The 55148-nt window shown below is 51.6% G+C and carries 68 protein-coding genes and 1 tRNA gene; 35 read left to right on the forward strand and 34 right to left on the reverse strand.

Annotated features, from left to right (window positions below):
• Positions 1-70: 70 nt before the first annotated feature.
• Positions 71-1744 (reverse strand): SpaH/EbpB family LPXTG-anchored major pilin, encoded by a 1674-nt coding sequence (locus L0M99_RS07930; protein ID WP_283217137.1) that lies wholly within the window; start codon positions 1742-1744, stop codon positions 71-73.
• Positions 1745-2090: 346 nt separating this feature from the next.
• On the opposite strand from L0M99_RS07930, the gene lepB reads away from it, so the two are divergent.
• The 3 genes from lepB (at position 2091) to L0M99_RS07945 (ending at position 3639) form a co-directional block, all read left to right on the forward strand.
• The gene (gene lepB / locus L0M99_RS07935; RefSeq protein ID WP_024059762.1) at positions 2091-3020 is read left to right on the forward strand and encodes a signal peptidase I; all 930 of its coding nucleotides are present in this window, start codon (positions 2091-2093) and stop codon (positions 3018-3020) included.
• A 125-nt stretch (positions 3021-3145) separates the two neighbouring features.
• Complete coding sequence (locus L0M99_RS07940; protein WP_024059763.1) at positions 3146-3334, forward strand: antitoxin VbhA family protein; 189 nt, start codon at positions 3146-3148, stop codon at positions 3332-3334.
• Between the two features lie 50 nt (positions 3335-3384).
• On the forward strand, positions 3385-3639 hold the full coding sequence (locus L0M99_RS07945) for a hypothetical protein (protein ID WP_024059764.1): 255 nt from the start codon (positions 3385-3387) through the stop codon (positions 3637-3639).
• 18 nt (positions 3640-3657) lie between these two features.
• Here the strand turns inward: L0M99_RS07945 and L0M99_RS07950 are convergent, their stop codons facing one another.
• From L0M99_RS07950 to L0M99_RS07955, 3 genes are read right to left on the reverse strand one after another with little or no spacing between them, the layout of a single operon-like run.
• Positions 3658-3939 (reverse strand): hypothetical protein, encoded by a 282-nt coding sequence (locus L0M99_RS07950; protein ID WP_024059765.1) that lies wholly within the window; start codon positions 3937-3939, stop codon positions 3658-3660.
• A gap of 9 nt (positions 3940-3948) precedes the next feature.
• Positions 3949-4071 carry a hypothetical protein gene (locus tag L0M99_RS09875; protein ID WP_024059766.1) on the reverse strand — a complete coding sequence of 41 codons (123 nt, stop codon included), beginning with the start codon at positions 4069-4071 and terminating at the stop codon, positions 3949-3951.
• A gap of 35 nt (positions 4072-4106) precedes the next feature.
• Entirely contained in the window at positions 4107-4373 is a 267-nt protein-coding gene (locus tag L0M99_RS07955) for a type II toxin-antitoxin system RelB/DinJ family antitoxin (protein WP_024059767.1), read from the reverse strand.
• Positions 4374-4676: 303 nt separating this feature from the next.
• Here L0M99_RS07955 and L0M99_RS07960 point away from each other — a divergent pair, with 303 nt between their 5' ends.
• Together L0M99_RS07960 and L0M99_RS07965 are read left to right on the forward strand one after the other, a co-directional pair.
• Positions 4677-5348 (forward strand): DUF3800 domain-containing protein, encoded by a 672-nt coding sequence (locus L0M99_RS07960; protein WP_024059768.1) that lies wholly within the window; start codon positions 4677-4679, stop codon positions 5346-5348.
• Positions 5349-5548: 200 nt separating this feature from the next.
• The gene (locus L0M99_RS07965; RefSeq protein ID WP_024059769.1) at positions 5549-5731 is read left to right on the forward strand and encodes a hypothetical protein; all 183 of its coding nucleotides are present in this window, start codon (positions 5549-5551) and stop codon (positions 5729-5731) included.
• Between the two features lie 26 nt (positions 5732-5757).
• Here the strand turns inward: L0M99_RS07965 and L0M99_RS07970 are convergent, their stop codons facing one another.
• Positions 5758-9213, reverse strand: a complete 3456-nt coding sequence (locus L0M99_RS07970) for a ZmpA/ZmpB/ZmpC family metallo-endopeptidase (protein WP_024059770.1) — start codon at positions 9211-9213, stop codon at positions 5758-5760.
• Between the two features lie 548 nt (positions 9214-9761).
• On the opposite strand from L0M99_RS07970, the gene L0M99_RS07975 reads away from it, so the two are divergent.
• The 21 genes from L0M99_RS07975 to L0M99_RS08075 all read left to right on the forward strand — a co-directional run bounded on the left by L0M99_RS07975 (position 9762) and on the right by L0M99_RS08075 (position 25675).
• The gene (locus L0M99_RS07975) at positions 9762-10613 is read left to right on the forward strand and encodes a tyrosine-type recombinase/integrase (RefSeq protein WP_238128293.1); all 852 of its coding nucleotides are present in this window, start codon (positions 9762-9764) and stop codon (positions 10611-10613) included.
• Positions 10610-10930, forward strand: a complete 321-nt coding sequence (locus L0M99_RS07980; protein ID WP_238128294.1) for a hypothetical protein — start codon at positions 10610-10612, stop codon at positions 10928-10930. Before L0M99_RS07975 ends, L0M99_RS07980 begins: the two co-directional genes overlap by 4 nt.
• Positions 10920-11276, forward strand: coding sequence for a hypothetical protein (locus L0M99_RS07985; protein WP_238128295.1), 357 nt, complete (start codon positions 10920-10922; stop codon positions 11274-11276). Before L0M99_RS07980 ends, L0M99_RS07985 begins: the two co-directional genes overlap by 11 nt.
• Positions 11276-12067: a ParA family protein gene (locus tag L0M99_RS07990; RefSeq protein ID WP_238128296.1), complete on the forward strand. Its 792-nt coding sequence runs from the start codon at positions 11276-11278 to the stop codon at positions 12065-12067. Before L0M99_RS07985 ends, L0M99_RS07990 begins: the two co-directional genes overlap by 1 nt.
• Entirely contained in the window at positions 12060-12395 is a 336-nt protein-coding gene (locus L0M99_RS07995) for a hypothetical protein (RefSeq protein WP_238128297.1), read from the forward strand. Before L0M99_RS07990 ends, L0M99_RS07995 begins: the two co-directional genes overlap by 8 nt.
• Before the next feature lie 17 nt (positions 12396-12412).
• The gene (locus L0M99_RS08000) at positions 12413-12925 is read left to right on the forward strand and encodes a hypothetical protein (protein WP_238128298.1); all 513 of its coding nucleotides are present in this window, start codon (positions 12413-12415) and stop codon (positions 12923-12925) included.
• Between the two features lie 86 nt (positions 12926-13011).
• Complete coding sequence (locus L0M99_RS08005; RefSeq protein ID WP_238128299.1) at positions 13012-13536, forward strand: hypothetical protein; 525 nt, start codon at positions 13012-13014, stop codon at positions 13534-13536.
• 25 nt (positions 13537-13561) lie between these two features.
• The gene (locus tag L0M99_RS08010; protein ID WP_238128300.1) at positions 13562-14077 is read left to right on the forward strand and encodes a hypothetical protein; all 516 of its coding nucleotides are present in this window, start codon (positions 13562-13564) and stop codon (positions 14075-14077) included.
• 363 nt (positions 14078-14440) lie between these two features.
• Positions 14441-17284 (forward strand): VaFE repeat-containing surface-anchored protein, encoded by a 2844-nt coding sequence (locus L0M99_RS09950; RefSeq protein WP_238128301.1) that lies wholly within the window; start codon positions 14441-14443, stop codon positions 17282-17284.
• Between the two features lie 187 nt (positions 17285-17471).
• A complete protein-coding gene (locus L0M99_RS08020) occupies positions 17472-18227 on the forward strand; it encodes a class E sortase (RefSeq protein ID WP_238128302.1) in 756 nt (251 codons plus the stop codon).
• Positions 18215-18361 carry a DUF1708 domain-containing protein gene (locus L0M99_RS08025; RefSeq protein WP_238128303.1) on the forward strand — a complete coding sequence of 49 codons (147 nt, stop codon included), beginning with the start codon at positions 18215-18217 and terminating at the stop codon, positions 18359-18361. The genes L0M99_RS08020 and L0M99_RS08025 overlap by 13 nt, the downstream gene beginning before the upstream one ends.
• Positions 18362-18538 carry a hypothetical protein gene (locus L0M99_RS08030; protein WP_238128304.1) on the forward strand — a complete coding sequence of 59 codons (177 nt, stop codon included), beginning with the start codon at positions 18362-18364 and terminating at the stop codon, positions 18536-18538.
• Positions 18539-18576: 38 nt separating this feature from the next.
• Positions 18577-20127 carry a peptidoglycan DD-metalloendopeptidase family protein gene (locus tag L0M99_RS08035; protein WP_238128345.1) on the forward strand — a complete coding sequence of 517 codons (1551 nt, stop codon included), beginning with the start codon at positions 18577-18579 and terminating at the stop codon, positions 20125-20127.
• Positions 20127-21041: an RCC1 domain-containing protein gene (locus tag L0M99_RS08040; RefSeq protein ID WP_238128305.1), complete on the forward strand. Its 915-nt coding sequence runs from the start codon at positions 20127-20129 to the stop codon at positions 21039-21041. Before L0M99_RS08035 ends, L0M99_RS08040 begins: the two co-directional genes overlap by 1 nt.
• 2 nt (positions 21042-21043) lie before the next feature.
• A complete protein-coding gene (locus tag L0M99_RS08045) occupies positions 21044-21322 on the forward strand; it encodes a hypothetical protein (RefSeq protein ID WP_238128306.1) in 279 nt (92 codons plus the stop codon).
• A gap of 104 nt (positions 21323-21426) precedes the next feature.
• Entirely contained in the window at positions 21427-21975 is a 549-nt protein-coding gene (locus L0M99_RS08050) for a hypothetical protein (RefSeq protein WP_238128307.1), read from the forward strand.
• Positions 21976-21983: 8 nt separating this feature from the next.
• Positions 21984-22319: a hypothetical protein gene (locus L0M99_RS08055; RefSeq protein WP_238128308.1), complete on the forward strand. Its 336-nt coding sequence runs from the start codon at positions 21984-21986 to the stop codon at positions 22317-22319.
• A 105-nt stretch (positions 22320-22424) separates the two neighbouring features.
• Positions 22425-22685, forward strand: a complete 261-nt coding sequence (locus L0M99_RS08060; RefSeq protein ID WP_238128309.1) for a hypothetical protein — start codon at positions 22425-22427, stop codon at positions 22683-22685.
• Positions 22678-23511: a Fic/DOC family protein gene (locus L0M99_RS08065; protein ID WP_238128310.1), complete on the forward strand. Its 834-nt coding sequence runs from the start codon at positions 22678-22680 to the stop codon at positions 23509-23511. Before L0M99_RS08060 ends, L0M99_RS08065 begins: the two co-directional genes overlap by 8 nt.
• Before the next feature lie 609 nt (positions 23512-24120).
• Positions 24121-25182 carry a hypothetical protein gene (locus tag L0M99_RS08070; RefSeq protein ID WP_238128311.1) on the forward strand — a complete coding sequence of 354 codons (1062 nt, stop codon included), beginning with the start codon at positions 24121-24123 and terminating at the stop codon, positions 25180-25182.
• A gap of 109 nt (positions 25183-25291) precedes the next feature.
• Complete coding sequence (locus tag L0M99_RS08075) at positions 25292-25675, forward strand: single-stranded DNA-binding protein (RefSeq protein WP_238128312.1); 384 nt, start codon at positions 25292-25294, stop codon at positions 25673-25675.
• 238 nt (positions 25676-25913) lie between these two features.
• On the opposite strand, the gene L0M99_RS08080 is transcribed toward L0M99_RS08075, so the two are convergent.
• Positions 25914-26474, reverse strand: coding sequence for a hypothetical protein (locus L0M99_RS08080; RefSeq protein WP_238128313.1), 561 nt, complete (start codon positions 26472-26474; stop codon positions 25914-25916).
• Positions 26475-26487: 13 nt separating this feature from the next.
• Positions 26488-26742, reverse strand: coding sequence for a hypothetical protein (locus tag L0M99_RS08085; protein ID WP_024059794.1), 255 nt, complete (start codon positions 26740-26742; stop codon positions 26488-26490).
• Between the two features lie 896 nt (positions 26743-27638).
• Here L0M99_RS08085 and mobC point away from each other — a divergent pair.
• Genes mobC through L0M99_RS08110 form a run of 5 tightly spaced genes read left to right on the forward strand, consistent with a single transcriptional unit; the run spans position 27639 to position 31557 of the window.
• The gene (gene mobC / locus L0M99_RS08090; protein ID WP_238128314.1) at positions 27639-28019 is read left to right on the forward strand and encodes a plasmid mobilization relaxosome protein MobC; all 381 of its coding nucleotides are present in this window, start codon (positions 27639-27641) and stop codon (positions 28017-28019) included.
• Positions 28016-29728 (forward strand): relaxase/mobilization nuclease domain-containing protein, encoded by a 1713-nt coding sequence (locus L0M99_RS08095; protein WP_238128315.1) that lies wholly within the window; start codon positions 28016-28018, stop codon positions 29726-29728. The genes mobC and L0M99_RS08095 overlap by 4 nt, the downstream gene beginning before the upstream one ends.
• A gap of 14 nt (positions 29729-29742) precedes the next feature.
• Positions 29743-30114: a DUF4913 domain-containing protein gene (locus L0M99_RS08100; protein WP_238128316.1), complete on the forward strand. Its 372-nt coding sequence runs from the start codon at positions 29743-29745 to the stop codon at positions 30112-30114.
• 14 nt (positions 30115-30128) lie between these two features.
• Positions 30129-30269, forward strand: coding sequence for a hypothetical protein (locus tag L0M99_RS08105; RefSeq protein WP_238128317.1), 141 nt, complete (start codon positions 30129-30131; stop codon positions 30267-30269).
• Positions 30262-31557 carry a hypothetical protein gene (locus tag L0M99_RS08110; protein WP_238128318.1) on the forward strand — a complete coding sequence of 432 codons (1296 nt, stop codon included), beginning with the start codon at positions 30262-30264 and terminating at the stop codon, positions 31555-31557. Before L0M99_RS08105 ends, L0M99_RS08110 begins: the two co-directional genes overlap by 8 nt.
• 53 nt (positions 31558-31610) lie before the next feature.
• Here L0M99_RS08110 and L0M99_RS08115 read toward each other — a convergent pair whose 3' ends face one another.
• The 10 genes from L0M99_RS08115 to L0M99_RS08160 all read right to left on the reverse strand — a co-directional run bounded on the left by L0M99_RS08115 (position 31611) and on the right by L0M99_RS08160 (position 41714).
• On the reverse strand, positions 31611-32309 hold the full coding sequence (locus L0M99_RS08115; RefSeq protein ID WP_238128319.1) for a glutaredoxin domain-containing protein: 699 nt from the start codon (positions 32307-32309) through the stop codon (positions 31611-31613).
• 13 nt (positions 32310-32322) lie between these two features.
• Entirely contained in the window at positions 32323-32844 is a 522-nt protein-coding gene (locus L0M99_RS08120) for a hypothetical protein (protein WP_238128320.1), read from the reverse strand.
• A gap of 84 nt (positions 32845-32928) precedes the next feature.
• Positions 32929-33606 carry a hypothetical protein gene (locus tag L0M99_RS08125; protein ID WP_238128321.1) on the reverse strand — a complete coding sequence of 226 codons (678 nt, stop codon included), beginning with the start codon at positions 33604-33606 and terminating at the stop codon, positions 32929-32931.
• Positions 33607-33611: 5 nt separating this feature from the next.
• Positions 33612-35510 (reverse strand): type IV secretory system conjugative DNA transfer family protein, encoded by a 1899-nt coding sequence (locus L0M99_RS08130; protein WP_238128322.1) that lies wholly within the window; start codon positions 35508-35510, stop codon positions 33612-33614.
• Positions 35458-36933 (reverse strand): ATP/GTP-binding protein, encoded by a 1476-nt coding sequence (locus tag L0M99_RS08135; protein WP_238128323.1) that lies wholly within the window; start codon positions 36931-36933, stop codon positions 35458-35460. Before L0M99_RS08135 ends, L0M99_RS08130 begins: the two co-directional genes overlap by 53 nt.
• A 1-nt stretch (position 36934) precedes the next feature.
• The gene (locus L0M99_RS08140) at positions 36935-38434 is read right to left on the reverse strand and encodes an SCO6880 family protein (RefSeq protein ID WP_238128324.1); all 1500 of its coding nucleotides are present in this window, start codon (positions 38432-38434) and stop codon (positions 36935-36937) included.
• On the reverse strand, positions 38431-40080 hold the full coding sequence (locus L0M99_RS08145) for a hypothetical protein (RefSeq protein ID WP_238128325.1): 1650 nt from the start codon (positions 40078-40080) through the stop codon (positions 38431-38433). Before L0M99_RS08145 ends, L0M99_RS08140 begins: the two co-directional genes overlap by 4 nt.
• Complete coding sequence (locus tag L0M99_RS08150) at positions 40080-40808, reverse strand: hypothetical protein (protein ID WP_238128326.1); 729 nt, start codon at positions 40806-40808, stop codon at positions 40080-40082. Before L0M99_RS08150 ends, L0M99_RS08145 begins: the two co-directional genes overlap by 1 nt.
• A 10-nt stretch (positions 40809-40818) precedes the next feature.
• A complete protein-coding gene (locus tag L0M99_RS08155) occupies positions 40819-41109 on the reverse strand; it encodes a hypothetical protein (RefSeq protein ID WP_238128327.1) in 291 nt (96 codons plus the stop codon).
• Entirely contained in the window at positions 41106-41714 is a 609-nt protein-coding gene (locus L0M99_RS08160) for a hypothetical protein (RefSeq protein WP_238128328.1), read from the reverse strand. Before L0M99_RS08160 ends, L0M99_RS08155 begins: the two co-directional genes overlap by 4 nt.
• A 49-nt stretch (positions 41715-41763) precedes the next feature.
• Between L0M99_RS08160 and L0M99_RS08165 the strand changes: the two genes are divergently transcribed.
• Positions 41764-42084, forward strand: a complete 321-nt coding sequence (locus tag L0M99_RS08165; protein WP_238128329.1) for a hypothetical protein — start codon at positions 41764-41766, stop codon at positions 42082-42084.
• 105 nt (positions 42085-42189) lie between these two features.
• Here L0M99_RS08165 and L0M99_RS08170 read toward each other — a convergent pair whose 3' ends face one another.
• From L0M99_RS08170 to L0M99_RS10015, 14 genes are all read right to left on the reverse strand, one after another.
• Entirely contained in the window at positions 42190-43530 is a 1341-nt protein-coding gene (locus tag L0M99_RS08170; RefSeq protein WP_238128330.1) for a hypothetical protein, read from the reverse strand.
• Positions 43527-43688, reverse strand: coding sequence for a hypothetical protein (locus L0M99_RS08175; protein WP_238128331.1), 162 nt, complete (start codon positions 43686-43688; stop codon positions 43527-43529). The genes L0M99_RS08170 and L0M99_RS08175 overlap by 4 nt, the downstream gene beginning before the upstream one ends.
• Positions 43685-43837 (reverse strand): hypothetical protein, encoded by a 153-nt coding sequence (locus L0M99_RS08180; protein WP_238128332.1) that lies wholly within the window; start codon positions 43835-43837, stop codon positions 43685-43687. Before L0M99_RS08180 ends, L0M99_RS08175 begins: the two co-directional genes overlap by 4 nt.
• Positions 43830-44204 carry a hypothetical protein gene (locus tag L0M99_RS08185; RefSeq protein WP_238128333.1) on the reverse strand — a complete coding sequence of 125 codons (375 nt, stop codon included), beginning with the start codon at positions 44202-44204 and terminating at the stop codon, positions 43830-43832. The genes L0M99_RS08180 and L0M99_RS08185 overlap by 8 nt, the downstream gene beginning before the upstream one ends.
• Positions 44205-44221: 17 nt before the next feature.
• The gene (locus L0M99_RS08190) at positions 44222-44515 is read right to left on the reverse strand and encodes a hypothetical protein (protein WP_238128334.1); all 294 of its coding nucleotides are present in this window, start codon (positions 44513-44515) and stop codon (positions 44222-44224) included.
• Complete coding sequence (locus L0M99_RS08195) at positions 44508-44978, reverse strand: signal peptidase I (RefSeq protein WP_238128335.1); 471 nt, start codon at positions 44976-44978, stop codon at positions 44508-44510. Before L0M99_RS08195 ends, L0M99_RS08190 begins: the two co-directional genes overlap by 8 nt.
• Positions 44969-45592, reverse strand: a complete 624-nt coding sequence (locus tag L0M99_RS08200; RefSeq protein WP_238128336.1) for a hypothetical protein — start codon at positions 45590-45592, stop codon at positions 44969-44971. Before L0M99_RS08200 ends, L0M99_RS08195 begins: the two co-directional genes overlap by 10 nt.
• Complete coding sequence (locus L0M99_RS08205; RefSeq protein ID WP_238128337.1) at positions 45585-46085, reverse strand: hypothetical protein; 501 nt, start codon at positions 46083-46085, stop codon at positions 45585-45587. Before L0M99_RS08205 ends, L0M99_RS08200 begins: the two co-directional genes overlap by 8 nt.
• Before the next feature lie 3 nt (positions 46086-46088).
• Positions 46089-46721, reverse strand: a complete 633-nt coding sequence (locus tag L0M99_RS08210; RefSeq protein ID WP_238128338.1) for a hypothetical protein — start codon at positions 46719-46721, stop codon at positions 46089-46091.
• Positions 46722-46939: 218 nt separating this feature from the next.
• Positions 46940-47953: a hypothetical protein gene (locus tag L0M99_RS08215; protein WP_238128339.1), complete on the reverse strand. Its 1014-nt coding sequence runs from the start codon at positions 47951-47953 to the stop codon at positions 46940-46942.
• Positions 47925-48236, reverse strand: coding sequence for a helix-turn-helix domain-containing protein (locus tag L0M99_RS08220; protein ID WP_238128340.1), 312 nt, complete (start codon positions 48234-48236; stop codon positions 47925-47927). The genes L0M99_RS08215 and L0M99_RS08220 overlap by 29 nt, the downstream gene beginning before the upstream one ends.
• Entirely contained in the window at positions 48229-49365 is a 1137-nt protein-coding gene (locus tag L0M99_RS08225; RefSeq protein WP_238128341.1) for a helix-turn-helix domain-containing protein, read from the reverse strand. Before L0M99_RS08225 ends, L0M99_RS08220 begins: the two co-directional genes overlap by 8 nt.
• Positions 49362-49592, reverse strand: a complete 231-nt coding sequence (locus tag L0M99_RS08230) for a hypothetical protein (protein WP_238128342.1) — start codon at positions 49590-49592, stop codon at positions 49362-49364. The genes L0M99_RS08225 and L0M99_RS08230 overlap by 4 nt, the downstream gene beginning before the upstream one ends.
• Positions 49593-49870: 278 nt before the next feature.
• A complete protein-coding gene (locus L0M99_RS10015) occupies positions 49871-50095 on the reverse strand; it encodes a helix-turn-helix domain-containing protein (protein ID WP_425304315.1) in 225 nt (74 codons plus the stop codon).
• Between the two features lie 88 nt (positions 50096-50183).
• Between L0M99_RS10015 and L0M99_RS10020 the strand changes: the two genes are divergently transcribed.
• Positions 50184-50573: a helix-turn-helix domain-containing protein gene (locus tag L0M99_RS10020; RefSeq protein WP_425304316.1), complete on the forward strand. Its 390-nt coding sequence runs from the start codon at positions 50184-50186 to the stop codon at positions 50571-50573.
• Here L0M99_RS10020 and L0M99_RS08235 read toward each other — a convergent pair.
• The 3 genes from L0M99_RS08235 to argS form a co-directional block, all read right to left on the reverse strand.
• A tRNA-Arg gene (locus L0M99_RS08235) sits at positions 50529-50604 on the reverse strand. The genes L0M99_RS10020 and L0M99_RS08235 overlap by 45 nt on opposite strands.
• Positions 50605-51255: 651 nt before the next feature.
• Entirely contained in the window at positions 51256-51750 is a 495-nt protein-coding gene (locus L0M99_RS08240) for an arginine repressor (protein WP_024059825.1), read from the reverse strand.
• A gap of 15 nt (positions 51751-51765) precedes the next feature.
• A complete protein-coding gene (argS, locus tag L0M99_RS08245) occupies positions 51766-53436 on the reverse strand; it encodes an arginine--tRNA ligase (protein WP_024059826.1) in 1671 nt (556 codons plus the stop codon).
• Between the two features lie 84 nt (positions 53437-53520).
• Between argS and L0M99_RS08250 the strand changes: the two genes are divergently transcribed.
• Positions 53521-54381, forward strand: a complete 861-nt coding sequence (locus tag L0M99_RS08250) for a fructosamine kinase family protein (protein ID WP_038110436.1) — start codon at positions 53521-53523, stop codon at positions 54379-54381.
• 110 nt (positions 54382-54491) lie between these two features.
• Entirely contained in the window at positions 54492-55040 is a 549-nt protein-coding gene (locus tag L0M99_RS08255) for a hypothetical protein (RefSeq protein WP_024059828.1), read from the forward strand.
• The last annotated feature ends 108 nt before the right edge of the window (positions 55041-55148 follow it).

The raw sequence follows: 55148 nt of genomic DNA on the forward strand, positions 1-55148 counted from the left end.
CGTGTGACCAGAGAAAAGATTCTCTGGTCACACGACCATGCTTGCCTTCATGATCGGATGATTATGCTATTTAACTGTTTTGCTTGCGCCGCCAGACGAATGCGCCTGCCGCGCCGGCCATAACTAGCAAACCAACTACCGTAAAGATGGCAGTACCGATACCGCCGGTTTCAGGCAGAGTGGAACCGGAGGTGTTAGTAATGTTCATCTCGACTTTACCGTTGGAAATATCACCATCGGCAGCCTGTCCTTTACCGGGGGTGATGGTCAGAGACTCGATCTTGCCTTTACCATCATCGCCCACAGTCAGGTTGGCAGCGATAACGAACTTGAAGTAGGCATCGTCCCCTGTCGGCAGGTTGTAGCCCGCAGGAGCCTTGATCTCTTTCAAGTAGTAGGTGTCGGCATCCAGACCAGCGATATTGAAGACGCCACCTTCGGGGGTGGTGATTACCGTGCCCGCGTCGCCGTCAACCCATTTAACAATCTTGTTATCCTTGATCTCGGCGCTCTTGGTCTTGTCGGAGTTGTAGAGACGGAACTGCGCATCCTTTAGCTTGGTTTCGGGATTAGCAGAGTCAACCTTGGTGGTATCCAGCTGGTAGGTGAAAGCCCAGACTTCGTCTTCCGGGGTTTCTCCCAAGCCATCACCATCGGTAACGTCCTTTTGATAAACAACCAGGGACTTGTTGGGGTTACCCTTACCACCAATCACGGCCTGTTCGTTAACCTTCGCGGTGTATTCCACGGTGACTTCCGAGCTTGCGGTTAGGTCAACGCCCGCGGCTTTCGCTGTGGCTTTCAGATCGGTGAACATAATTTCGATCTGCTTACCGCCGTTGTATTCAGCGCCGTGGGTATCATCGGTGATATCAGTGACGTTTACCGTATCCGGAGTTATTTTTTTATCTCCGATTTTTACGGTGAGATCTGTAGCGTCAAAGCCCTCCCGCAAAGTAAAGCCCTTAGAAATGAAGTCTTTGAAACCATATTTGTAGGTAGTGAAGTCCGCAATGTTGCTGGGCATAGTACCGGTCAGTTTGAAGGGAGCTTCCTGTCCCACATCGAGATCAGCGGTATCGCCCCATTTATCAGTGGAGTCTTCCTTAATCTTCTTAGTAGAAGTAGGAACCGAGCCCTTAGCCTCAACGTTGACAGTACAACCCGCGACCTTCAGAATCGGGGAAGTGAGCGCTGCAGCCTTATTATCGGTATCTTTCACCAGGTAGTAGCCGTGATCAGCTTCGCCCAAGGTTGCTTTGTAGGAGAAAGGAGCAGCCTCACCAGATTTGGTAAAGGTTTTTGCAGTCCCCGTAACATGCTTCGTGGCGATCTTGGAGAACGCGATAACCTTGGAGCTCTCCAGCTTCGATAGCTTCTCTGCTAACTGCGGAGCAGTAGTTACCGCCTTCAGCTCGTCAATGGTGCTGGTTTTTAGCTCAGCCAGCAGGGCAGCAGAATCAATCCCGGTGCCCCATTTAATATCGGTTAGTTTTCCGCCGGAAACATTACCATCAAATAGTTGATAAGCGCCGTAAGTATGGTCGCCTTCTTGTGCGGTAATAGTAATTTCCGGGGCGCAGGTCTTATCAAGGTTTTTGCCGGCAGGACGCAGAGGAGATGCCGACGCTAACTGAGCAAAGGACAGCGACAACGCTGCAATCATGCCCAGTAGCAGGAAGAGGCCAGCAAAAAGTCTACTGAACCCCCCCCCACGTGAATAATTTCTAATAGGAGTGCCCATTATTCCTCACTTCCCGTGCTTTCTGCACTTAAAATTTTCAAACAGGGACACAGCTGCATTAACCCTCTTAAATTAAAGCAACATGAACATGGTATCAGTTTAATATTTTTTTCGCATAGGAACCGAAGTCCCATTTGCCTGCCTCCCGCAATCTGCCAGGCTGCGCTGAACACGAATCAACTCTTGCAAGTAACTGTCAGGCTGTAAACTAAGAAATTCCTGCCCCCGCGACTAGCAATCCTTAAGTTTTAGGGGATATTGCAGGGGCAGCAGTAAAGATGCCATACCATTACAGAAACAAGCGCTAAAGTACACTAAGAGGCAGCAAAGCAAGCGGAGGTATTTAATGGGCGATTTTCAACCCGCTTCTGGCCTGCCAAAACGCTCTGAACGCCGAAAACGTAGCGAAACTAGCGACATCGTTTCCTCCTACCTTAAAATCCCGACCGAGAACCCAGAGGAGAATCAAAGAGAGCCGCTGATAGAGGCAGAACCCCCAGCCAAACCCCGGCATTTTGAGCCGCGTCGCGCCCTTAAGGAGGATCCCCGCAAGCTCTCAGATAGCGAGACTGCGGCGGTGAATCATAGCCGGAAGGGGCAGGAAAATAGCGAGGAAAAGGAGTTATCGCCCGCCCCTCGTCCTCCTCAGGAAGATAAAGCCTCCCCGCAGACTGAGGCTAAGTCGACTGCTGCAAACCAGGGTCAGAGCGAAAAAATAGCCAACGCCACCTCTAAAATAAAAACCCAGTGGGAAAAGCTGCGTGCCCGCCCCGCCTTTCGCCTGCTGGTGCGGATAGCGGAAGTGATCATAGTCGTGAGCGCAGTCGGGATTCTGGTCGCGACTTTCTTTATGTCGGTGCTGCAAATCCGGGGTGAATCGATGACCCCTACCCTGCGAGACGGGGATTTGGTGGTCGCCAGTCGCCACTCCAGCTTCCAAAGCGGCGACATTATCGCTTTTTACTACAACAACAAGGTGCTGTTGAAACGGGTAATCGGGCAACCCGGTGACTGGATAGATATGCGCGAGGACGGCACTATCGTGGTCAACAAGAAGCCCCTGCGGGAAAACTATGTCAAGGGCAGCAAAATCGGGAAAACCGATATTAAATTCCCTTACCAAGTGCCCGAACACCGCTACTTCGTGCTGGGCGATCACCGCTCCATTTCACTTGATTCCCGCACCAAAGCCATCGGTACCGTCTCCGAAGATCAGGTTGTTGGTAAAGCCATGCTAATCGTCTGGCCCCTATCCCACTTCGGCGGGGTTCGTTAGGGCTGCTGCTCGGGGATCAGCCTTTTCCGCCCTCACACTAAGAGTAAATACACGTAGAATTAACAGTAACCTCTGGTAGGGACTATAATTAGTTTGCAGCATTCATCGGGGAATGGAGATAAGTCATGCAACTAACCAGACGCGGAAATGTTACCAGAGCCATCCATTCCGCCGAGCTTGAAGATCAGACAGTATCTTCTGATTTCTTGGATGCTGCCAACGAATATATTAAGGGAACTATAAACGCTGACGAATTGGTCGAACGCACTAAGACTCGGATCATGAAAAGAGATTCAGAGAGCGCAGCCAAGTGACCAATGTTGACGGTTAGCATCCTCGCTAGAGATGTAGGTATCAGAAAAATATGCGTCCACAAGACAGAGAGCCCCAGCCGGAATCCGGTCAGGAAGATCAGCTAACCCCGTACGTTGAGGTCGCGAACTGCTCTAACCCGGCAGAAGCTGCGATTGCATTTGCTGACGTTGCGATGAATCTTGCCGATATGCCGGTAACTGACCCTAGAACCCGCGACCTAGTCCGCCAGGTGGCAGAACAATCCCTCAGTGCCGATGAAGCAGTAAAAATTCGTTTATCCGAGATTCTGGACAAGCAACATTAGTCGCGGCAGGGATGAGCATTATGCTTGGGCAAGTGATTTGGCTAGCGTGATACGCACCAGTTCACTGGTAGTTAGTTGCTGTCTTTTCGCGGTTGCGATCAGCGCTCTTTTCATGGCTACCGGTATTTTTACCGATAGGGTTTCACTTCCCTCTCCGCTTAAAGAGCGCGGTGAGCCGTGGATGACCTGGCTCAGATTCTTTTCGCCCTCCGGGAACGTACCTTGTGCGTATTCCTGTTCCCAGGCCGCTAGCTTCTGATCGGTGATTCTTTTGCCATCTATGGCAGTAAAATCGCTCATCATTGTTCCTTACATCCCTAGTTCTTTAAGAAAGGCTTTGGTAGGCGGGGTCATAGCATGAAATATTCGCCACCTACCTTGGTCGTCCTCAACTGCAACCATTTGCGCGAGCCTGCCAGGTAAGGTAGTCATCCCAGCCCTCCTCGCTCCACACAATTCGCATGATTTTATTCTTCAATCAGATCATGCGGAACCAGCTGTTTCCTGCCTGCTTCGACCTCGTCAATCGCCTTCTTGAGACGGGAAAGATTCTCTTCAGAGTAAAAGGGGTCAGCCGAGACCTCAAACGGTATCCGGCGCTCACGACCAACTTTTTTTGCAAAAATTGTGAACGCCGCACTCATGGACAATCCAAGTTCCCGGCAGGCGCTTTCCATCAGACGTTTATCGTCTGCCTTAAGTTTGAAATTGACATTAACGGTGTTGGTAGTCATCTCTATCCACCCCTTTCTCTAAACTATTTTATGAATAAATAAATAAAAAGACAAGAGATTTAATTTATTGTTTATGGTGTTTTTATTTATTAAACCAGGCTTGGGGCGTGCTTTAGGAATTGAAAAACCCCGTCACCGCTGGATTGCGACCAGGACGGGGATTGGCGCGCCCAATATACGTAAGATACGCCGTTCACTTGAAAATACCAGCACAGTTAACGGATAATGAAAGTGGTCTTTCTTAGGAAGGGCTTCCAGGAGCCGGGGGTTGTCCCCCGGCATTTCCTTAATACCAGAGGAATCATGCTTGAGATTAGTGTGTTCGCAGACGAATCAGGTGAAGAAGGCTCCGAGTCTAAATACTATTTGCTGACACTGGTTTTCCATGAGCAACGCAGCGACATAGCTACTCCTATAAGGCTTTACGAGCAGGATTTGATAAATAAGAAACTTCCCGACATTCCCTTGCATGCTTCTCCTTTGATGAACGGCAAGGACGAATATAAGGGATTGGATATCCAAGAGAGAAAACGTTTGTTGCAATCATTTTTCATTATGTTGCAGCATCTCCCTATTAGATATTGGACGTTAGCTTACGAAAAAACCCAGTTCTCCAGTCACGAGAATCTCATGGCGCGAATGCGCAGAGACCTCATTAACCTCATTTTTGACAATCTTGCATATTTTCAACAGTTCACTACCGTCAAGGTTTACTATGACGATGGACAAAGCACTGTTACACGCGTTTTGCATGATGCGATTGAATACGCACTCTACACGAATGCCATTACCTACCGAAACGCCGGACCTAAAGAATATCGGCTGGCGCAAGCCGCTGATCTCATCTACACATTCGAGCTGACCGCAATAAAGTATTCCGCACGCGAGCAAACGAACACCGATACGAGGTTTTTCGGAGCGCTAGGAAGCTTTAAGAAAAACTATTTGAAAAAAATTAGGAAAAAACTACTCTAAGACTTCAGATATTAATTCCGTCTTTTACGTTTATGATCTGTTTTAGCAATTGAAAAACCCCGTCACCGCTGGATTGCGACCAAGTAAGGGAGATCACGAGGTCTGGACGAAAGGTCAGATAAAATCGGTAATCGTCAGAACCAAACAACTATTGCCGGGAGTGACAAGGAGCGTTCTTAAAACACTAGCAAGGAGTAAAAATGAAAATCTCCGTTAAGGCAACTCCATGGGAGAACGGCTGGGAGTTGAAAATAGCACCTGACCAGTACACTCAGGTTGAAAAACTAGCTGACGCGAAAAAGCAAGTTATTGACTACCTAGACACCGTAGACCCCACCCAAAACCACTCGGATTGGGGAATTCACCTTTCACCTGAGGGATGAACTCCCCAATCCCGCAGCACAGTTAGTTACCGCTTTTCCGCAGATTTGCGTCTACGGATAAGCAGCAACGCGCCCGCGGTGCTGAGGGAAGCGAGAAGTGCTAACGCGGTCAGTCCCACAGAACCGGTATTAGATAATGCCGGTTTCTTCCCTGCCGTTGCCGGAGCGCTCTGACCCGGTTTAGGCGAGGAAGCACCCTCACCCGCAGGTTTAGTTTCCGGTTTACCGGTATCAGGGTTAGGGGTGGTTCCAGGCATATCTCCACCTGGCTTCGTACCGGGTTCAGTAGGATCGGTACCTGGATGCTCGTCAGCCTTCACTATCACTTTCACGGTGATGTCTTCACTGCTACCATCAGCATAAGTAACTGTGATGATTCCCTTGATTTTACCGACTGTGTCCGTGCTGGGGGTCGGCGCTTTCCACGCGAACTTCACTTTATCCAAATCGATAGGCATCTGACCGGGAGTATCCGGGAACTTAACTACATCTTTAGGCAGCGGAAGCGTATCTCCCACTGTCAGGGAAATCGGGTCAGCGAACGGCTCGTACCGTTCTTTGTCGCTCACGCGGGTAAACCTAAATTCCCACGAGGACGTAGCGGAGGGTTTCAGGCTATAACCATCCTTTGCCCTGGCGGTTACGGTAACCGTCACCGGAGCGTTCACATCAGCCTGATTGGGACTGACATTTACCTTTCCGGTAACTACTTTCCCGTCTACCAGGTATTCAACGCCCTCTACCTCAGGCAAGGTGTAGCTGCCGATATATTCATTCCCGCCTTCAGTAAAGTCTTCATCTAGACTGCTGGGGGCTTTCGGGGTCACATAGGCAGTGAAAGTCCAGGTACCAGTAACCGTTTCATCTTTAGCAATATTAGTGATGGTCTTAGGTTCCCAGCCCTTGAAGTCATAGATCCCCTTATCGGTAATCACTTGCTTCTTCCCTGGTTGAGCCAAGATCACACTGCTACCAGCAGCAATATCGGTTTGCGGGGTTGGTAGCAGCTTTTGCACGTCCTCGGGGAGGGCGTCGAAATCTTTAAAGTTATAACTGACCGTGTAGGTCTTGGGCGCGTCTTTATAGATGTTGGTAGCAAACTCGTTGGTGTTAGTTTTATACGCTAAGAAAATTGCACTCTTTAACTGTTCCACCTTTGTTTTCGTGGGCAGTTTGCTGTACCAGCCAGATGGGAGCAGGCGATTATTTTTGAGGTCGTCCTCCACAGCAGCATCCATCAACTCTTTGAGCTGAGCGTAGGTGGTAATCTGCTGGGTCTTTCCCTCCCAATTAATAGTGATTGGTTTTAGGGTATCTTTCTTAGCGATCCGCTCGGCATATTGAGCTTTTTTGAAAGCCGCCATAGTGGGGTAAGTACCGCCGCTCACCTTAGAAATAATCACGTCGTCGCTAAACTGAGTATTTTGCGCGACGTTGCCTGGTTTTAACTGATTAGACAGGTAGGGAACCATACCCTCGTAGTAGCCGTATGCCGCAAGCATTTCCCAGCTTAGGCGCTTAGTATGGATATCTCCGCTCATCCCATTGGGATTATGGGGCGCTCCATAAATCGGGGTAAATAGGGGAATCGCGTAGTAGCCGTTATATTTAGCGGTCCCGGTTACCTTTTGCCCCTCAACCATGAATCGGTAGGCAACCGCGTTCATATCTACCAGGTCGTTGATTGTTTTAAGATTTTTTGCCTCATCGACAGTGATATTGTCAAACTTTTCGTTCTTGTCGACCAAGGTGGCTTTATTGAACAGCTTTGCTTTGGTGGCGTCATCTTTGGATAAAGCTACCTCAGCTTCTAAATAATCCAGGGTATAGATTAAATCCATCTGGTTGCCGTAATAGGTTTTCAAATCATCGGGCGTCTGGAAACGATCAGGGGTTTTATTGCCGTAAGGGTTTTGATCGCTGCGGTCAAAAATTTGGTTGAGGTCGAAGTTTGCCCCTTTATCAGTGGGATCGTTCTGATGCCAAGGCTCGAACACGCCTCGAGTAATCAGTTCGGCACTCGCGCCGGAACGCTGACCATATCCCGCAAAATGAACTTGATTCGCCATTTGGTGGGTGTGTTCATGGGCATAGGTAGTCAGCCCGCGATCATCTAGACCATTGGCTAACCAGTAGTGAATCTGCCCGCTATTGATGTCGGCCACTCCATCTGCCTGCGTGAAAGTAAAGTAGTAGCCTAACGGTGTCATAAACTCTTTAACTCCGCTGGCAACCCCAACACCCTGTTTAGGCGACCACCGTTTTGCAGCAGAATTCTCATTCGGATTCTTAATCTGCTGGTTGTCCCATACGCGGCGGTTACCTACCAGTTGGGCGCGTTTATCCTCTTTTGCTAGGCGATACCAAAAATCCAAATAGTCGGCTTGGCGTTCAGCAGCATATTCGACTTTGTTTTCAAAAGCTTCTAGTTCTGCATGATAGGCATCGGGATCAGCGTCTTTGAGCGCGCGATTTACATAGGTATCGGTCAGACCATACATGATGGACTCGACTGTCGAAACCACATACAGAGAGTTTTCTGACACGTTCAATAGGGCAAGTAGCTCCGCCTGACCGTTTGCTTCGCTCTTGAGCTTATCGAATACCCGATAGGGAGCAGTAGGGTTTGCCTTTGACTTCTTTTCAAAAATTACTGCTTTAGAGGTTTTCCAAAACCAATCGGCAGGTTTTTTACCGGTCTTGGCCACCTGGTCATTTAGGAAAGTCCCTAAATCGGTTTGGTCAGCTATCTTCCCACCCAAAACCTCTTTAAACAGTTTAGGAGTAGACAGCATTTTGCGCTGGTCGGCGCTCTGCTGCCCAATAGCTTTGACTACATCCAGAGGAGCGTATTCTTTCCCGAAAGCATTATTTTCCGTCATCAGCTGGCGGGCAACCGTCGCGCCCTCTTTTATGTTGAAACCATAGTTACGTTGCAGATAGGCAGCGCCAATCAGGAAACCAGCAGTATCGTTTTTAATGGCGTCCACATAGTAGGCGACGTCTTTATTCTTCCCGGCAGCAGCTACCTGGGAATCTGCTTTTATCATTAGCGGGAGGATTGTTGGTAAATCCTTTTTGATCTGGTTAAATGCGCCCTCCATATCGGAAGCAAGCAAGTACTCTTCTTGTAGCGCCTGGAGCACTACCTCTTCCGGGACATCGTTAAGGGAAGGATACTTATCTTTATTGTCCTTCCAAATCGCAACTTTTTTGTTTAGTTTCTCGGTTCCCGTGAAATTGGTCTTTGCAAGTTTGTCCCTGATGGCTTTGTCGCGAAAATCAACTTGCTGGAGGTCAGCGAGAACCTGCTGCCCTACTTGCTGAACCTGTTGATCCCCTAAAGCATCTGCAGCATAAGCACGGGAAACATTCACCGAACCCGCGATGGTGAGGGTTAAGGCGGTTGCAAAGGCTAAAGCCAATAGTTTAGCTACGCTCTGCGCGAGCTTTCCACGGAATAGAACAGAATAATCCCTCATGTTTCCCCAATACTGTTCGACGTGACAATTTCAATCCATAAAGACTTTTTACTTACGCAAGTATCCCCCAGCGACCTTGGGTGATGCAATAAATTGATGGACAAAAACCTAAAACTGTTAAAAACAGCTCACTGCCATGGATCTGAGCATTAAACAGTTTCTGGCATTAGGGCTAATACCTCAGATAACCACCCAATAATCACAGTCAGATAAAAGAAAATTGGAAAAACCCCGTCACCGCTGGATCACAACGAGGACGGGGTTTGGCGCGCTCGACAGGATTCGAACCTGCAACCTTCTGATCCCAAGTACTTGAACGTATTAGCTGTTCACAGCGGGTTTGTTATCGAACAATCGACAAAAGTTCACATTTTTTTACCCCTATTGCCAGCAACTCTGGCACTGCCAGCTACGCCGGTACTGCCATCATTACCCGCAACGCCCGCAAAGCCAGTAACGCCTGTAACGCTGGTGTTGCTGTTCATTCTGGTTATTGCTGGTGCATCCACTTTCGGATGTACCCGTGGATACAGAAAGGGCTTTATCGAATGAGCGAGAAAATGATTTATGAGTGGGGAGTAACTATGAAGGCCGAAGGGCTATCCCCGAGCACCGTAAAAGAGCGTGTAAGGTTGCTGAATCAGTTTGAGCGGCAAACCGGAGCCTTAGTCGAAACCGCTACCGCGCAAGTAATAGTTCAATGGTTGGCCAGGTTTGAAGATCAAGGTACTAAAGCCTGCTACTTCACCCATCTTTACGCTTTCTATGAGCATCTTAAACGAATCAAGTTCAGGCTTGATCCGCCTACTGACCAGATTAAACGCCCGAAAGAGCCGCTAAAGCGTCCGGAGGCTATCACCCCGAATCAGTTAAAGCAGATACTTGACTACCCGCTGCGCACCGATACCCGCTCAAAGATTCTTTTCGCAGCCTATGCCGGGTTGCGGGTATCAGAAATAGCTAGGTTACACGAGAACTGGTTTAACTTTGCTGACGGGCTAATCACTATCCACGGAAAAGGCAATAAGACTGTTACTTTGCCGCTACATCCCATGCTGTTAGAGAGAGCGAAAATCCATGTAGGCAACGGCTACTTCTTCCACCATCCCGATCATCCTGGCCAACCGCAAGACTCTCACGCTGTGTCCCGGTGTATCGCAACCAATATGCGGCGCGCCGGGGTAAACGCTACCGCTCACCAGCTACGACACTACTTCGCTACCCAGCTATTACAAACCGGTACCTCGATGTTCGTGATCCAGACCCTCATGCGCCACGAGTCAGCAAACACTACCGCCAGGTATATCCATGTTTCTCAAACAGACCAGGTCGAAGCATTAAAAGCCCTAACCGCTACGCCTTTACAGGCCGATCAACTACTGAAAGAAGCAATCAAATGATCCGAATAGACAATAAAACCCATGACAATATTCAAACCCAAATCACCGCTTGGCTATCTAGTACAACCCGCCAGAAAAAAGCTAACGCCGCGCGCGACCTATATCAAGCCTTAACCTACGCCAAAGCAGCCAAAGCGGAGAGCACAACCGGTTGGGAAATATCAGCCAACCTGCTACAACAAGCGCTAACAAATAATCCCGCCAGGGCAGAAATGAAAGAAAGATTCGGAGCGGAGGCACGCCTAGTAAACGCTGCACGAAAAGTAATCGCAATATCCAAACCATCACCAAGGAGGAAACCACGAAATGACTACTAAAAAAATGGCTACTAAGAAAAAACTGATAGATGACGCGCTTTCCAACCTTTGGGGTATAGAAAGCTATCAGAACGAAATCATTTCTTGTCGCGAAGAATCCGATGTTGCCTTAGGCGAGCTAAAAGGCATTCTCGAAGATTTTCCTCGGGATTTTCAGACGGGCATAGAAAAATTAAACGCCTTGCTAGATGCGGCTTACAGACTGGAGGGCTGGGCGATAGCTCACTACCAGAATATCCGGCAGCTAGGCGCGATTTTGACGCAAATCGAGAATATCCAAAGCATCACCAAGGAGAAAACCAAACATGAAATCGAAAACGCCACACCGATTGGAGGACAACCGTAATGATTACTATCGCTATATGTAACCAGAAGGGCGGAGTCGGTAAATCTACCACCACGTTCCACCTGACCCGCACCGCTATTTTAGCTGGCAGCAAAGTGTTAGTGGTTGATTGTGACCCGCAAGGAAACCTAACCAGCGCCCTCACCCCAGACTTACTGGCTGAGGACACTATCGGCCTTGCAGACGCGCTTTCTACCCGCACCCCGCAAACCCTGCCCGAGGTAATCACCCACACCATCTGGGAAGGCGCTGACCTGGTACCCACAGTTGGAGATGCGCTAGGAGTAGTCAGAGATGAAATCCTGCTATCCCGGATCGGGGGTGAAAACCGGCTCCGCAAAGCCCTAGATAGCGTGCGCGAAAGGTACGACCTGTGCCTTATTGATTGCCCGCCATCCCTAGACTCCCTACTGATAAACGCCCTAGTAGCAGCTAGCACAGCCCTTATCGTGACGCACTCAAAGCAATGGTCTACTAACGGGCTTGCCAGCCTGCTAGAAACCATGAACGCGGTACGGGAAACCCAAAACCCCGGCCTCACCCTAGCGGGAGTGCTCATTAACCAGCACGAAGCTAGAACCAGAGCCGGAACCTACTGGGTAGACGCGCTACGGACAGCCTCCAAACAAGGCGGGTTTAAAATCCTGCAACCCCCAATCCCTAAACGAGCCGTCATATCCGACTGTGTGGAGTGCGGATCAGGACTCGACCAATGGGCAGCAAACACGACAGACCTGCAAGAAAAATATCAAGAAATATATCAACAAGTGAAAGGAGATAACCATGAATAATACGCCCAGGCGATCTAAACTCGCTGGACTAACCCCCGCCAAACCGGGGCAGGCAACCGAAATGCGCCGCACAGAACCGCAAGCCGCTAAAGCGGTCAGGCAAACCAAGATCACAGTGCGGCTAGATGCTGAAATCGTGGGACGGGCTAGGCAAGCGTGGCTGCAAACCCTGCCAATCCACCAGTTATCCTGGGCGAAATGGATTGAGACAGCTATTAAAACTCAAACAAACCAAGTAGAATTAGAACATAACAATGGAAGGGTTTATGAGCAGCTACCCCCAGGTAGTATTCCTCCCGGTCCCATAAACTCTGACCCGACCAAGTAAATAAAGGAAAGATAACCATGAAAACCAAGACCACTAAGCGTATCCTGGCAGCGCTAATCACGATCCCTATCGCGATCAGTCTAACCGGGTGCGGCGGGACAGATGCTAAAAAGTCCGAGCCAGTAAAACCTGCCGTAACCAGTAGCCAAAGCGTAAAAGACGAGACAGCTGCGAAGGAAAAAGCCCAGGCTGAGGCAAAAGCAAAGGCAGAAGCCGAGGCCGCCGCTAAAGCGCAAGCTCCGGCAACGACCGCACCGCAAAAACCAGCCGTCAAACAGGCACAAAAACCGGCGGTGCAACAAACGCGTAAAGCTGCCCCATCGCGTTCCGTGGCGAAAAAACCGGCACGCCAATACCGGGCACCCGCCAAACCAGCAGCTAAAAAACCGGCAAAGAAAACTCAGACCGGTAACAACTCCGGATACAAACTCCAACCCGGTGAGAGGGAGTTTGATAAGAATAGCATTGACAAGAATGGGAACATTACCGGTGGTGGTGATTCCGAGGGTAATGTTTGGGATAATTGGTGATGAAGAGGGCAACGTTATCAATACGTGGTGCTAGTCTTTAGCCGGGCTAACCGATACAGCAGACCCCTATCCTCTGAGGAGTATAAGTGATGTTGTCTAAGTTGAGTTGTCGTGTGCTTACCGGTGTTATTACCATCCCGGTGATGTTGGGCTTGGCTGCCTGTAATGGTCAGGACGTTAAGAAGTCTGAGCCGGTAAAACCTGCCGTAACCAGCAGCCAGGTAGCTGAAAGTGGTTCAAAAGATACTACCAAGAACGCTGAGGACGCTGGCAATACCAGTAATGCTGGTGACGCTAGCAGGACTGGTAACACTGGGAATGCTGGTAAGGCTGCTAATAGTTCTAGCCAGCAAGCCGTGAAAGGTAAGACCACCAGCAGTGGTAAGGGAAACGTTAAGAGCCCCACCACTCGGAAGCCGGTCAAACAACAAACCAGCAAGAGCGGTAAAACTGGTACGAGTAACCCTGGTAGCTCTAAACCAAAAACCAACACCGGTAAGAGCACCAACGGATACAAGCTCCAACCTGGTGAGGTCAGTATTGATAAAAACAATATGGATAAAGACGGCTCTATCACCCTAGGTGGAGACGAGGACGGAAACGTATGGTAAATACTTCTTATTAAGGATGAATACCATGAAAACTAAGATCACGAAGCGTATCCTGGCAGCGCTGGTTACGATCCCGATTGCGATCAGTCTAACCGGGTGCGGCGGTACAAATGATAAAAAGTCCGAACCTAAAAAACCTGCGGTAACCAGTAGCCAAAGCGTTAAAGACGAGAAAGCTGCGAAGGAAAAAGCGCAGGCTGAGGCAAAAGCTAAGCAAGAAGCTGCGGCTAAGGCGAAGGCAGAGGCCGACGCTAAGGCGCAAGCTCAGGCAACGCCCGCACCGCAAAAACCAGCCGTCAAACAGGCGCAAAAACCGGCGGTGCAACAAACGCGTAAAGCTGCCCCATCGCGTTCCGTGGCGAAAAAACCGGCACGTCAATACCAGGCACCCGCCAAACCCGCACCTCAAAAACCCGCCAAGACTAACTCGGGATACAAACCGAAGCCTTACGAAAAGGAATTTGGGAAAAATGATGTTGGAAGTGACGGAACCATTACAGGTGGCGGTGACGAGGACGGCAACGTGTGGCACGGCTGGTAAACATAATTAAATAATCGTTACTGTAAGTGAGCCAGGGGATCATCCCCTGGCTCACTTCATTTATAGGCGAGCATTTTGCCAGGACTTCTTTATAGATATGGGAACGTGAAGGGTTTCCACTGTCTCCTAATAGATACAAAAACCTGTACCCCCGGCCTTTTGGCCGGGGGTACAAAACCGCTAAGAGACAGATGCCTAGCCACGCTCCCTTGAATCTATCGGTAGATAAAAGGAGTAACAGTGATAACTGGTACCAAAAAACGAAGCGCAATCATAGCGCTACTAGCCCTAATCGTAGGGTTAGTAATACCCCTAACGAGTCCTACACCCGCCCATGCCGCAAAAACGGGACCAGGCTATGATGTGCCATCCACTATGGGAGAAGCACCCAAACATTGGTTAGGCGCTCACCAATCAGTAACCGGAGACGGAAAACTCGCCTGGTGTATCGAAATGGGGCCGCTGGCTATTGCCCCCGGCCAAACGGTGACCAAGGAAACCCTCACCGGAGCGGGCGCGATGACTAACTACGGCGGAGGAGACGTAGACCTCACCAACGTTGCCCAAGTAGCATGGATTCTCGACAAATACGAAAACGTGAATACTAACGACTCCAGGGCAGCAATCTCCATGATTATCCACTTTAACCTGGAAAATAACAAAAACTCCGCAACAAGCAAAGCGGAAATTTACCGGGTATGGGGCTGGCTACAAGCCAACCACCCCGCAGCCGCTAACCTAGCACGCAAGTACGTGCAAGAAGCCAAAGCCTCCGGGGTACACTCTTACACCTCCACCACCCACACCGGCGAGGGAAAACGCGAAGGCACGATCAATAACATCGGAATCAAGAACGTATCCGGCAAGCACATCGCAGGTATCCCTTACACGTTGACTCTTAAGGGGCCGGCGGTATTTACTGCCAGTGGTAAAAATACTCTTTCGGGTAAAACCGCAAATAAGCCGATCACGGTTAACTGGCGAGCCACCGGAAACGGGAAAGTCTCTTTCACCTACGCCTACACAGTACGAGACGCTTTAACCAAGCTCACCGGGCCAGCCGGAAAACAGCGCATGATTGCTAACCGAGCAGACCCAGAAGTGAGGAAAAACCCTGGTGGTTCTTGGGATGTTATCTTTGATTTTCAGCCTATGGCTACCTCTAAAGTAACTGAGCCTTCGGTGGCCGCTACTAAGGGTGAAATCAGCGACACGATTAAGGCTTTTGCTGATCCGAAGTACGCTAACCCGGAATGGGTTAAAAATACTGAGGTGACCTATAAGGGCGCAGTCTACTACATGGGCGAAACCCTGCCCTCTAAAGCCCAAGCAGTACCTGCTGGCGCAAAGCCAGTAGCTACCACTAGCTTGACCTTCACCGCTCCGGGCGAGAAAACCGCGACCGTAAAAGCCGATAAACCCGGGTTTTACACTTGGGTATGGTCAGTAGACAAGAAGAGCCAGAAAACTCCCGACTTAATTCACGCTAACTGGACTGACGGCTACACCGTAGCCACCGAAACCCAAGCTAAACGGATTATCGGTAAAATCAGCTCTAAGAACAATGTTATTAAGGTACATTCCGGTTCGGACGCTAAGTTCTTCCTTAACGACTGGGTAAAGGTTGAAGGATTCCCTGGCAACCACACCACTTTTGCAGGTTACGGGGATATTAAGGCCGATCATAAGACCATTGACCAGCACCTATACTGCGTACCTTCTAAGACCAAACTCGCCGAAGGCGTAACCCGGGATATGACTCCGGTTAAGTCTTGGACTATCCCGGCAAAGAACGGAGATTACCGGATTGCGGATCACTTCCCGGAGGCTCCCGGCGAGCATATCCAAGATATTGACTGCCGAGGCACCCTAGTATTTGTGTCTGAGTTTGCAGGAGATGACCGGGTAGAGCCGCTGCGTACTAGCGAGCTAGACCCGAATGAGTCTTTCGTACCGGATCAGCCTGGTATCCACACCACCGCCACCGATGCGGCGGATGGGGACAAGTTCCTGCCACTAACCGGTATGGTGACCATTAAAGATAAAGTAACCTATCGCGAGCTGGCAGCAGGCAAGGAATACACCTTGCAGGCAACCTTGATGGACAAGGCAACCGGAAAGCCCTTCCAGGATTGCAACGATGCTGCAACCGTGACTGACTATTCCGGAAAAATCCAGAAAGTAGTCACCGATTTTGCTAACAAAATCAAAATCGATGGTACATACGATTACCTAGTTAGGGACGGGAAAATCTCATCTAAGGCTTTGAACTCTATTGTTCCCGGCTTTGGGGAAGGCCGCGAACTTAACAACATAATCGAAAACGCTGGATACAGCGTAGAAGATATTCTAGGTATTGGCGCGGTCGTAAACGCTAAATCTCATACCGGCGCTGGCGTGTCAGAAAGCCGAGGAGTTGTCTCGATGACCAGCCCGAAGAAAACCGTTGATGAGGAAAAACTGGCTAAAGCTATCTCTAGCGAACTGGTTAAGTACCTGAAAGATCATCCTCAAAAGACTGAAGGCAAGGATTGTAAGCCAGTGACCGCGACCAAGAAGTTCACCCCCACGCACCGCAACGGCATCGTGGAGATTGATATTCCGGTCAAGGCCGAGCTATTAGCCGGTAAAACTACCGTTGTTTTCGAGGACGTGCTGCGCGAAGGTAAAGAACCTATCGTGCACCACGATATTACCGATAAAGACCAGACGGTTTATTCCCCGAAGGCTAAGACCACCGCTACAGACGGTAAGGACGGAGATAAGATCGTAAACGATGGCAACGTTAAAATTAACGATGTTGTTGAGTACACTTCTTTGATCCCTGGTGAAACCTACACCGTAACCGGCAAGCTCATGAACAAGGAAACCGGTGAAACGGTTGATTGCATGAAGGGTAAACCTGTTACCTTCAAAGCCGATAAGTCCGGTAACGGTAAAGTTTCTGTGTCCTTCTTTGGGAACTGCAAAGTTAAAGCAGATACTCAATGGGTAGTGTTCGAGGATATTTACACTGGTAAAACCCCGAAAGGCACCCATGTTGTAGAACACCACGAGATTAACGATGTTGATCAAACCGTAACCGTTGTGCCTACCCCGGTACTAGCAAAGACCGGTAGCGCTAGCACCATCGCCCTGCTGTTCGCCCTGGCACTCACCGGAGCAGGAGCAGTAGCGCTTTACTCCCGTAAACGCGCACGGCAATAACACACAAATAGGAACAGGCCGCGCCAAGAAAATCTCCCATTTTTCTTGGCGCGGCCACCCCCAACAAGGCTGTTGCAAAATGCATTACCCGCCAAGATCAAGCAACCGGGAACAACGAGCCGCCAGAGCCACCCGAGCTACTAATAACCCCAAACAACAAACGCCAGCAACACCAACCTGGCAAGCCATGCCAGCAACACCAGCACCCCTGGCAGCGCCAGCAAAGCAAGCAGATGGTAAAGATCGGCAACAACCAAAATTTGATTTAGTTACCGCTATCGGAGAGTTAATTCTTATCGCTGGTGTTTTCGTGGCCGCGTTTACGCTATGGAACCTGTACGTAACTGACCTGCAAGCAGAACGACAAACAGCGCAAGCGGTAGAAGAATTTAAAGCCCCCTGCCCTGACATAACCTCCCTCGATGAACGAACCAGCCCGCCACCTGAAATAGAGCCGGTAGCTTCGGGGCAGCTATTCGCAACCATGCATGTTCCTGCCTGGCACTTCATGACCATCCCTATTAAGGAAGGCACCAGCCAGGCCGTGTTAAACACTGGCGCTGCCGGCCACTACCTGGGCACCGCTATGCCAGGGCAGGTAGGAAACTTTTCCGTAGCTGGGCATCGTCGCACTTACGGCTCGAACTTTCGCCGCGTAGACATCCTAAAACCGGGCGATCCGATAATAGTGGAAACCAAAAATGCTTGGATCATCTACAAAGTAGAATCCACCAGGATTGTCAGCCCGAAAAATCTGGAAGTTATCAAACCCAACCCGATAGATGACTCCAAACCAGCCCAAGCGTACCTGACAATGACTACTTGCCACCCTGAATACGGAAACTCTGAACGTTTCATAGTCCACAACATTTTCGATCACTGGGTACCCAAAGAAACGGGAATCCCGAAAGAACTAGCGGGGAAAAATCCATGCTCAAACTAATCTGGTCACGCCTGCCCGGCGGGGTAATCCTCAAATCCGTACAGATACTAATCCTGATATCCATCATCGCTATCATCTGTCATTTCTGGCTATTTCCTGCCATATCCGCCTATATCAACCAGGCAGGGGCTTAAATGTTTGACCCGATTAGCCACATAACCGCCCTCATACCTAGCAGGAACTACGAGCAAGCACAGCAGGTATGGAACTGCCTTTGCCGCTTCGGCTACACCAGTAGCGACCTAGCCAGCGGGAAAATCCGTGTCGGATTGATCCTCGATCTTGCCCAAAGCATAAGGAGTGAAAAATAATGAGCCTTCACAAAAAATATCCAATAAGCGTGGCTACTATGCTCATTGTTTTCCTATCTTTTGCCGGAGCTGTACCCGCCACTGCCGCTCAATACTGCCAAACCCAAAACGAATCCGGCATTACCGGAAATGCTAGCGGGGCTATCGCGGGACAAACCCCCACCAAAGCGATACCTTGGGTCAAAGCCGCCTACGAAGGCGCAGGACACCGCCTACCCGCGAACTTTTTTGCTGGAATGATGTACTACGAGTCCTCTTTCAACCCCACCATCCGTAACTCGCTTGGCTATATGGGGCTATGCCAAATTGGTACAGAAGAATGGCGACACCTCACCGGAGGAACCCCCAGTTCACCAAACATTTATGATCCGATCATTCACGCGAAAAATTGCGGAAAACTCTCAGCAGAAAACTTAGACAAAGTTCTAAAAGCCCGCGCGACAAATCTGCCCGCAAACCTTAGATCTTTACCCGATTGGCAGCTGGTAATCCTCGCTCACAACGCGGGACCGGCCTATCTAACCCCTAAAAAGAACGGGCGAATTCCTAATGAGACTCGCCGCTCTATCGGGCGCATGATGCCTTATATGAACGCTACAACCACTAATAATAGTGTCACCGTAGCTAGCGGCTCGGGGGTACGCGCGGGCGCGGCCACCAACCCACGCGCCCTCAAAGCTGCCATCCAAAAAGCCATAAAACCCGCTGCTTGGGACGGAAAATTCGATGCTCCCGCACCCGGCGGGCTTCACGTCACCAGTCCCTATGGACCGAGAAAACACCCCGTCACCGGGAAAATGCAATCCCTACACGCTGGAACCGACTACTCCCAAGCGGCAGGTAACCCTCAATACGCTACCGCGCCCGGCACCGTAATATCTACTAAATACGAGGGCACCGGCGGTAACACCGTGTGTATCAACCACGGCGAATACGCGGGGGCAACCTGGAAAACCTGCCACAGACACCTTTCAAAGTTCTTGGTAAAGCCTGGCCAACAAGTCCAAAAAGGCACCCCTATCGGATTAACCGGAGCTACCGGGCGGGTAACCGGGGCACATATCCATTACGAGATCTATCAAAACGGCAAACCCATAAACCCCGAACCGTTCATGAAAGGCGCAACCGCCACCCCCACCAGCGAGGCAGGCAGCGATCCCGCTGCTGCTACAAGCGGATTTTGCTCTTATCTACCCGGTGGCGGCGGCGGTTTAATGGGTGATGACGCGCCACTTAACCCTTCAGGAAACAAAGTCGTTGAAGCCGCGCTACGCGAACGCGGAAAACCCTACATATGGGGAGCCGAGGGACCGAATACTTTCGACTGTTCAGGCCTTGTCAAATGGTCATACGCGAAAGGAGCAGGAATCAACCTACCCCACCAAAGCGGGGCACAAGCCAACGCAGGTACCCAACTACCAGTAAGCGCCGCACAACCAGGCGATGTGCTTTGGAAGCCCGGCCACGTAGGAATCTTCATAGGTGACGGGAAATTCATCCACGCACCCCGCAAACATGACGTTGTAAAAGTAGCGGATATGAAATACGGCAAATGGCAAAAAGCCATCAGAATAACTAAGGGTAAATAATGGATCGGATAGAAATCTACGATAACGGACGCGCGGAAATCCACACCGGTGATGACACCATCACCGTGACCAGCCCCAACCAGGCCGGGCTACGCACAGCTGCGATCATAAAAGCCCGGGCACTAGGATACCGGCCAGCCCGGCAAAACCGGCTGAAAAACCTACCGATAAAACGCATCGCGGCCACCGTGCTAGTCCTGGCCGCTACCTGCGCGCTAGGTGCGGCAAGCGGGTGGATAGTACACGGAGCGGCAGCCACAAAACCGGCAGCACCTATAAACCCACCAGAACCGAAGATAATTACCCGCACTATCCATTCTTCGCACCTGGCAGGAGCTAACCTATTTACCTGCCGGGCAGGAACAGACGGCAACGGCATCACCTGTACCGGGCTAAACGATACTGGGCAACTAGGAACCCTCACGGCGGAAATAACCAGCTATGAGATAGATGAGCTTAAGCACAAGCCGATTAGCATCATTGCCACCGGGCGCTCCACTACCTGCGCCGCCACAGCAAATAGCGTGTATTGCTGGGGAAAAAACGATACCGGGCAAGCAACCGGACGGCCAAGCAATACGCCAGCTACCCCAACAGCCGTACTCACCGGCAAAGGCGAAATCACGGCCTTAACCATAGGTGCCGCCCACACTTGCGCGGCCACCAAAACCGGGCTGTACTGTTGGGGAGATACCTCAAATGGGCAAATAAAAGATACTGGCCAGACCCTTACCCCCACCAAAATGAGCCTTCCGAAAAATATCAAAGACCAGATCACTGCCCTGGAAAGCTCAGGGTACGTCACCTGGGCACAAACCAAAACCGGGCAGCGGGTAGCGTTCGGGAACAACCGGGCAGGAGAAATACCCGGAGCTGAAAAAAGCGCCCACATCGAACCTACCGAAATAAAATAACCATGCGAAGAACACTAATAAGAATTGCGGTACTGATCCTAGCCGCCATGAGTCTATACACCATCGCCCGCCCCTATATCCCAAGCATCGCCCGCCACGAAACCTTACAAGCGGAGGTCTGTGCCCGGCTGCAAGAACAAGACCCCACCTTCAACTGCGATAAACTAACCGAAAAAAGCGCGCGGCAAATTAACAACCTAATAACCCAAGGGAAAACACCCGAGCAAATAATCCAAGAAATCCAAAACCCCACGCCCCTAGACCTACCCGGCAAAAAATAACTCAAAAATAGCTACTAAATAATAGGTAAAACCGGCTGATACCTGCTATAATAGTAGGGAAGGTCAGGGAATAAGTCCCGGCCACCTGGAGTAAGGAATTAAAAATGGCTGGATATTTTAATCATTCAATGAGCAACAATGCACTAGCTGCATATACAGGCGGTTTACGCCCCATATCCAAATGGACGAAAAAAGACTTGATAAACCAAGTTCTAGGCTATGAAGATTGCGTATTCTCACGCGCCGAGCTAGAAAGTTGCAGCCTCCAAGTGTTAAAACACTACCTATTACAATACGAGGAATGGCATCACACCTCTAAACACTTCAACCGCACCAGTTTCTACGGTATCAACCTAGAAAACGCCGCAGACCAAACCATTCTTGAAGCGATGAAAACCTTTAAGCCAAGCGCGGACACCAAGCCGGCCAGTTACAAAGGCAAAATAAAATTTGAGGAATGGATCGGCACCAGAAATAACGGGTGTTTCCGCACCCGCACAGCGTTAGCGATAGTAAAAAATAACTGGGCATACACCCTTAAAGGGAAAAAACTGGTCACAGGTAACCACGTTTTAGGTATCGAACGCTACAAGCGCGCGCCGAAAGGCACCAGCACCGAATTTGCGGAAATTGCCAATAAATACGATTTATAGGAGTATCCATGTTAGCTGACTTTTCTTTACAATCTTCACTACTAGGACTTAACGCCGCTGATCTGGCACGAAAGTTTGAAGTCCAAGAACGCACCGCACGCAGGTGGATAACAGGTAGAGCTACGCCACCAGAACCAGTAATCGAACAAGTACAAGAATCCTTCGAGTCCTTCCTTCAATCACTTGGCAGCATGATCGAACTACTTGATGACAACGAGGAAATATATGCCCACATCCTTGACCCAGAACAAGCAGAATACAAACACATGAGACCACTCGTCCAAGCCATATATCTACTTTGCAGCCTTTACCAAATCGAAACAGAGATAACCTTCAAGCAATAAAAGTAGTCACGGCGACCGGCACTATAACTAAGCGAAAACTAGCAATAACCCCTGGTAAATGCTATAATTACTCATATAGTTTCCACCGAATAATCAGGATAAATTATGCAACTACAAGCCAGCGAAACTAAACCTGAATACCGTCCCGAAGATCAGCTCACACCATACGCCGAGGTGGCCAACGCCCCGACCCCAGCAGAAGCGGCGATAGCATTTGCTGACGTTGCTATGAGTCTTGCTGATATGCCGGTAACTGATCCTAGAACCCGCGACATCGTGCGCCAGGTAGCGGAACAATCCCTCAGCGCCGATGAAGCCGTTAGAATTCGTTTATCTGAAATCATGGGCAAGTGGCCAAGTGACTGAAACCAGTCAGTTCAAAACCTGGAATGACTACTACATACCCGGTACCGCTACACTCAGAAACAAGTTCACCAGCCCAGGTAAACCATACGGCCAAACCGATCCAGACCTATTAGAAGAGGCTGAACAAACGGCAACAAACATCCGTCTCGCGCAACTGGCACAATCTCCAATTCCAGGCCATTTTAACTATGATCACATGAAACGTATACACCAGTATATCTTTCAAGATGTCTATGAGTGGGCAGGGCAAGAACGTGTAGCGCCAACCAACGCTCACATGACGAAATCCTGGGCAGATGTTGTACATTATCCGCTAGGCGATCCCGCCGCACCCCAAATCGCGTACTTCTACTATCCAGCAGGACAAGCCCTCACGGATGCGGCTAACGCACAATACGAAAAACTTGCCGCTAATAATTACTTGCGCGGACTCCCCCGCGAACGCTTCGTCACTGAACTAGCTGAAATATGGGGTGAAATTAATACCATTCATTCCTTTAGAGAAGGCAACACCCGTAGCCAATTTGTCTTTTTCTCCCAACTCGCAGCTGAGGCAGGATGGGACATTAACACCATCGCATACGTCAACGATCCCAGGATAATGAACGAATTTAAGGCCGCACGTTTTTACAGTCAGGCAACCGGATCCAACCACCGAATCGCAAACGTGATAGCAAAACACCTAACTCAAATCAAGAACACAGGACAACCAGCCAGGCCAATAATTCGCGCGCAAAGCCCGCAGCACCGGCGCACACACCGAACCTATCAAGTACGACCCCCCATAAATCCAAGAAGAAACAGCCAGAAGGGCTACTCCTTATAAAATATTTATTAAAACACCTAAGCTGTTTCTAAAGTAAAATGTTGTGGCCGTAAGCCGTATTGCCAAGCATTAACCATACTTAGCTAACATTTTGGTAACACACCTCCCGCCGTCTGACGGCTGCTGGAATAATGCTGTCTTTTGTGCGCGCCTATTGAAGCGCGCGGTGGGGTTTTGCGGGCAGGCCACAGCGCCCTTAACGGTACGATCTGGCCTGCCACTTAAAACCCCAAAACTACCACCCCTAACGGGGCAGGAAAACCCGCTACGCGGGATGCTGCGCGGCGAAACCCACGCAGCACAATCGCCGCCCTACCGGGCGCAACTAGGCAGGATTCACGCCGCTAACGCGCCTTAGAACCCCCGCCAAACCCAATAATTTTTCCTCACCGGGAACCCAATTATAACGTTCGCTACGCCTCGTCAAGCCGCGCAAAGCGCGGCCACCAGTACGCAAATATGCGCAAGGTCACCGCGCTACGCGCCCCGACCTTCCCCACATTTCCTCCCCTAAGCCCTACGGGTTGACAAGACTACGCTCCCGTTCACTGCTACGCAGTGCCCGGTGAGGCAAAAACAAAGTCAAAGTCCTAACTAAAGGAGTCTGAAATGCAAGAGTGCGAGTGCGGATGTGGTGCAGATATTAGTGGTTGGTCAAACGCGGCGAAAGCGCGCGGGCTACGCCGCCGGATCAGACGAATTTACCGTCCCAGTCACGGTACTTGCTACTACTGCGGATTACCCCTCGACCAATTTCAAGAGTGCGCAGAATGTAGCGGAGAAGATTTAACCAGCGAGCCGGTCAGGGGATACAGCAGTGTTACCACTGAGGAAAAACCTAATTTGGTTTCTCCCGAACCTAAACCCCACGACCCGTTGGGTCCTCCGGAAGATTGCGGACAAAGAAAAATCACTATTGGTAAGACGGTAAAACAGACCCCGGACGGTGCTTTAATCGAATACGAATGCTTGAACCACGATAAGGTTACATCTGGACAGTGGCAGCTGAAAAGCCAAGAGAACATTGGCAATGAGCAAACTTGTTTTACCTACGTTACACATGATGGTTTCGTTAAGGAATACCGCGATAAGGAAGGCAGTATTCTCTCCCAAAAATTCCTAAACCGAGAATGCGAACCTTTGGACGGCTTCAAAGGCTGGGCAGAAAAAACATGGTGGGAAAACGGGCGTATAAGAGAGCGCTCAAAAGTTTGGCCTAACCAAAGCAATGAAGAATGGCAGACTTTAACAGAGCTTGCCAAGAAACGCGGCGGCGGATTATTCATCTCTGAGCGTTACGCTTATGACGGAACTAAGAGCTTAGAACTTTCTTATGTTATAGACGATGGCGATGGGCAACTCTACGAATACCTTGCTAGTTTTGACCAAGAACACGCGCTTGCGTGCTTCGAGTCTAGAGACCACCAAGGAATACTATGCTCGTCCGAAAATATGCTGACCTATTTCGAGAGTTCCGGCGAGGAATCCTGGGTGAAAAGATACATGATAAATAAGGACGGCGAGTCTGTCTACCACCGCACCGACGGTCCAGCAATTTTTTATGGCTACAAAACCGAAGATACGTGCGCCCGCTACTTCCTTGAGGGCAAGGAATACAGCAAGACGGAGTGGGAAAAGAAAGTTGGGTGGACACAGCCAGAACGAGCCTAAAGAACTCACCACATACACGGCCTAAGCGCGCCCTCCAAACATCTATTCATGCCGCTAAATCTTAATAGAAGTGACCAAGAAAATTATCTACTCTAAGGAGAAAACAAAGATGAGTAAATACGGACCGAAAATTCAAACGTTATCTTTCCTAGCTAAAGACCCGGAAGTTCGCTATAAACCGGACGGAACTAAGATTATTAACCTGCTTGTGAACGACACCCCGATAAGACCGGGAACCAGAATCGAAGATAAGAACCATTACATTGGCGAGCAAATCTGGCTAGTTGCCGAAGCGTGGGCAGAGAAAGCCGAACAGATTGAAGCGTTGAACTTGAAAAAAGGCGACTATGTTTCGATTACCGGAAGGCTTTACATTACCCGTTCAGAATACCGAGATAAGGACGGGCTAAAGCGGGTACGGTTTGAAAAACGGATCCGGTTTATTGAAGTCGAACTGAAAGACCCCGAGAACCCGCCGTACAAAGCAAACTAAGCCCGAAAAATCATGCCTGAATATGGGTACAGCGGGCGCGATCCCAGGACAAGATCGCGCCCGCTGGTTGTGTTCCCTTGTTCCATGAGTTTTATCGAATAATTTCGATGCACTCTTACCGGATAGTTACCCATCCGATAAGCTTATTTTTCCCCTCCCCTGTCCCGGTATTACACCGGAACTTTAGGGGAGGGGATTAGCCGTTAAATATAGTCAGGGAGTAGCTTCATTTAACGGTTTATTTATCGCTGCCCACCCCAGGCGTAGAGGTTAGTTTTTCTGGAGTGTTTTTGCGAAGTTTACGCACTAAAATAGTGCCGCCGCCACCAACTACTAGTACCAAGGCGCAAAGCCCCCCAGTCATTGCCAGCGCGCCGGTTTTAGCAAGCTCACCTTGACTCGAAACATTTTGAGTTTGGATAAAGCGTTTACTGCTACGCGGGCTGGAATAATTTCTAGCTTTGCTGACTGGTTTTTTCACGCCAACCGAACCGGATTTACCGCTAGTGTTACCGGCAGGCTTGGTTGGAGTAGTTGGAGTTGTTTTTGTAGGCTTTGGTTCCGGCTTCGGATCAGGGTTAGGATCGGGCTTCGGTTCGGGTTTCGGATCAGGCTGCGGTTCGGGTTGCGGATCGGGTTTAGGATCAGGCTTTTCCGTGACTGTTGGTACTGGGTCAGGTGCCGGGTCAGTATCAGCCGCGAAAGCAGGCAATGCCGTTCCTACACAGCAAAGCGTGGCCGCGAATAAGCCCGCGCATCCTTTGCGCATCTCCGCATTAATAGTTTTTCGTTTACCCATTGGAAAATCCTCCCTAATTGTCGCCGTTATTTTCCAGGTTTGGTTGTCCATATTCAGTCGAAACTGTTACTGCAATTCCGGTTGGCTCAAGCTCGCGCGTAAACGGTGGCTTAATGAAACCTAGCGGCGTTAACAGCCGCGCAGCGCCAGGAAAAGATTTCCAGATATGCAAGTAACGATTACTTGCCTCTACTAACGCGATTTCTGCCTCTTTTAATGCCCTAGTTGTTTGAGCTAGCTCTGTTGCAGTAAAGCTTTTCCTTGCCATACTCCAACCCTCACCCACTCGATAAAGCACGGTCAATAAATAAACGGCGCTCAGTCACAAAAAACTTTCCAGTAAATCCCAGAACCAGAACCGGTAACTACCGGCAAACAAAAACACCTGCCACTAGGTGATCAATCGGCTTCACCGGACGGGGTAAAAAATAAATACCGGATCCCTTCGTCTTTACTGTAGGGAAGATAACCAGAACGTCTCTCGGTTTTACTATCCGGCAGCAATAGCCGGATAGTAAAACCACCCTGAACGCGGCGCAGGCGTTGCCGGTAAAACTTCTCCCCCGCGCTACCCTTACTCCCAGACTAAAAATTACGGGATAAAAACTCGAACTGTACGCCACAGTTAGCCGCGAAATTTTCCGGAACTTTTCCCGGAAAATTTTCGGTACAAGAACGCAAACTTTTACTGAAAAGTTTCGAAAAAATTTTGGGAAAATTTCCGGTACACGTACCCGAAATTGTTCCGGTACAAAATCTGTACGCAAATCACGTCCTTAGAATCCTCTCATAACGTGACCTGCGTCATATTTTGGAAATTCGCCTCCGGGAGTCCCGGACGCAAGATGTGTTCCCATGCATGCATAGGAACCTTGTAGGACTTACGTCCTAAAGTGCGCTTCGCTGGGAAACCGTTTGTTACATGGCTTGTTACATGGTTTTGTACCGGGCTTTGTACCGGAAATTTTGCGGTACACGTTCGCAAACTTTTACTGAAAAGTTTCGAAAAAATTTTGGGAAAATTTCTGGTACACGTACCCGAAATTTTTCTTGAACTTTTCCGTGAACTTTTCACGTTCGCGGCAGTGGTCTGTTTAGCGCTGGGGAGGGTTTGCCGGGCGGTCTTTATATAGGCGTGGAAGAAGATAAGAGCAAGGCCGTCCTATGAGCCGTAGACAACCGAACCAGCGTGGAGAATATACACGCAAAGTTGAGGCTCGCGTAAGTGAGGGTGACTACCTCAAGATAAAGCAGGCAGCCGGGGATGCAAACATGAGTATTGCTGCCTGGATAGTGCGCCGCGCGGCCACCGATCCGAACGCCTTAAAAACTATTGATGTTGAAGGATTAGCTGATGCTGTAACTCAGCTTAGAATCCAGCAGAGAACATTGGCTGGAATGGCCAATAACTTGAACCAGTTAGCGCACTGGGCGAACGCTAACGAGAACTTTCCTGCAACCGCTATCCAGTTCACTCAAGTAATAGATACGCAACGGCAGCGTTGCGCAGAAGTTGTAGAAAAAATCAGGGAGCTTTTGCCGTGATAATAAAGCTCATTCCTGCCAGAGATGCAACCAGTCTATTTGAGTACCTGGCGGGGGAAGGAAAACACAACGAACACGTAGATCAACGAGTGATCTATAACAACCAAGTATCCCCTGTAGAAACGGTCACGCCGATAACGAAACAGGACGCTAAAAGTCTAGCTACCGATTTTGAAACCTATATCAAAGAGTACGGGTCAACCCGCACGTTTAAATCCAACCGGAAAGGGGCAAAAAATGGCAGTAGGGATAAGCTAAACTTTTATCACGGGGTAATGTCTCTGGAACCGGATGAAGCCCCGCCAAGTGATGAAACCTGGGCAAAAATAGTAGACCGCTACTCAACCCTAATGGGATGGCAACAACCAGATGGAAACTATGCACCTGTAATCGCTATCGCGCACGGCAAATCTGCCGGGGGAAGTCCTCACATTCATTTCGCGGTCTCAACCGTGATGGCCAATGGGCAAATGATCCCGGACTCGAACTGGAAAAGACGCTCAATAAAAGCCAAAAGAAAAATCGAGGACGAGTTCGGTCTAAAACCAATAGAATCCGAGCGGGCAGGATACTCTAGGCGCGATTGGAAACAAGCAGAAGAAAAGCGCCGCAAAGTACGCGGACGCACCGTAAAAGAATCCCGCTATCTACAACGCGCCGTAGCCTCCGCTGCACTAGCCGCGAACAATGAGGCTGAGTTCGCGGCGCTACTACGCGCCAGCGACCTAGACATTAACCCGCGCTTTGGAAAAGGCGGGAAAGTAACCGGGTATGCAGTAAAAATAAAAGGCGATAACGAGTGTCCCTGGTATGCTGCCGGAAAACTCTCACGACACCTCACTTTGCCCGCGCTCCGGCAAGACCAAGGATGGGAAAAAACAACCAATACCGAAGCCGCCCGGTTGCAATGGGAAAAAGGCTACGCAATCTCTTTCGGAGCACCCCCTCCGCTATCAAAAATAATGCCCGACTACGCCCGCCGCATACGCGCTTTTTCTCGCACCGCCCCCACCTCACCGGCATGGGCTACACGCGCGCGAGAAGCAGGCGCAGTTCTCGCAGCAATGAGCATGAGAATCGAGAAAAACCAACCCGGAAAATTATGGCAAGCCGCCCTTACCCTATACCGGGCAGGAGAAACCGCGCGCAGGCAAAACCCAACCCAAGTAATGCGTGAATCAAAAATGCTTGCCCGCACCCTACTAATATCGTCCCGGCTCACCCGATCTAACACCAGCCGAATACTCGCCGCCTCAATCATCATGGCCGGGCATTTACGCGCACAAAAACAGTTACAAGAACAACAACTTGCCGCCCAAAAAATCCATGAAGTAATCCGTCAAACCTTAACCGAACTACAAGCCAACCCACCCGAACCAGGCGCTCCCTTAACTGCCCGCCCGATAGCGGACTTAGTGCCGCAAAGCGAGCTAGATAAAGCAATAGACCAAGGCAGAATTATTTACACGAAAGGCAAGGACAAGTGGCTGATAAAAGGAAAGAACCTAAACCCTGGACAAATCGTTACTGTAACCCGAAACGATGGCGAACAAGACCAAGTGAAAGTTGGCCAAGTAACCCGCACAAACAAGCACGGCCACAACTGGGCAACTTTCACCAACATTGCCGCACCTGCTACGCCGCGCCCGGCAAGCGGCGGGCAGGTAACACCAAAGCCTCGCGATACCTCTCATGACCTTGAAATCTAAAGGAAGGAAAACTGATGGAAACTATCTTTGAAAACGCGGCAGATTTTACTGAACGCTACATCCGATACAACTGGGATCGGAACCTGCGCGATGATACCTCTAGGCAATGGTGTCCGAAGTGGTGGTGCCACCCCGAAGCGTACACGAGAATAACCTTCTTGTGGGCATGGTATGAGTTCGCGTTTACTTCCGATTCTTATTCCGAAATGGCGCAATGGCTACAGTTCTTTGACTACGAGATGGATGCGCTCACCCAACCCGGCGGATGTTTCCGTCATTGCGTAGGAGACCACAGTGATGCGGTAGCCTATCAGGCCGAAGAATTTCCTCTCACCCCTGCCATAGACGCACTCGCTTTCCAAAGCGAAGAAAACAAGCAACAGTAAAGGAAAACACAGCCATGAATGATATGAACCTGTTAATCGGGTCTTTAGCCGAAACCGTAGACCAACTTAAAGCCGACCTGGAAGGTGCTTTAAGCCGAATCAGTGTCCTTGAAAACCAACTCGCAACCCCCTTGGAAGAACCCGAAAATGAGTGAACCAATCTGGCAAACCTTATGTGCTCTGGACGACCAGGTAACCTGGGCACGCCTGTTAAACTCCATGCCGCGCTTTTACCATTACTCCCCTGCCAACGCCTACCAGATCGCGGCCTGGCAGGCAGAGCTAGCTAAAACTATTCCCAACCTTGCCATAGGAGAACTCGCTCTTACTAGAGCAGGCTGGAACTATCTCACGGCAGGCGGAAAGGGCAGAGCTATCAAAAAAACCGCCAAGCCGCTAACCTTGACTTTCCTAGACTTGGAAGGCCAAGAGCAAACCTGCCAAATCTACACCTACTCCCAAACCTACGGGCGAAAAATCCGTAAAGAAGCCCTCCCCACACCACTAGCGCCTCCCGCGCTCCAAGACCGGCTACACACCCTACTAGCCCGCCGCTCCCTGTCGGTAACCCGCAGCGCCGCCGCGCCGTCTGGTGGCCACCTAAGCGAGAACCGATCCTCGATAGAGCTGCCCGAAAAACCACTCACCCCGCCCTTGATCCACGCCACCTGTCACATCATTGACCAAACCGGAAACCCGCAAATAAACCATGACGGTAGCGGGGAAATCGTGGCGCAAGCCGTCACCTACGCCCTGTGCAAACACATAGGCGACCCGGACTCGCCGCCCCCACCAAGCCCGCCTGCCCGCTGGGCTGGCGGTGACCAAATCCTGGCCGCAGATATTTACTCGCGCACTATATACGCAATCCGGAAAATCCTAGCTGGACTAGAAGATGACCCCAAACCGTTACTAGGCAAAGCCGCTCTCCGCAGAATAGAAAACGCCAGAACCGCTGCCCTCATGCCATCACCAGTTACCAGCAACCCTGGCAATGCCAGCAATACTGGCATTGCTGACGCACCTGTAAACCCTGAACCCAGACCAATAATCCCAGTAGTACCCCTAAGCCTATTCACCCCTAACCAGCGAGGCCAAGACTTAAATCTAACCATTGCTGCCAACCCGCCAGATAACGAAGCAGAAAAACTCGCCTCCCGCCTACGCACCCTCAAAGTCGCGTTCAATACCTGCCGCCTAGACCAAAACCCCGACCTAGTACAAGCCGGGGAAAAAGCCGGATACAAAACCGGACCGATCCTTTTCGCCGGTAGTACTCCGCTAATGGAAGGAGCGGCCTGGCACGACATCATGCAAGCCACCAAGAAAGCCCGCGCTCTACTACCCGTAGAAAAACGCCCAGAATCGCGCGTGCGAGGACAAAAACCCTACCAGCTATCCAGGATACGAACGCGGCCTGAAACCGCGTTAAAACCCCAATAAACATGGTTAAGCGTGTACCCCCAGCTACTCCTTGGGGGTACACGCTTACTTTCTTATATGCCCAGACCTGGCTGCGGTATTGGGCGTGGCCGCACCGGGGCGGGTGGCCTATTCTTACGCACAGGAGGCGCGCCCGAATAGATCATTTTACCTTCGCTCCACGACTCAATATAGATCGCCTTACCGCGATTGTCGTAGCGCTCCACACACCGCCCGCCATCGAGTACCCCGTTCTTGGTACGCCGAACTTCTTTTAGCGCTCCATCACGGTGATAAGCATATGATTCTTCCCGCCAGTTGCCATCCTCATAAAACACCCGCTCAGTCAGGAGGGTACCATGACTTACGTACTGTTCCTGATACAGTTTCCCGTTTCCATAGAATTGTTGAAAGGCGGCACCATCCGAGTTGTGTACCCTACCCTGATTGTCCTTCCAAATGCGAAAACGGGGCACACCTCTCGTCCAATTCCATTCAGTGAGTACCGCGTCATTATCGCTAGGCTTAAACAAGGGTGGCACAGATTTTAACTGGTCAGGCCGGTATCCGCTCCATGCCTTGATCTGGTCACCACCCCTGTTTACCATCACTACCGGCACGGAAGAAAATCCCTGTTCCTTTAACTGATCTACCGCGCGCCCCGCGTCCTCAGTTCTATAAGGGATATTGTTCTTGTCTAGCCACCTAGTAGTTGATTTGCATTGCATACAGTTCGGTTTTGTGTAGACTACTACCTCAATTTCGTTTTCCATCGCCCGCCCCTGTCTATGCCAGGCCAGGGGCAGCGGTAGGTGTACTGCGCACAGCAGGCTTTACCACGTTGTTAGGGTTATGACTGGTGGCTGTACCGGCCTGCTGGCTGGCGGGCTTGGCGCTACGGGCAGTGCCAAGGGCTTTATCCATGTCACGCAACCTGGCTTTTTCGCCCTCCGAAACCCCGCCTCGCGCGGCAGCTTCTTGACCGTAACCGCGTGGCCACGACCTATCCGAATATTTCACGTACCTGCCGGTATCGCGTTCAAACTCCCTGTGCAACCGCCCATCACCGGTGCCACCCAGCAAATCTGCATCAATCACGTCATAGCCCAGCCCACCCTTAAAAGTGTGTTGGCCTGCACTATTAACCCGGTGGTCACGGATATGATCTGCCGGATTCAAGCCGCGATCATGATAAAACTTCTCCACCAACGGCCAATCCTTGCGGTGGATAGCAAACGTTCTCACCCCCGTCATCGGGTTCTCTCGAAGTATTTTCAGATGCATCCGGTCACGCCAGTAATCATCCATAAAAACTCACCACTCAATCATTTATAGAAACTGCACCCTAAAAGGGTCTTGCATCCCTATAAAGATTGAGTGGCAAACCAGTTACTATTTAGTCATCGATGTTCCCCGTTGACGGCGAGCCTGCCTTACCCGCACCCTCCTGACTGGTTTACCCTTCGGCTGCGTCGGATCAGGGGTACGCCCGGCGATAGGTTTACCAAACGCGGCGTGCTGATCCGCAATGCCCGCCGCCTCACTCTTACTAGCGCCACTAGAGTGCAAACCATTAGCGACCTCGCGTTTATGGTCACTCGACCCATACAGCACCTCACTAGATGAGGCCGCCTCCAAGCTCTCAGTTTGAGCCTGGCGGGAATCGGCTTGAAGATCATCCACTAGCTGCGAATCGGATTCAATATCCCGTTCATCCTCATTAGCAATCACCTCGCGTGCCTGCTGATCCAGGCTATCCGCCACTTCACCGCGATCTATACCGGAATCTTTGAGCCGATCTGCCTGCGCCTCTAACGCATTGGCTTCGGCAATCAGGGCTTCTAACTCACTATCAGAAACCCCATCAATAATATTTCCCAACCGGACACTATCTCCACCGGATTGAGTAATCATTTTCTCAAAATTGCCGGGCGACCAGGACGCATACTGCCGCATAATAATAGTTTCTCTAGCAATATCGCTCACCCTAGCGGCCACCTGCCCAACCCTCTGCTTACCAGAATGGACAGCGCGAAGAACTTCTCCCCACGTTTCATCACTTTCATGCATTAACCTCACCTTTCCTCAAATTGTTGCGTATCAACTGCGAAAACCTGCGTATTAACCTGGTCAGGATTGACTGGCTCTACCCAGTCCTCCACCTGCTCAGCGCTAAGCAAATGAATAGTTTTCATTTCCTCCAGCCCAGGCAAGGCAGGCACATAGTCGCGCCGCCAATAAGGAACCGGGTTAATCAGCACCGGACGCATACCCGCCCCCATAACCACTGCCCTACCCGTAGGAAGTGCCGCTAGATCAGCTACGGGTAAAATCTGTTCGCGCGATACCTGCCTAGACGTTGATACCCCCGCACCCTTCCCATATGACGTGGATATGTGGGTTGTCCAATACTCACCCACCAGGTCTGATACTGCTTTAAGGAATTCTGTTTCTGATACCCCGCCCCCATAAATCTTGATCGTGGCGGCAGACCAAAGTTTTCGCATACCCTCTTTACCCCACACTGCTTCACCTTGGGAATAGGATTGCAAAATAGTGTCCACAATAATGCCGCGCGAACCATAGTGGGAATACATATCGGGTAGTCGCGACCATTTACAAACGTTCGCGGCCTCATCGAGCACCAGCATCATCGGCACCGCAAGTCGACCTCGCGCTTGCCTTTCGGCTTCGCGTTCAGCGGCTTGTGCCACCGCCACCGTTAGCGCGGTAACCAGCGGACCTGCGGTGCCTTCGCCTTCTTTAGAAATCATGAACAGGCTTTGCTTATTTTCCCGTCCTCCCTGCCGGTTAGCCGCGCCCTCTTTATGCCAGGTAGACACGAACTCGGCCACGTTAAACCGGCGGGCACCACCGCGCGGGGTAACCCAGGCCATAGCGGCAGCATTTAGCATCACAGTGCAAAACCCGCGCGCGGTCTGTACATACCCGTCACGCTGTTTCGGGTTTACCGCATACATCCCCGCTATCAGCTCACCTAGCGCACTATCGCCGGGATGCTCCGATGCTTTAAGCACCGATACTGGGGATAAATCATTCGGGTTTTGCAGCCACGACCACACCTGCAAGATCGGGAACCCTCCCCTAGCTGCCGCCAGAAATAGGCCAGCTAGTAAATCCTGCCCTGCCGGGTCAAAGTGAGGATCAACCTTTGCATCAGCAGACCTGGTGGCAGACGCGAAAATTTCTGCCAGCTCCTTAGCTTTCACCGCGTCAGTAACGAACGTGAGTGGATCCCAATACCAAGTGGGGTTTTCGCCCACGATCCCTTGTGGGTCAAACACCCACACCTTATCGCGCCTCGCCCGATACCGGCGGGTAATATCTACCAGGTCACGCTTGTTTGAGGTAGCGACCACCACGCCGGGGGCATCGCAAATAAGGGGTACTGCCCGTGCCGTAGTTTTCCCGCGCCGAGGACCCCAAATATCGACCATCACATCCTCGAACCCGGCATAAACACCACCAGCCCCGTCAACGGCGCGGCCAATAAGCAGCCCCGGCGTAGCCACCCCTAGTGCTTTCGAGGACTTACGGGTATTAGCTAGGCTGGCTCTACCTACCCCGCGCGGTGCCATCACCCGCGCCATATCATCGACCAGTTCCCGCTTACCGCGCCGGGCTTTACGCCAAAACAGAAACCCAACTATCAGGATAAACGTCACCACAAACAGGGCTGCGGTACATCCAATCTGAGCGTGCGTCCATGCCCGCTTACCTAGCAGGGTTTCGAGAAGCAGTTGGACTGGAAGAAACCCGCCCATACGGGAACCAGAAAATACCCCGCCTAGCTCATAGCCTGCCCAAACCAGCACCGCTAAGGCGAACCCGCCGCAAATAGCGACAATGAGTCCCCACTCGTGCCAAAACGTGGACGTGCCACGCGCCCCCGTAGTGCTTTTATTCATCACCACCTGCCTCGTGCCGGTTAGCCCAAAGCTGGTTAGTGTCATTAAGCGCCAGCTCCCGGTTGGTAAGCTGTACCTTGATAGGGATACCAGGGCGCTCAGCAACCTTGATTAAGAATTTCCCTCGACCGGGGGGAGTCGGCTTTTGTCCAGCCCTAACATCCCACGAAGGGGGAGACTGCCAAGAAATAAGCATCGCTTTTTCCTGGCTCGAAAGCGGAATCACCCTCGCTACTTTCTCAGTTTCTTCCGCACTCAACCCCCCGCACAGCACGATCCCAGAGCGGGCAACAAATCCTTTAGCCTTGGCCACATCCTCCGGATTAGGCAAAGCCTCAAGATCGTTAAGGGTGTGAGTAATCATTGCTTGGCCAACCCCGCGCGCCCGGTTAAGCCGGGTGAGTTCATCAATCCGGTTCACCATCCCCACACCAGCGCGAAGAATACGCCACAGCTCATCCATCACAATGAAAAAATGCCTGCGCGGAGTAAGACCAGCATTAGCTAACGCCTGGGCAACATTCACTTGCGCAAACCCATAAGACCAACACGTCAGCAGCACCGCACCTTGAATATCCTGAGCAGCCCCATCCAAATCAGAAACATCGAAAACAACAGGGCGATCCAGCCGCATCGCGGTCGTGGTAGCCTGCCCAAAAACCTGACCCCACCTACCCACAGTAAGCGCCGTAAGTGAAGCCTCTAAATCCTCAGTCACCTGCTCATAACGGTGCTTATTACCCCTAGAAAGCGCCACCTGGTCAAGAGCATCAGGCATAGCACGAATAACCTCAAGCACGTCCCCAATAACTGGAATCTTGCCAGGGTTAGTCTCATCAAACACGCGCAGCGCCTCAGACAAAATAGACTCATCACGAGCCTCGATACCGCCCCGCCTCACCAACTCGATAAGCGCACACACCATCTGCACCTGGCGCGACCTCGCCTCCGAAGCAAGCAGCGCACCCTCTTTACCGCCAATACGTCCCGCAGCCTGCATAGCGCCTCCCGTATCGAGTGGGTTAATCAGATCTTTTCCGGCACCAATCGAAACAACCTGCCCATCTAAGGCCGCCACTAAGTCCACATAGTCTGGTTTAGTATCACCCAGCACCAAAGGCACAGTGCCCTGACCGGCAAGGCCGAGTGCCATACGGCGAATCAAAGTCGATTTACCCGTACCCGGATTAGCCAAGCAAAACACAGACGGATTAGAAATAAGACTCGCCCGCTCAAACCAGGAAATCGGGTCACAACAAACCGTAGACACGGTACGCAAATTAAGCCCTAACGGCACCCCGATCATCGGGGCAGACGTACCTGAACAAAAAGGATACAACCCGCACACCTGCACGGACGTGCCACGCCATACCGGCAGTTGGGGAACCCGCATCATGCGTCCAGAAAATTCCGCTACCGGGGCACCCCACTTATCTAAGGATTTACCCCGCCGTTTCTTGCTTGCCACGTTATCCCTCCATTACCGCAGGAAGAAGGGAATACTCACTGGGAACAATCCCCAAGGGTAGACAAGCCGCGAAACCTGAATCCTGCAACCCCCAACACCGCCGAAGCCGGATCCTGGCCGCAGAAGCGAGATTATCTACCACCGCCGCTACATCATCTACCGAACAATCCCACCCGCCAGTAGCGGTAACGAACATACCGAATTCTTCCAGCCCAGCACCGCTCGCCTCCTCCGAGGCAGTTTGAGCCGCGTTCGCGGCCTCTAACGCCAAGCGCGCAGTGTCTTTTTTATTGCCCTGCAAACGCTTATCAGCATTCCGCTTATCTTTATCAACCACCGTGGCAGTTTTACCTGCCGGGATAGGACGATAAACCAGAGTTACCCGCTTGCGACGAATCTGGGAAGAAGGCTCAAGCAGTGAGCTTAAAACATCCGATCTGACCACACCCCTGGGGGCATCACACATCGCCCACGTAATAGAGGTCGCGCCCTCATGACGATACCGATCCCAATACGCTTTTGACGCGCCAGGACCGGCATCCTTCCACCTGATCTTGGGAGCCTTACCAGCTTCATAAGCAGCACGCGAAAACACGTCCTGCGAGTCCGGGTCATAAGCCACCCTAACCAGCGCGGCCACCCCGGCACCATCCAACGGCCTGACATTACCCGCGCCAGCCCCCGAAAGCATTGAAGTTAAGCCCGGCAGTTGGCTTGACAGCTCGTGGCACATCTCTTTAACCCCGCGCGCCCGCGCGGTTGAACGCGCCTGCCCGGCGTAGGTTAAAGTCACGAATCCGGCTATCCTAGCCGCGCCCACCGGGTAAGAATCCGCCACCTCCTCAAGCATCGCCTTCGCTAAAGGGTGCGCATCCCTAGCCATATTCCCCTCAATTTCGGCGCGCAAACCAAATCCCGAATCCGGGGCAGTTTCTATACACGCCTGAGCCTGCACCAGACCCACTTGCTGACCAAGTTCAGCTAAAAACTGTCCCCACTGCGCCACCCAGTTATCAATCACATCCCTATCCACCAGCGCCATACCATCGGGGGATACCTCCAACACTACCGAGTAATACCCGGTCTGCTGGTGATGCAAAACCGCAAACAAGCGGCCATAAGCATCCCGCGCCTCATACAAGGCAGAGGCCGCAAGAATCCCTGGAAGTCGATAAGAACCCCGCGAGGCCACATTAAGCAGCCCTGAAACATATTTATCTGTACCCGCCCTGCGGGAGCGAAAAAAACTCATCCTATCTCCTAAAACGTCACCAACAGACCTGCCAGAGCGGCCACGAATCGAGAAAACCCCTAACGCGGTAGCACCTACCGCTAACAGTGACCCACCAACACGAAGCGAGTTAGTAAACAAAATAATCAGCATACTTACCGCGAATAGCACTACGAACGAATACGTAGTAAACGCGGAAAACTTCCACACACCAGCCGAAGCAGGCTTGCGCCAGTTGCCGTAACCAGGAACCTTGCGAACCTCGCTCACTTATACTCCACCGCACCCTCAGCAGAAGAACGCGCCGCATCGGCAGTCATAGCCGCAGCCTTCTTCGCGCCATCAGCAGCCGCGCCCACGGCAGCGCCCGCAACAATTCCCACCGGACCGGCAGCAGCCCCTGCAGTAGCACCCGCAGTAGCACCACCTCCGGCGGCTCCTCCTGCGGCAGCGCCGCCCCCGGCACCCCCGGCAGCCGCTCCACCACTACCAGCAGCACCAGCCCCGCCAGCCTTGCTGGCACCGCTGGCCTTACCAGCATCACCGGCATTGCCAGAACCACTACCAGAGGAACCACCAGAATCGCTGGCTTTGCCAGCATTACCAGCGCTACCTGAGGCAGAGGAACCACCAGAACCACTAGCACCGCCCGCATTACCAGAACCACTACCAGAGGAACCACCAGAACCAGTAGCCGAAGAACCCATCATCTTTGACATCATCTTGAACTGAGCAATACCTGCCCCACCCGCAAGCGCTCCCCCAAACATTCCAGCAGCCATACCACCCGCCGAAGAATCAGAAGAACCCAGCGCACTAGCCGTGGCTGGCATGACCAATTTCATAAGGGCTGGCATCGCAAACACGCACCCGAGCAATAATGCTAGAGGCGTAAGAGCAAACGCCGTAACCGAATTTGCATCATTTATATCCGTAATAGGCGTATTAGACAACGTCAGGGCAGCAGACCAAATAAGCGCGCCCACCGGCTTAAATAACATGAACGCTACCGTCCAGGCAACGATTTTTTGGCACCATTCCCAACCAATCTTGGTGGACGCAAAAGAGCCAGCAATCGGTCCCATACCAGCCAAAATAAGAAGAATCCCGCCACGCAAAGCCAACTGGAACATTAAGATCAGCGAAATAATTAGTACGAAAATAATCAGAAGAAACGACATTAACCCGAAAGTGAGAGCGCCCCCGGGGCCATTACTGGCAGCTAAATACCCAACCATCTTTGCCAGCCCATCAGGCTTAACCGGACCGGCAATCCAGCCAGCTAAAGCGTCCGTACCAGCAAGGCCAAGAACACATACAGACACCCAACCCGAGGATATTAGCACAAACGTGCCCAGGCCACGAGCAATATCACGTAAAGGCTCACCACGCTGAGTAATAGCGATCTTCGCCGCGCCAATCATCAAAGAACACACCATTAACAACCCAGCTAAAGCAGCAAATGAGTTAGCAGTCTTATTAGTTACTTTTGACCCCATCGCCGAATCCGGCAAGATCGGCGTAAAATTAATCCACATCTTTCCTAGCGTTGCTAACAGCCAAGAAAGCGGTTTAGTAATAATACCAATAACCCCATCAAATGCTTGCGCCGCTAACTGCCCGAACCCGTCAGTGAACGCATCCGTGACAGCACTAGCCATCATTTCAGGCAAAGACGTTTTTGGAAGTTTCGCAGCCTTCTTCACCGCACCGGTTGTGGCGTTAATCGGATCGGCTAACGCTTCACCAGTAGCATTTTTGGTTTTGTCAACAAGATCTTGAACCGGTTTAGAAATAGCCTCGAGCTGTTTATCTTTATCATTAGAGGGGGCAGCATTAGCCGGCGCGGGCACAGCAAGACACCCCAGGACTAATAGAAATAAACAAACAATGCCTACAAGAGCACGCTTCGCCATTAGTCGTAATCTCCTTCGCGGATAAACGTCCAGGAATCGTCCAAGTCAAGCTGATCTAAAACCTTAATGTGGGCATCATCGAACACCATGCGCCAATGCCAATCACCATTCGTGAACTCCATAGTCATCTTTATCCACATGGTCGTACCCATCGGAGTATCGGATAGCAACTCAACCGCACCGTTAACTTTGCCGTAACCAGTAACCCGATAACCAAATACCTTACTGCCCCCACGCACCGCCAAATTATCCAGATCCGCTTTTTCAAAGCCGGTAGTGATCTGGCGGGCTTGCGCCAGGTAGGGACCAGAAACAGAAAACTTGACCACATCCGGACGCGCCGAGCTATCCCACGCCTGCCAAATATCAATCGCAGCCAAAGCCATACCGGCACGGGAACGCTCAAAACAACGCGGCGCACCCGCCTTCGTAACCAGACCGGGACCGACACTCTTAACGAATCCAAGATCAGTACCAGAACTAACCGACCGCCAGTCAATCCCGCTCCCAGAATCAAGAACTTCTCTATCAGAAGCCCCCATATTGCACGGAGAATCCGAGGCAGGAACCGTTACTGCCTGCCCAGATTGATCCTTCGACTCAAAAATACCTGACAAATAGCTCCAAGCAACTACCGCCACCGCAACCAACACCAGCCCAGCCAGGCCAAACGCCCACACCTGCCAAGTTTTACGGCCAGAGTCAAGCCTCCTACTTCTTCTACCCACAACGCGCCCCCTACATGAGCGCGGAAACTATCTGCGTGGCCACACCAATAATCACGCAAGCCCCCATAGCCAAACCAAGACGCTTCGTAGCACCAGCAGACCTGTTCTCATCCTGCAAAGCCAACATCGCGCCCGCAATCAAGAACCCAATAACCGCAAGCAAAGTAACAATAGATTTAACCCAACCACCAAGAGTTAGAAACTTTTCCCACCCTGGAGGATTAACCGCCGGAACATCCGGTGCAGCAGCTCCTACAATCCCAACCAAGTGAGATACCGCGTTGATACCGTCTATAATCATTTATTTTTCCTTTCAATCAAATGTTTGATCTTCAAAACCTTTTTTGGTGCCGCCAGCCCCTCTACCGATGCCACCGAGTAACACTCCTCAGAAAAAGGCACCAAAAACGCCTCACTAAAAGCGCCACCAACCAGCTTGAAAAGAGCCTTAACTTCCCTGGAAACCCGGCCAGGAACCGTGCAAGTGGCAATCAGAAACAACTCGCTGACCGCGCCGCCCCGACCCGATGACCACACCTGCGCCGCCTTTGAAGCCCGCTCCAAGCCATAAGCCGAAGCACTACACGCCACCAGCCCTATAACCGGCCATGCACAGGAGGGGAACACTCCCGGATCAAGCACCGGTAGGCCAAGCCAATACCCAAGAGAAGAAGAACGCGACCCACCATGAGCCGCTAAAACCACTCCCGGCGCGTTAACCGTCTCAAACCGGGAAGGACCGACTTGCGCCGAGTGCGCCGGATCGGGCAGCAAAAACCTGCCCGGCTCCTCCTGAACAATCTCAGAAGGCACCGGGCTAGGTGCTGGCGGCTCCAACGCAAAAGCAATCTCTGCTGGAAGCCCTGAAAACCCTTCTTCCACGCCTATATAAAGACCGTCCGGCACCCCACCTATATAAAACCAGGAATCCCTAAACCTAACGGAAGGAAAAATAATGGAAACAGAGAACCAGCACCCCGCTGACATTCAGATCCAGCCAGCCGGCCACTACACAACTAGCCTGCGCGGCATCACCAAAACCCACGCGACCCTCAAAGAAGCAATAGCTGAGATACAGAACAAGGCAAAAGCCTGGGACAGTCCCATTCCCTGCACCATAACCACTAGGGAAGGCACCTGGCCGGCCATAATCCCACAAGAAGGAAACCCGAAGCCCACTGGCACGCCCGCACCCGAGCAAACACCAATACCCGCTGCCCCACCGCACATGGGTGGCGGGAAACTCGTGGAAACCATACCCCTAAAACCCCTGTGACCCATCACACTCAAAACCAGGTACCAGGGTGTCATAGTGACACCCTGGTACCATCAAGCCTCTATGACCTCCCTCACACAAGGTAGAAACGTTATGGCAAATGACTTATTTTCCAGGTTCCGCCTTAACAATCCCTTGCCCAGTACAAGTCATGGACTCTCCGGCACCCAGAACTGTTTTAGGACAGGTGACCTTTACCCCTTTGGAGTCGGTAACCTTAATATCCCACACAGGTGCTCTACCAAGGTTCTCAACTTTGTAAGTAAACTCCACTGTCGAGCCATTGAGAGCCTTAGTGACCTTGTGTCCGTTAGAATCTTCACCAGTAAAAACGGAGTCACCTTCCCCAACTTTGCTTATGCGCAGTTCTGCCGGTACGTGATAAAAACAACTTCGATTACTAAATACGATACCGGTTGGCTCCTTGTTACTCAGCTCAATAGTAAGCCCCGACTTCATAGACATCTCAACGTATGGCGCGCCCACTTTTTCTGAATGATCTGCCTGTGACCAAGCCTGCTTACACGGGCGTTCCTCACCGAACTTGACACCCGGATCAAACACCCACGGCCCAATCTTTCGATCTGGTTGCCTTAAGCAGCCGTTACCAGAAAGTATTTTGACGTGCGGTTGCATAGGGTCTACTTGATCCCAGTTAGGACTCCAATTGCCGATGCCACCTACCATACCCGGCTTCATAAAATCACCGATAAAGGTAGTACCCACCTGGTCGCTTTCTTCACCATCCTGCTTGAAAAACCTATACGTTAAGTGAGATGTAGAATCCACTAAATCAAAGTTAGAACCCCCATAACCGGGGGTAGCCAGAGCGGCGTTAGCAACCAGACTGGAAGAACTATGGGCAAGGCTTTCCCTAATGTCATAATTAAACGAACTGCATCCAGGACTAATATCCTTTGGGTTGCACCTCGTGTTATACATAAATACCAGCGGAAATCTATCAACCAAATGCTCAAGATCGTAGTCATAGGTGTATTCGTTAGTGTAGTCGGCTACCCGAAGCGAAATATCACTAAGCGTTAATTCCACGTCCAATAGTTCGCCAGTTTTGGCCTCGAATGCGGCTTTTGGCCACCTCAATGTAATGCTGCCGGGAATGTTTTGAGCATTGCCACTGTAATCGGTGATCGAGTCCTTATCCACGTATTCCACATACATACGTTCGCCTTGAACAAGTCTAAACTTCCCATCAGGGCTATACGTGTAGGTAGTACCGGGAATGTCACCCTCCACCTTTGCGCCGCCACCGGCTACTTGCGCATCATTTAACGAAAAATTACTTTTCTCGCCAATACCGCAATCAAATTCGCATACTTCTGGTTTATCTTCCGCCCTCGCTGGAGAGCTAACCCCCAGCAACCCGGCAAGCGCTACACCCAACACTGGCAGAAATACTACTAGTCTCCTAAACATTGATTTACTCATTTCTTGTTTTCTCCCGCCGTAACCAGTAACCCGGTAGCAAGCGCTATCCCAATAACCCCAAGGACAGCGGATAAATATAGTTGACCCATTAAAACAAGTACCGGGAAAGCTATCATCGCCGTGGCCGTAAAGAACGCCAAAATTACTCTACCCATCATTTCTCCTCCATTTTGGCGGCCAGGGCGATCAGTACCGTCCAACCCGCGATTACTAGCGCCACGCTGATAAACGGTTCGTTTAGCGTGTAACACACAGGGGATAACAGGATCATTGCGAGAGCGGATATTCCAGGAATTGCTTTAGTCACGGTTCTTCCTCCGTAACGCGCCACCACTAGCGATACCTGCCCCGGTAATAACGATTGCTCCTATGATCCCGGCTCCGGTAACCGCTAACGGTGTGGAAACGATTGGCTCATTAGTAGATACATTTGGTTCATCGGGGGCTGGCAAAGTTGTGGCCGGAGGGGATACCTGCTCGGTTTTGGGAGGGTCTGGATATTCTGCCTCGACTCTTATCTTCACTATCGCTTTTTGCCATCCCGCGTTCACCCTGTTTCCGCTGGTGGCTTCAAAATCAAAGTTGTAATCTAGTACCGTATTTGCGGCCTCTGATACTTTTAGTTCTGCCCCGTCAATACCTTGAAGTGGCAGCGGGCTAGTCATATCTTTCACCGGGATACCATTTACGGTTAAGTCCTTGAAGAAGTCATCTGTACCCCCCCCTCAAGGATTGACCATTGAGTAGATTTGAGCCGGATCGGCTTGCTTGTCTGGTTGCAAACCTTAAAGGTTTTCTTTTCCTCGATACCTGGCGCGATAATGCCACCTTCCAAGATCGGCAGTTCGGCTACATACCCATCCCCATCTTTCACGAAATCTGCTGTGGAGCTTTGCACCCCGTTTTCAGTAAATGAAATGTCGTAGTCTGCACCTGTGCATCCTCCTGCCGCTAACGCGGCGGATAATAAAATTGCGTTAAGCATCTTGTCTGCCTTTCGGGGAAGTTTCTACCAAGGACAAGCCAATAAGGGCAAGGCTTACTATTCCTACCCCGATTTGGTAGGGACGATGGTAGATACCTTTTTGTTTGAAAACGTCTGTCACTACGCCTTTAACCTGGCTACGGTTAATAGCTGCATCCTGTACACCGTTCGCGTCTCCTTTGGTGGTCAAGCTCTTGCCATCAGCGCTTACCGCTACTACCCGATGCACAATCGGTACTGGGTAGCCTGGCTGGTCAAAAAGCACTACTTGCCCGACTTTTGGTTCATCTATTTGGCGTACTAAAACGTATGATCCGGTATTTATGGTTGGTTCCATTGATCCGGTTTGGATTTGATAGATTTTTCCGCCCGTCAATATCGGATACAGGCTTACCCCTAATAGCCCGATAATCCCTACCGTACCGATCAGGGTGCATAGTTTCTTTAGGATTTTCACTTGCACCTCACGTCCTCGCGGAAAAGATTCACTTTGGCAGTGATCGGCTCTCCGTCGCGGGTTTTCTCTACCAGCTTGGCGCGCCAAGTGGAGTCATGACTAACTTCTTCGCCATACACATTTACCCCGGTTACTATGCCTATGTTTTCGTAGTCGCCTACCTCTAGTTCCTTATTAGCGCCGGAGGTTTTCGCGACTACGCACGCATACTTGGCGGTAGAAGGAATATCTTCCTGCCTGCCGGTTGCCGCCTCGCATGAGCATTTGGAAGGATCGTCCACTGCCCATGTGCTGTATTCGTATCCTGGAAGTTTCGGGGAAATATCCAGGTTTACCTTGAAGGGTTTACCCGAAGCAGTGTGAGAGTCCATTGGGATAGCAACCGCGTTGCACTCTTTGCTATCCACGTCCTGCTTAGAGAATATAGTTTTATCCTCACCGTTAGCCTTTATCCCCATAGAGGTAAATGTTTCGGTTTGTACCTTTACCCCTGGCGCATTATCGCTATCGCTCCATAGTGCCAAGGCTGAGGAAACTGAGGAAAATGATAACGCAATACCTAGCCCTAAAGCCAAGAGATACTGCCGCCTGCTTGACCTTGTTTTAGCGTGTTTAGCCATTATCCCTCACCTGCTCTCCGGTGATCTTCGCTTCGCTTAACACTTTGGCCGGGGGAGCCTCCGCCCCGATCAGCCCGCCAAGTGTTGCATCTTTTTTCCCGTCTGCTTTCACGGATTTAACCAAGAATCCCTCGGTAGTACCGTGTACTACCTCTATTTTCTTGCCGGTCTTATCAACTACTTCGCTATTACCGGATACCTTGACCGCAATATTTTTGCCCTCAGCGTTTACCTTGATCGGATACGAGACTTTATAGGCTTCTCCTGGCTCTACAAACGCGGTGCCACCTGGCACCTGTTCTGCTTTACCGTCACAGTCATGGGTGATCGTAGGAAGTCCGGTAATTTCGACTTTCAGATCACCTGATTGAATAGCCATGTTTCCGGCATCTGCCGCATCCACCCAGTAAGCTGTGGCCGCGCCCGCGCCACCAATCAGCAACCCCACCGCGCCTAGCGCGGCGGGCAATATCAGTTTTTTCTCCTTCTTCACGGCTTACTTGGCCTCCTTGACTTGGATTAACTGCGCTTTGATACCCGCTAAGCTCGCGTTGGTTTTTGCTCGCACCCGCTCTGGTGTGTCTTTGTCAAAATCTGCTTTAATACGTAGCACGTAGTCAGCTTTACCATCGGCTTCTTTAGTAACGTCTTTAGGCCACAACTGGATTTTTGTAGAGATAAGATCGCCACTTGCAAGCGCCTTACCGATAGGCGCGCCCTTATCATCAGCCTTGAAAATCTCGGTATTGAACTTTACGCCTTGACGCGGCGCTAATAGGTCACCTGCTCCCTCAGCTTTAGGATCGACTCTAAAATCAGCAACCATGTTCTTGCCGTCCAAGGCCACATCCAGCGCAATATCTCGCCCCCACGTATCTCCTGGAACAATTTTGTCCTTGGTGGTATCAACTATGGTTCCGCCCCGGATACCATTAGCAGATATGTCGCGGACTGCGCTTTGACTGCCGACTTCGTTTATGTCCAGATTGCCCGGCTCGATAATCACTTCCGTAGCCCTTGCAGAATCCTTCCAATAAGCGCCCGCAACGGCCGCGCCACTCGCCCCCAGACTTACCGCAACTGCCAACGCCGCTAAAGCGGCGGCATATTTCTTAGTTCTATTCCTCAAAATTATTTCCTTACGTCTAACTAGGTGCAGCGTTACCCGCATATATAAAGAAGCTCCGGCAAATACATCTCAACGTCTCTGTAACCAACCCCGCGCAAGTTGAATCTTGTAGCCCACCCCTGGAAAACCTGTGTGGCCTATCGCACTTACAGCCAGGCACCAGGGTGTCATGGTGACACCCTGGTATCGCAGATGCTATGACTTCCCTCACACGCCTGTTATGCTGCTCGAACCTGCCCTAGCCAGGTGGCAAGCCCGGTTGCTTTTTCGGCACCATCGGGAACCAGCGTTTTACTGCCCGCCCCGCGCGCCCCGACTACTAGCCGCATCCATTCCTCAGCCTGTTTTGGCATTACGCCCATACCGGCCAATAGTCGATCTTCTTTCACCTTTTGGTATCGGTGAGCTGGCTTATTAGCTGCCGCTATTTGCACTACTCTGAGCGTGCCTGACCACGCTAAGGGGGCAGGCGTGCCGCCCTCGATTAGCACCAGCACTAGTGCTACTAGCGGGCGTGAAGCCAGTAGCACCTCGAAATCTACAAGATCGTTAGCATCTAGGCCGCTTGCTACCGGTACTGCGACTTTACGGGCAAACTCTAGGTCTGAAATCTCTACATCTCCCAAAAGTAGCGGGGTGCGTTTTTGGGAATCTTTCTCTGCCTGTACCTTCCGGAAAGCATCCAGTAGCACTATCCTCCACGGATCGGATGAGCTGATAATATCGGCGCGAAGCACTCGCACTGACTCCCATGCCTGCGCCAAAAGATTAGCCGATACGAACTTGCACCTCTGAGCTAGGCCGCGCGATAGCTCATTAACCACCGTGGCACGGGCAGCATCATCCCAGCACCGCTCATGCGCTACCCGCAACGCTAGTTGCAGAGGGTCACGCTTAGTTACCCCAATAAAGCGATAATCTTCTACCGGCAACACCAATGCTGGCTCTACCTGCGGCAATATGTGCATTCCCATACGAGAAACCGTAATCGACCCACTAAGACCCGCCACCCAGTTTTGTGAAATCTCAAGTAAACCCGCGCTTTGTAGCCATACCCAAGCCCGCGAAATAGAACTGACAGAATACCCGGTAGACTGAGCCACATATTCTTTGGAAACCCCAAGGGCTACCCCGCGCGAGTCCACCCAGCGGGCAAGCTCGAATAGCCCAGCTCTAGCAGGCTTGGATAACCCCTGCTGCAAGCTAACCCAGTTTGCTGCCTGCACAGACATTCACGCCACCTCGCTCTCCCAGCCCGTCAATCAGCCGCACCGCCCCGAACCTCATTCCGAACTGTTGAACCACCCCGGCACCAACCAGGCGGGAAAGCACGCGCTGCACGGTGCGCACGTTATACCCGGTAATCTCGGCCACCCGAAACACTGGCTGTTCCACAAAACCCGCTTTATCTGCTAAAACAGATAACACTAAGGCTACGAACCTCGCTGTTGGAGCATCCTCCACTTCCCAGACCGCGCGGCGAAAGCCTCCCGGCTTAAACCTTTTTTCAGCCACGGCTATCACCTGCCCGCACGGCTTTTCTAAGTGATTGCGGCACTGACTCGCCCGCCAAAATCGCTTGATCAAACACGTTTCCGTGTACGGCTAATATCCGTTTGGCCTGTTCGCGCCAGTGTTCTTCATTACCAACCGCTGATTCATTAACTCCAAGCACTGCCGGGGTAAAAAACCATGCCACTTCCCTCGCGGTAGCCACAGTCAACGGCTCTGCATCACGTTCTTCTTCCTCCAACGGCGGAACTACCTGTGGTTTTGTTGTTAACTGGCCGGGAGGGCAAACAGGGGTATTTTCGATCCGCCAACACACCAGGCCGGAAAGATTTTTCACCATATCGGGCAAAGGGTCTTGCCCGATAAATCTTTGCAATGCCTGACTTGACCAGCCATGATCTAGTCTCTCGCGCAGCAGGCAAGTTGCGATTATCGCTGCCGAAGTGGACAGGCCACGCATCGGCTCAGGCAGGCAATCTCGAATCACATCCCAGTCCGGCTCACTTGGCCTGGGGTGCATACTGCCCGCATCGCAGCTTTGCTGCAAGCGGGCAGAAGTATTTTCACATTCATTTCCAACCAACCCGGCCTGCACCCGGACAGGTGACGCTTGGGGGGTAGGGGGGTTGGAATTAATTAATTGACGGTTATATGAATCATATGGTTGCAGTAATTTGCTGGTGTGGACACCGCTATTTTGCGGCTGTGGAGCCACACCCGCAAAATTTGCGTCAGTGGCGCTACCAGCGCAAACACTCTTTTTTGCCACACCCGCAGAATTTGCTGGTGTGGACAGCGGCGGAATGTTTACCGGGCTTTTTCGATCCCGGCGAACCCGGTAAGTGGTACCGCACCGATGCTTATGCGAGGGTCTACCCTCACACGCGCCCTCCACCGAATCGCACCACCGATACCTTGCCTCCCGCTCGATAAAGCCTTTAGCCTCAAGCGAGGCCAAATAGTCGCTCAAAGACCTGTCCGAACAAAGCGCCCGCCTCGCTATCTCATGGCGGGCACGCCAGGTAATATCGTCATCATTAGCGAACTCTGCCAAAGCCAACAGAACTAGCTTTTCGCCGCGATTAACACCCGTGACTTCATCAAACGCCCACGTAAACGCCCTAATACTCATGACACACCACCCAGACACCGGGCGGTTGGACACGGGGAAACCACACTCACCAGCGGGCCGAAAACACCCTCAGCCACGCCCTGCAATATCTCGGCAGCATCCCTAGCTATATCCGCAACAACTAAAACCTCTGCCCTACCAGAAACCGCTACATCACCACGCACCAGCGCGCGGGCAGCTTCTTCCAAGCCTTGAGCAAGCTCAACAACACCGCAATCTTTACACACGATAAGCTCCAAAAAAGACAACAAAAACCTAACCCAACCAGCTAAAACACCGCTGGTCAGGTGAAATAAAAACAAGAAACTAAACGGGAAATACCCTTAAAAACAGAAAATACAGCTAACCTATAAACACCACCCCCTCAAGGGTGGCTTTACACATGAAAACAGCCGGTACCGGGGAGAAAGTGCAAAATACCCGGTACCGGCCAGGCACGCCAAGGCGCGCCTAAACCCCTCCACCACAGAGGGGAAACTCAAAACTCTAGCCAGCGATAGCACAGCTACTCAGAACCGCTATCAGGGAACCCCCCAACATAGGGGAATTCCACCGGCTTTAGCCGTTCCAGATCGGCAGGGCAAAACAACATCCTTCCAGTTGCAGTTTTCAGATGTCGCAATCGCCCCCGATTCGCCCATCGGCGCAGCGTTGAAGGTGACACACCAGTCACCTTTGCCGCAGACGTGGTACCTAAATACTTTTTTTCGTGCAATTCTTGTACGTTCACAACATCACGATAACAGTATTACTTAGAAAAAAACAATTACTTTCGTTTACCATTTGCACGCTTGACGCAAATGAGCTATACTTAAGACATGGATGCAATAGATACCAAAACTTCAACTGGCTTTGCGAAAGCCGATGCAGCGGTTGGCTTATCTATCGCGCTTTACCTACAAGCAGGAACTATTACTAAGCAAAAATTAGCCGATGCAATTGGATTATCTCGCGCAACAGTTTCTCGAAAAGTTTCCGGCCATGTTGGCTGGTCTTTAGAGGAAGTCATGGCTGTTGGCGAGTATTTAGGGGTAAGCACTTCCGATCTTTTACCTCACCGGACAGACGATGGCTCTTGGCTACCTGCGCCTTTTAACCCTGCGTTCCTGAGTCGGGGAATTGGAAAAACCCCGTCACCGCTGGATCACAACGAGGACGGGGTTTGGCGCGCTCGACAGGATTCGAACCTGCAACCTTCTGATCCGTAGTCAGATGCTCTATCCGTTGAGCCACGAGCGCATTTGCCGTTGCCTTAGCAACTACCCCAGTTTAAGACAGAGCCAATAAGCCCTCCAAATTAGCGACAGCTTATTTAATATGATTCACACCCCGGCTCACTCCGAGGAAAGCTACGCGTGGGGTCTGGGTTTTTCCTCCCGCCCAAGAATTTGGAAAAGGTAGCGACGTTTTCCAAATTCTGATGCCCACCGCACCCACTCGGATAAAACCTAGGCTCCACGCTCGCTGGTACCGGTATCGCATCCGTAAGGGTTACACGCAGAACAGGAGTCTCGCGAGATACGCAATGAGCGTGCAGGGGTGGGCGTGGGGGAGAAGTTTTTCCTCCTGCCCAAAATCTAAAAAGCTGTGGCTTTTTAGATTTGCTTATTAAGCCCGGGAAAAGTTCTGATTTATAACCAGGTATCCGAAAATTAGTCTTGCGATTACTAAGCTGTCTAGCCTGCTCGGATAAAACTTCTCCCCCACGCAAGGGGCACAGCTTGTGCGGGATTTTCGCAAGGTACGTACTGAGCGTGCAGGGGCGGATTTATGCCGCAGGGTAGGCTCCGGGCACTAAATCCGTGAAAATGCCAGAGCATTTTCCGGATTTCGGGGCGAGAGGCAAAATCCGCCCCTGCGCGGCACTTTTAAGCGACTAATACCGGCAAACTAATCGGTGACGAACTGCATGAACAGCTCATTTAAGGCCTGGGCGTCCTCATCGGTTTTGCAGATAACCAAGATAGTATCGTCACCGGCAATGCAGCCGAGCACCGCATCAAACCAGGCCATATCGATCGCCCCCGCGAGTAGCTGAGCTCCTGCCGCGGGGGTGCGCAGCACGACCTGGTTATGTACCACTGCAGACGATACCAGCAGGTCTTGGCACCATTTAGCCAGCTTTTCATTACCGGGATCTTCTTGTCCTCGCCGTACTCGCACCGGATAGGGTTCGGGCAGCATGTAGATAGTTTTCCCACTGCTAGCGCGCACTTTGGTGGCACGTAATGCTAAAAGATCCCGCGACAGGGTGGCTTGGGTGGTGGGGATTCCCCGTTCAGCCAAGTGGGTTAGCAGTTGCGACTGGCTAGAGATTTCCTGTTGGCTGAGGATTTCGCGAATCGCTTCTTCGCGCGCGGCCTTAGTGGTCGGTACGGTTGCCATGCTCCTATCTTCTCATTACATCCGCTCGGGAGCAGTAACTCCGCAAAGATCCAAACCATTTTCCAGCACTTGCCGCACGGCCTCATTCAGGTGCCGGCGCGCTACGTGCGCGGCGGTTATTTCTTCACCGGAGCGAGGAATCACGCGGCACTGGTTGTACCAGGTGTGGTAGCCGGCCGCTAGTTTCTCTAGGTAGCGAGGTATCCGATGGGGTTCGCGTTCTTCCGCGGCCAGTTTGAGCTCTGCCGGGTATTGCGCCAAAACTCCGAGCAAATCCTTATCGGCCTGGCTAGAAAGTGCAGAGGCCTCATATTCACCAGTGGCTTTCACTCCGGCTTCATCGGCGTTACGGCCTACTGAACAGGTGCGGGCATGAGCATATTGCACATAGTAAACCGGGTTTTCATTGGTGTGGGAGCGCAGCAAATTCAGGTCAATATCGACAGTGGAATCCATCGATACTCGCACCAACGAATAGCGGGCAGCATCGACTCCTACCGCCTCTACCAGGTCATCTAGAGTAATCACCGTGCCGGCGCGTTTCGACATTTTTACTTCCACGCCGTTTTCTTTTAGATTCACCATCTGCCCGATAATGATCTCTAGGCTCTCCCCCGGGTTACCCCCGAAGGCCGCGCACATGGCATACATCCGGTCGATATATCCGTGGTGGTCAGCCCCCAGAATCAAAATTTCGTGGGTGGCTCCCCGGCGCTGTTTGTCCCGATAGTAGGCAATATCGGCTGCGAAATAGGCGGGATCGCCATCCGATTTCAAGATCACCCGGTCTTTATCGTCCCCGTATTTAGTGGACTTTAGCCAGGTGGCGCCGTCTTGCTCATAGATTACGCCGCGGGAACGCAGCTCTTCGATCGCGTCAGTGACTGCCCCGGAAGTGTGCAGCTCGTCCTCGTGGAAGAAAACATCAAAATCAGCGCGGAAATCATGTAAACAATCTTTGATCTCGCCAAACATCAAGGTGGTGCCGGCTTCCCGGAAGTATTCTTCCGCCTGCGCTTCCGGCAGCTCCGCTAGTTGCACGCCCTCTGCTTTAGCGCGCTCAGCCACTTTAGTGGCAATATCGAGGACGTACTGCCCGCCGTAACCATCCTCGGGCACCTCTTTGCCCTGCCAGCGCGCCAGAAGCGATTTGGCGAAGCGGGTGATCTGGGCGCCGTGGTCATTGAAATAGTATTCGCGAGTAACTTTTGCCCCGCTGGCCGCCAGGATCCGGCTGAGGGTGTCGCCGACGGCTGCCCAGCGTCCTCCCCCTAAATGGATGGGGCCGGTGGGGTTGGCGGATACATACTCTACGTTGATGTTTTGCCCGCTCAAGGCGTCGCAGTGTCCGTATTGTTTACCGGCCTGCAAAATCGTGGAAACTAGTGCCCCGGCCGCGGCTGCTCCCAGCCAGATATTTACGAATCCCGGCCCGGCCACCTCGGTTTTCGAGACGCCTGCTACCTGGTCAAGCTGGGCGGTAATTATGGTGGCGAGGTCGCGCGGAGCCATACCTGCTTTCTTTGCCAGCTGCATAGCCACGTTAGTTGACCAATCGCCGTTATCGCGTGAACGGGGACGCTCAACTTTCACGGTTTCCGGGATAACATCCGGGTCTAAACCGATTTCGTCTGCCTGGGTGACAAGAATCTGGCGGATTAGGGCACTTAGTTCTTCTGGAGTCATGCTTTAAGCCTAGACTGCCAGGCGTATTTCTCGCCAAATCTGGCGAGCTAGCCCACAATGGTAGCCAGCTGGCACAATGGGGGTATGAGTGAGCAGGTTTACCACAAGGTTGATAATCGCCATCCCGAGGCTCTGGAGCTTGAAGAACTAGGGCTAAAGTGGCTGGCAGAGCCGATGGATAAAGGCGGGGCGCACGTAGCACGGGTTGCGGCTTCTGGTCGCGGGTTTTTAGACACCGAACTAATCCCCTCTACCGCTATCACCAGCGAGGCGGCGCGGGCTTTCGGGGCAGCACTAGCGATTACCCACGCGGGCGGAGCCGATTGGTACGGGCAGCCCCCTCTAGGCTATTCCGGCCCCGGCTACATGGGTCGCTCCCGCCTAGAATTAATTTATGAGGACGCCGGGCAAAACTGGGGTGAGTTTTTCGCTGATCACCGGATTATGCCGAACCTGCCGCCCGCTCTCGATAATGGTTCGATCGATCCGGCCGGAGCTGCAGTTTTAGAGCGGCTGGCAGAGCGGTTGCGGGACGGAATCTTCGACGTTCCCCAACCGGCTCTCGTAAAAACTATGGCCGCCAGGATCCACGGTGACCTGTGGACCGGGAACGTAATGTGGGCGCCCTCGGGAGCTTTAAAGCGTTTTCCAGCTAGGGTGGGACGGGGCTCGCACCTGGATCAGCCCCTTCCCGAGGTAGTGGGGGTACTTATCGACCCGGCTCCCTCCGGCGGACACGCGGAGACTGATTTGGCGGCGCTGGGAGTATTCGGCCAGCCCTATCTGGAGGAGATCTATCAGGGCTACAACCAGGTCTCTCCCCTGGCTTCCGGGTGGCAAGAACGCATCGGCCTGCACCAGATTCATATGCTGGCGGTACACGCTAACCTGTTCGGAGGATCTTACGGCCCCCATACTGTGCAGCTAGCTAGCCAATATTTGTAAAACCGGAGAGCGCCGCGGCGTGGCCGGCGGATTTTTTTGCTTACCGAAAAACGCGGGGACGATTTCGGGCGCGATCTTTGCGTAGCTGGCAAACGGGTTAGGCTAGTTTCATGAATCACATTGTTGCCTTAGTTATGGGAGTGCTACTGCTAGCCGGTTCTGCCTGGATACGTCATGGCAGTGCGAGGGCGCGTTTTTGGATACCGAAGAAAAAGAAAGATGTTTCTCGCTCTGGCATCCTGATTATGGATGAACGGTGGGTATTAGTGTTCCTACCGGCACTGGGGTTATTCTTTTTGGCGATCGGAGCGACCCTGCCCGCAAACGCCACCCCGAAACCTGTCAACTACCTGCTACTGACAATCTGTCTAATCAGTGCATTAATCGGACTGGTGGGGATTATTTGGGGGTTAACCAACCTGTATTATCCGCAGGGGCTGCGGCCAGCTTGGCTGCGCGCCTACTATCGTCAGCTGGGATTTGCGCCTTCCCGCGGTACTCGTTTGGCACCGGCCTGGTACCGCGAACAGCTGCAGGATGATAATTTCGAGAATCCCCGCGAGAATCAAAAAGACCAAGACCGGATAATTACGAGCGAGGAAAAACCGAAAAAATCTCACCCCAGCCAGCAGAACCGCAAGAAACGGCGCCCCCACTAAAACCGCTGACTGCGGCCGGTAGTTAGATGACGGTAGCTAAATCAAAACCAAATTGGCATCCAGAAAACATCCAGAAAACATCCAGAGTGGGAACAGTTGCTGGTGTCA

Source organism: Varibaculum cambriense (genome assembly GCF_022133705.1).
Lineage (GTDB): Bacteria > Actinomycetota > Actinomycetes > Actinomycetales > Actinomycetaceae > Varibaculum > Varibaculum cambriense_A.

Excerpts from the sequence above, each read along its gene's own strand:
- L0M99_RS08000 (WP_238128298.1), top strand. The coding sequence starts at position 12,413 with ATGAAAACCAAGACCACTAAGCGTATCCTGGCAGCGCTAATCACGATC.
- L0M99_RS08040 (WP_238128305.1), top strand. The coding sequence starts at position 20,127 with ATGGATCGGATAGAAATCTACGATAACGGACGCGCGGAAATCCACACC.
- L0M99_RS08240 (WP_024059825.1), bottom strand. The coding sequence starts at position 51,750 with ATGGCAACCGTACCGACCACTAAGGCCGCGCGCGAAGAAGCGATTCGC.
- L0M99_RS08215 (WP_238128339.1), bottom strand. The coding sequence starts at position 47,953 with ATGTCTGTGCAGGCAGCAAACTGGGTTAGCTTGCAGCAGGGGTTATCC.
- L0M99_RS08055 (WP_238128308.1), top strand. The coding sequence starts at position 21,984 with ATGTTAGCTGACTTTTCTTTACAATCTTCACTACTAGGACTTAACGCC.
- L0M99_RS07970 (WP_024059770.1), bottom strand. The coding sequence starts at position 9,213 with ATGAGGGATTATTCTGTTCTATTCCGTGGAAAGCTCGCGCAGAGCGTA.
- L0M99_RS08025 (WP_238128303.1), top strand. The coding sequence starts at position 18,215 with ATGCTCAAACTAATCTGGTCACGCCTGCCCGGCGGGGTAATCCTCAAA.
- L0M99_RS08050 (WP_238128307.1), top strand. The coding sequence starts at position 21,427 with ATGGCTGGATATTTTAATCATTCAATGAGCAACAATGCACTAGCTGCA.
- L0M99_RS08125 (WP_238128321.1), bottom strand. The coding sequence starts at position 33,606 with ATGCATGAAAGTGATGAAACGTGGGGAGAAGTTCTTCGCGCTGTCCAT.
- L0M99_RS08190 (WP_238128334.1), bottom strand. The coding sequence starts at position 44,515 with ATGCTTAACGCAATTTTATTATCCGCCGCGTTAGCGGCAGGAGGATGC.
- L0M99_RS07985 (WP_238128295.1), top strand. The coding sequence starts at position 10,920 with ATGACTACTAAAAAAATGGCTACTAAGAAAAAACTGATAGATGACGCG.
- L0M99_RS07940 (WP_024059763.1), top strand. The coding sequence starts at position 3,146 with ATGCAACTAACCAGACGCGGAAATGTTACCAGAGCCATCCATTCCGCC.
- L0M99_RS08010 (WP_238128300.1), top strand. The coding sequence starts at position 13,562 with ATGAAAACTAAGATCACGAAGCGTATCCTGGCAGCGCTGGTTACGATC.
- L0M99_RS08155 (WP_238128327.1), bottom strand. The coding sequence starts at position 41,109 with ATGATTATAGACGGTATCAACGCGGTATCTCACTTGGTTGGGATTGTA.
- L0M99_RS07950 (WP_024059765.1), bottom strand. The coding sequence starts at position 3,939 with ATGAGCGATTTTACTGCCATAGATGGCAAAAGAATCACCGATCAGAAG.
- L0M99_RS08030 (WP_238128304.1), top strand. The coding sequence starts at position 18,362 with ATGTTTGACCCGATTAGCCACATAACCGCCCTCATACCTAGCAGGAAC.
- L0M99_RS08250 (WP_038110436.1), top strand. The coding sequence starts at position 53,521 with ATGAGTGAGCAGGTTTACCACAAGGTTGATAATCGCCATCCCGAGGCT.
- L0M99_RS08020 (WP_238128302.1), top strand. The coding sequence starts at position 17,472 with ATGCCAGCAACACCAGCACCCCTGGCAGCGCCAGCAAAGCAAGCAGAT.
- L0M99_RS08080 (WP_238128313.1), bottom strand. The coding sequence starts at position 26,474 with ATGGGTAAACGAAAAACTATTAATGCGGAGATGCGCAAAGGATGCGCG.
- L0M99_RS08115 (WP_238128319.1), bottom strand. The coding sequence starts at position 32,309 with ATGGAAAACGAAATTGAGGTAGTAGTCTACACAAAACCGAACTGTATG.
- L0M99_RS08045 (WP_238128306.1), top strand. The coding sequence starts at position 21,044 with ATGCGAAGAACACTAATAAGAATTGCGGTACTGATCCTAGCCGCCATG.
- L0M99_RS08070 (WP_238128311.1), top strand. The coding sequence starts at position 24,121 with ATGCAAGAGTGCGAGTGCGGATGTGGTGCAGATATTAGTGGTTGGTCA.
- L0M99_RS07990 (WP_238128296.1), top strand. The coding sequence starts at position 11,276 with ATGATTACTATCGCTATATGTAACCAGAAGGGCGGAGTCGGTAAATCT.
- L0M99_RS07995 (WP_238128297.1), top strand. The coding sequence starts at position 12,060 with ATGAATAATACGCCCAGGCGATCTAAACTCGCTGGACTAACCCCCGCC.
- L0M99_RS07945 (WP_024059764.1), top strand. The coding sequence starts at position 3,385 with ATGCGTCCACAAGACAGAGAGCCCCAGCCGGAATCCGGTCAGGAAGAT.
- L0M99_RS08200 (WP_238128336.1), bottom strand. The coding sequence starts at position 45,592 with ATGGCTAAACACGCTAAAACAAGGTCAAGCAGGCGGCAGTATCTCTTG.
- L0M99_RS08035 (WP_238128345.1), top strand. The coding sequence starts at position 18,577 with ATGCTCATTGTTTTCCTATCTTTTGCCGGAGCTGTACCCGCCACTGCC.
- lepB (WP_024059762.1), top strand. The coding sequence starts at position 2,091 with ATGGGCGATTTTCAACCCGCTTCTGGCCTGCCAAAACGCTCTGAACGC.
- L0M99_RS08085 (WP_024059794.1), bottom strand. The coding sequence starts at position 26,742 with ATGGCAAGGAAAAGCTTTACTGCAACAGAGCTAGCTCAAACAACTAGG.
- L0M99_RS08145 (WP_238128325.1), bottom strand. The coding sequence starts at position 40,080 with ATGGCGAAGCGTGCTCTTGTAGGCATTGTTTGTTTATTTCTATTAGTC.
- L0M99_RS07955 (WP_024059767.1), bottom strand. The coding sequence starts at position 4,373 with ATGACTACCAACACCGTTAATGTCAATTTCAAACTTAAGGCAGACGAT.
- L0M99_RS08170 (WP_238128330.1), bottom strand. The coding sequence starts at position 43,530 with ATGAGTAAATCAATGTTTAGGAGACTAGTAGTATTTCTGCCAGTGTTG.
- L0M99_RS08075 (WP_238128312.1), top strand. The coding sequence starts at position 25,292 with ATGAGTAAATACGGACCGAAAATTCAAACGTTATCTTTCCTAGCTAAA.
- mobC (WP_238128314.1), top strand. The coding sequence starts at position 27,639 with ATGAGCCGTAGACAACCGAACCAGCGTGGAGAATATACACGCAAAGTT.
- L0M99_RS08165 (WP_238128329.1), top strand. The coding sequence starts at position 41,764 with ATGGAAACAGAGAACCAGCACCCCGCTGACATTCAGATCCAGCCAGCC.
- L0M99_RS08120 (WP_238128320.1), bottom strand. The coding sequence starts at position 32,844 with ATGGATGATTACTGGCGTGACCGGATGCATCTGAAAATACTTCGAGAG.
- argS (WP_024059826.1), bottom strand. The coding sequence starts at position 53,436 with ATGACTCCAGAAGAACTAAGTGCCCTAATCCGCCAGATTCTTGTCACC.
- L0M99_RS07975 (WP_238128293.1), top strand. The coding sequence starts at position 9,762 with ATGAGCGAGAAAATGATTTATGAGTGGGGAGTAACTATGAAGGCCGAA.
- L0M99_RS08105 (WP_238128317.1), top strand. The coding sequence starts at position 30,129 with ATGAATGATATGAACCTGTTAATCGGGTCTTTAGCCGAAACCGTAGAC.
- L0M99_RS07930 (WP_283217137.1), bottom strand. The coding sequence starts at position 1,744 with ATGGGCACTCCTATTAGAAATTATTCACGTGGGGGGGGGTTCAGTAGA.
- L0M99_RS08060 (WP_238128309.1), top strand. The coding sequence starts at position 22,425 with ATGCAACTACAAGCCAGCGAAACTAAACCTGAATACCGTCCCGAAGAT.
- L0M99_RS10020 (WP_425304316.1), top strand. The coding sequence starts at position 50,184 with ATGGATGCAATAGATACCAAAACTTCAACTGGCTTTGCGAAAGCCGAT.
- L0M99_RS08225 (WP_238128341.1), bottom strand. The coding sequence starts at position 49,365 with ATGAGTATTAGGGCGTTTACGTGGGCGTTTGATGAAGTCACGGGTGTT.
- L0M99_RS08175 (WP_238128331.1), bottom strand. The coding sequence starts at position 43,688 with ATGATGGGTAGAGTAATTTTGGCGTTCTTTACGGCCACGGCGATGATA.
- L0M99_RS08255 (WP_024059828.1), top strand. The coding sequence starts at position 54,492 with ATGAATCACATTGTTGCCTTAGTTATGGGAGTGCTACTGCTAGCCGGT.
- L0M99_RS07960 (WP_024059768.1), top strand. The coding sequence starts at position 4,677 with ATGCTTGAGATTAGTGTGTTCGCAGACGAATCAGGTGAAGAAGGCTCC.
- L0M99_RS08100 (WP_238128316.1), top strand. The coding sequence starts at position 29,743 with ATGGAAACTATCTTTGAAAACGCGGCAGATTTTACTGAACGCTACATC.
- L0M99_RS07980 (WP_238128294.1), top strand. The coding sequence starts at position 10,610 with ATGATCCGAATAGACAATAAAACCCATGACAATATTCAAACCCAAATC.
- L0M99_RS09875 (WP_024059766.1), bottom strand. The coding sequence starts at position 4,071 with ATGACTACCTTACCTGGCAGGCTCGCGCAAATGGTTGCAGTTGAGGAC.
- L0M99_RS08110 (WP_238128318.1), top strand. The coding sequence starts at position 30,262 with ATGAGTGAACCAATCTGGCAAACCTTATGTGCTCTGGACGACCAGGTA.
- L0M99_RS07965 (WP_024059769.1), top strand. The coding sequence starts at position 5,549 with ATGAAAATCTCCGTTAAGGCAACTCCATGGGAGAACGGCTGGGAGTTG.
- L0M99_RS08130 (WP_238128322.1), bottom strand. The coding sequence starts at position 35,510 with ATGACACTAACCAGCTTTGGGCTAACCGGCACGAGGCAGGTGGTGATG.